Raw genomic sequence first — 53,931 nt, forward strand, 5'->3', positions numbered from 1 at the left:
ATCGGCGACTCGGTGGAGAAGGTCGAAGAGGGCAGCAAGCAGGTGGAAGAAGCCGGCCGCACCATGGACGAGATCGTCGGCAGCGTCAAGCGCGTGACGGACATCATGGGCGAGATCACCGCCGCGAGCCAGGAGCAGACCTCGGGCATCGAGCAGATCAACCAGGCCATCACGCAGATGGACCAGGTGACGCAACAGAACGCCGCGCTGGTCGAAGAGGCCTCGGCCGCCGCCCAGTCGCTGCAGGAGCAGGCCGGCAGCCTCGTGCAGACGGTCAGCATCTTCAAGCTCGACGGCAACGCCGTTGCCACCGCGCGCCCCGGCTTCACCCGCATCACCCCCATTGCCAAGCCGGCCAAGCCGGCGCCTGCCGCGGCGAAGCGTCCGGCCAAGGCGCTGCCGACGCGCCGCGAGCCGGGCGGCGGCCCGGCGCCGCAACTGGCCATGGCCGGCGACGCCAAGGGCGACTGGACCGAGTTCTGACTCCGGCCCTCAAGTTTTGTCCGGCGCTGCCGATAGATACAAAGAAGGCGTCTTCGCGGCGCCAAACACACTCTCCAATTGACAGGTAAAGCCTTATGTCCGGAAGCATGTTCTACACAGGTCTGAGCGGCCTCGGCGTCGCCCGCACCGCGCTGATGACCACGGCCCACAACACCGCCAACGTCTACACGGCCGGCTACAGCCGCCAGGTGGCGGAGATTGCCACGGGCAGCGCCATTTCCAGCGGCTCGGGCTACATCGGCACGGGCGCCAACGTCACGACCGTCTCGCGCAGCTACGACCGCTACCTGACCGCGCAGCTTGCCAGCGCCCAGTCGAACTCGGTCGCGCTGGCCACCAACGGCACGCAGATCAACCGCATCGACACCCTGCTGGCCGACAAGACCTCGGGCATCTCGGCGCTGATGCAGAACTTCTTCACCAGCATCCAGGGCGTGGCCAACACCCCGGCCGACCCCGCCGCGCGCCAGCAGATGATCAGTTCCGCGCAGGCGCTGGCCAGCAAGTTCCGCTCGACCGACCAGTACCTGTCGGACCTGAACTCGTCGGTGAACGAGCAGATCGACGGCAGCGTCGACCAGATCAACACCTACGCCAGCAAGATCGCCGGCCTGAACCAGCAGATCAGCCAGGCCACGGCCATGGCCAGCGGCCAGCCGCCGAACGACCTGCTCGACCAGCGCGACCTGCTGGTGAGCCAGCTGAGCCAGGTGGTCGACGTCAAGGTGCTGCAGCAGGACAACGGCAAGTACAACGTGTTCATCGCCACCGGCCAGTCGCTGGTGGTGGGGGACTACGCCTCCCAGATGGTCTCGGTCAACTCGGCCGCCGACCCCACCCGCAAGGCGGTGGCGCTCAAGGGCTTCGGCGGCAACACCGCCGAGCTCGACGACGGCACCTTCAAGGGCGGCGTGCTTGGCGGCCTCATGACCTTCCGCAGCGAAACCCTCATTCCCACGCAAAATTCCATCGGCCGGCTCGCCATGTCGGTGGCCGATGCGGTCAATGCACAGCACAAGCTGGGCGTCGACCTGAACGGCGCGCTGGGCCAGAATTTCTTCAACCAGGCGGTGCCGGGCGTGATGTCCAACGCAAAGAACACAGGCAACCTCGAAATCGGCGCGTCGCTGACCGATGCCTCGAAGCTCACGACCAGCGACTACGACGTCAGCGTCACCAACGTGTCGGGCACGCTCACCTACACGGTCACGCGGCTGTCGGACAAGACGTCGATGGGCAGCTTCACTGCCTTCCCGATCAACTTCGACGGCGTGAGCCTCACCGCCGCCAGCGGCACCGCGCAGGCCGGCGACTCGTTCCTGGTGCAGCCGACCCGCACCGGCGCGCGCGACCTCGACGTGGCGGTGCGCGACCCCGCCAAGGTGGCGGCCGCGTCGCCGCTCGTCACCGGCAACACCGCGGGCAACAAGGGCAGCGCCGCGCTGGGCACCGCGACCGTCGACGCCTCCTACCCCGGCACGCCGCTGGCAGGCACGGTCACGCTGAGCTTCGACGCCGCCACGGGCAACCTGACGGGCTTTCCCGCGACCTCGGCCGTTTCGGTGACGCTGCCCAACGGCACCACCACCAACTACCCGGCCGGCACGCCCGTGCCCTACAGCGCCGGCGCGAAGATGAGCTTCGACGGCGTCACCGTCAGCATGACCGGCGCGCCTGCGCAGGGCGACACCTTCACCATCAAGAACAACACCTCGGGCGTGTCCGACGGCAGCAATGCGCTGCTGCTGGGCGCACTGCAGCGCAAGGCCGTGATGGCCAACGGCACGTCGACCTTCAACGGCGCGTATTCGCAGCTGGTCAGCGAAGTCGGCAACCGGGCCATGGCCGTGAAGGTGGCGGCGGCCACGCAAGACAGCGTGACCGGCCAGATCAAGGCCAGCCAGCAAGCCGTCTCGGGCGTCAACCAGGACGAGGAAACCGCCAACCTGCTGATGTTCCAGCAGATGTACCAGGCCAACGCGAAGGTGATCCAGACCGCGTCGACCATGTTCGACGCGATCCTCGGCATCCGCAGCTGAGCCGTTTCACCGAAGCACAGAATCCAGGAGCCGCGATGCGCATCAGCACCTCATCCTTCTACGAGCAGAACGTCAGCGCCATGGGCCTGCAGCAGCAGAAGCTGTTCAAGGTCCAGCAGCAGCTGGCGACCAATTCCAAGTTCCTGTCCGCCGGCGACGACCCGGTCGGCGCGGCGCGCTCCCTGGGCGTCAGCCAGACGCTGTCGGAAAACGCGCAGTACGCCACCAGCCGCCAGCGCGCGAGCCTGGCGCTGTCGACCGAAGAGAACGCGCTGAACTCGGTGACTTCGATCCTGCAGAACATCAAGACGCTGACGGTGAACGCCGGCAACGGCACGCTCACCGATGCCGACCGCGCCTCGCTCGCCACCACCATCCAGAGCGCCTACGACCAGCTGGTGGGCGTGGCCAATACCGACGACGGCAACGGCCAGTACCTGTTTGCCGGCTTCAAGAGCGGCAGCCCGCCGTTCGTGGCGGCCGCCGGCGGCGGCGTGCAGTACGTGGGCGACCAGGGCCAGCGGCTGATGCAGGTCGACGTGTCGCGCCAGATGTCCACGGGCGACGACGGCCGCAGCATCTTCCAGTCGGTGCAGGGCGGCGCGGGCTACGTGGCTTCGAGCGCGGCCAGCAACACCGGCAGCGCCGTGTTCGGCTCCATCAGCATCGCCGACGCCACGGCAACGAACTACGGCAAGGACTTCACCATCACCTTCAACGGTGGCAACTACACCGTGATGACCAAGGACGTGCCGCCCGTGGTGGCCGGCGCCGGTGCGTACACGGCGGGCTCGCCCGTCAACTTCGGCGGCGTGCAGGTCAAGTTCACCGGCAAGCCGGCGGATGGCGACAGCTTCGACGTGTCGACCGCGCAGAACGCCGGCACCGACGTGTTCGCGGCCATCGGCCAGCTGGTGACCGCGCTGCGCACGCCGCTGGCCGGCGGCGGCGAGGCCGCCCAGGCGCAACTGCAGAACGCGCTGGCCACGGCCAACCGCAAGGTGACGAATGCGCACGACAACGTGCTGACGGTGCTGTCCTCGGTCGGCTCGCGGCAGACGGAACTCGATGCGCTGGACAGCGGCGGTGCCTCGCGCAAGCTGCAGGAAGAGTCTTACCTGTCTTCCATCGAAGACCTGGACCCGTACAGCGCGATCGCCGAGTTCTACCAGCGCCAGTCTTCGCTGCAGGCAACGCAGATGACCTTCGCCAAGCTGAACAGCATTTCGCTATTCAACTACCTGTGACCGGCGGGGGGACAATCGGGGGAGTTCCATTCGACACCCCACGACCATGCCCCGCCTAGACGACCCCCTCCACGACGCAGAAATCGGCTCCCGCGACAGCACGCTGGACACCACCCGCATCGACGACGTGCGCATCGGCGCCGTCCGTCCGCTCATGACCCCCGCGCTCCTGCAGGAACGCGTGCCGGTGCGCGACAACACCCTGGCGCTGGTCGAAGGCAGCCGCGCGGCCATTGCCGACGTGCTGCACGGCCGCGACGACCGGCTGGTGGTGGTGGTCGGCCCCTGCTCCATCCACGACCACGACCAGGCCATCGAATACGCACAGCGCCTGAAGAAGGTCGCCGATTCGCTGCAGGACGACCTGCTGATCGTGATGCGCGCCTACTTCGAGAAGCCGCGCACCACCGTCGGCTGGAAGGGCTACATCAACGACCCGCACCTGGACGGCAGCTTCGCCATCAACGAGGGCCTGGAGCGCGCGCGGCGCCTGCTGCTCGAGCTGACCACGCTGGGCCTGCCGACCGGCACCGAATTCCTCGACCTGCTGAGCCCGCAGTTCATTGCCGACCTGATTGCCTGGGGTGCCATCGGCGCGCGCACCACCGAGAGCCAGAGCCACCGGCAGCTTGCCTCCGGCCTGAGCTGCCCGGTCGGCTTCAAGAACGGCACCGACGGCAGCGTGAAGGTCGCGGCCGACGCCATCCTCGCGGCCCGCGCGCCGCATGCCTTCATGGGCATGACCAAGATGGGCATGGCCGCCATCTTCGAGACGCGCGGCAACGACGACTGCCACGTCATCCTGCGCGGCGGCAAGGCGCCCAACTACTCGGCGGCGGACGTCGCGGCCAGCTGCGAGGCGCTGCTGGCGAACGGCCTGCGGCCCCAGGTCATGGTCGACGTTTCGCACGGCAACAGCAGCAAGCAGCATCAGCGGCAGATCGTCGTCGCCGAAGACGTGGCCGCGCAGATCGCGGCCGGCGAGCGGCGCATCACCGGCATCATGATCGAGAGCCATCTCGAGGAAGGCCGGCAGGACCTGTCGCCGGGCGTGCCGCTGAAGCACGGCGTCTCGATCACCGATGCCTGCATCGGCTTCGCGCAGACGGTGCCGGTGCTCGAGGGGCTGGCGACGGCGGTCAAGGCGCGGCGCCGCTCGGCCAAGGGCTAGGCTAGAGCTAGGGCCGCAGCCCCTGCGTGAACCGCAGCATGTTCGCGATCCCCTGCGCGAACCGCGGTTCCAGGAACGCCGCCAGGTTCGGCATCAGCAGCTGGAGCATGAAGATGCCCGCCAGCAGCGTGAGCGGGAAGCCCACCGCGAAGATGCTGAACTGCGGTGACGCGCGGTTCAGGATGCCCATGGCCAGGTTCAGCGTGAGCAGCGCGGTGATGAGCGGCAGCGACAGCAGCAGCCCGCTGGCGAAGATATCTCCCGCTGCCAGCACCAGGAACATCCATCCTCCCGCCACCAGCGGCCCGTCCGAGATGGGCAGCGTGGCGAAGCTCTCGGCCAGCGCGTTCACGATCAGCAGGTGCCCGTCGAGCGCAAGGAAGATCAGCGTCGCCAGCATGTTCAGCAGCCTCGACACCACCATGGTGCTGCCGCGGCTCATGGGGTCGTAGAAGGACGCGAACGACAGGCCCATCTGCAGGCCGATGTATTCGCCCGCCGCCAGCACGGCGGTGAACACCATCCGCATCGCGAAGCCCATGGCCACGCCGATCAGCACCTGCTGCACGATGATCCACAGCCCGCCGGCGGACACCACGGGCACCGCCGGAAACGGCCCGATGAGCGGCGAGATCACCAGCGTGAGCATGGCGGCGATGCCCACCTTGACCTGCCTCGGCACCCAGGACTCCGCGAAGATGGGTGCGGTGCTCACCAGCGCGAGCATGCGCACGAAGGGCCACAGGAAGGCCACCACCCAGCCCTCGAGCTGGCCCGAAGTGACGGAGAAGATCGAAGGCGTCACGCCAGCATCTGCGGGATGCCGGCGAACAGCGCGCGCATGTAGTCGAGCATGCGGTCGAGCATCCACGGCCCGGCGATGACCAGCGTCGCGAACACGGCGAGCAGCTTGGGAATGAAGGAGAGGGTGGCCTCGTTGATCTGCGTGGCCGCCTGGAAGATGCTGACGATCAGGCCGATGACGAGCGCCACCAGCAGCAGCGGGGCGCCCAGCAGCAGCGAGATTTCCATGGCCCGATGGCCCATGGTCATGACTGATTCGGGTGTCATGTGGCTGTCCTGCCTAGAGATAGAAGCTTTGCGCGAGCGCGCCGATCATCAGCTGCCAGCCGTCGGCCAGCACGAAGAGCATCAGCTTGAAGGGCAGCGCGATGGACGCGGGCGGCACCATCATCATGCCCATCGACATGAGCACGCTGGCCACCACCAGGTCGATGATGAGGAACGGGATGAAGATGGTGAAGCCGATCTGGAACGCGGTCTTCAGCTCGCTGATGACGAAGGAGGGCAGCAGTATGCGCAGCGGCACGTCTTCGGGACCCTGCATCTCGGGCGCCTTGGCGAGCCGGGCGAACAGGGCCAGGTCGGTCTCGCGGGTCTGCTTGAGCATGAAGGTCTTGAAGGGGGCGATGCCGCGCTCCAGCGCCTTTTCCGCGCTGATCTTGTTCTCCGAGAAGGGCTGGTAGGCCTCGGTGTAGGCCTTGTCGAACACCGGCGACATCACGAAGAAGGTAAGGAACAGCGAAAGCCCCACCAGGATCTGGTTGGGTGGCGAGGTCTGCGTGCCGATGGCCGTGCGCAGCAGGCCGAGCACGATCAGGATGCGCGTGAAGCTTGTCATCGACAGCAGCAGCGCGGGCAGGAAGGTGAGCGAGGTCAGCAGCACCAGCGTCTGCACGCTCAGCGACCAGGTCTGGCTGCCGGCGGGCCCGGGGGTGCTGGTGAGGCCGGGCAGGCCCTGGGTCCAGGCGGCCAGGGGCAGCGTGGCGGCGAGCAGCAACAACGCGGCGCGCAGGCCGCGGCGCAAGGCGGGATGCGTCATGGAGCGGAGTGCGCCTTGCCCGAGAGGGATTCGCGCAGCTTGCGGGCAAAGAGTTCGACCGGACTGTTCGTGCCGGCGGCCTGCGCCGCGGCATGGTGGTCCGGGGCCGATGCCTGGGCAGGCAGCGTGTGCAGCGTGTTCACATGGGTCGCGGTAACGCCGAGCACCACCCAGGTGCCGGCAACCTCGATCACCACCACGCGTTCGCGCTGGCCGACCATGGCGCTGGACACCACCTTCACATGCTGGCCGCCGCCCAGGCGCTGCAGCCCGAAGCGGCGCGCGAGCCAGGCGCACAGGAAGATCAGCCCGACCACCACCGCCATGCCGAAGCCGGCCTGCAGCAGGCTGCCGGCACCGACGGCCGACGGCGCGGCCGCGGCGGCTTCGTGCGTGGGCGAGGGCACGGTGGGCAGCGCGGCGTGCGCGCCCCGTGCGCAGAGCAGCAACAGCAGGGCCGGCGCCGCCGCGCCCCATGCAGGCAGGTGCCGGCGCACGTTCATGAGCGGGCGAGCTTCTGCATGCGCTCGGACGGGGTGACGATGTCGGTCAGGCGGATGCCGTATTTCTCGTTCACCACCACCACTTCGCCTTGCGCGATCAGGTAGCCGTTGATCAGCACGTCCAGCGGCTGGCCGGCCAGGCCGTCGAGCTCGACCACCGAGCCCTGCGACAGCTGCAGCAGGTTCTTGATGGTGATGCGGGTGCGGCCGATCTCGGCGGTCAGCTGCACCGGCACGTCGAGCACGCGCGCGATGTCCACCGGGCCGGCGCCCGGGTTGGCGGCGGCGGGCGTGTCCTGGATCTGCTGGAAGACCTGCGCGGTGGCGGGTGCCACGGCGGCGGCTGCTGCTGCGGCTGCCTGGGCTTCCTGCACCGGCGCGGGCGCGGTGGCGGCCGTCTGCTCGGCCAGGGCGGCGGCCCAGTCGTCCGCGTCGCTGCTGGCGGAAGAGTTGTTGTCAGTCATGGTCGTTCTTCAAATCGCTGTCTTGGTGGGAGATCATTTGTTGCACGCGCAGTGCGTAGCGCTCGTTGGAGGTGCCGTAGCCGCACTCCATCACCGGCACGCCGCCGACCTTGGCGACGACGGTCTCGGGCAGCTCGATGGGAATCACGTCGCCGACCTGCAGCTTCATGACCTCGCCCAGCGTCGAGGGCATGGTCACGAAGTCGGCCACCAGCTCCACGTCCGCGGCCTGCATCTGGCGCGACATCTGCTTGACCCAGCGCTTGTCGATCTCGACCTCGTCCTGGATCGGGTTGGACAGCAGGTCGCGGATCGGCTCGATCATCGAGTAGGGCAGGCACACGTGCAGGAAGCCGCCGATGGGGCCGAACTCGATCTGCAGCGTGGTGTTGATCACCACCTCGTTGGGCGCCACGATGTTGGCGAGCTTGCCGTGCATCTCGGCGCGCACGTAGTCGAAGTCGAGCGGGAACACGGGCTGCCACGCCTCGCCGTAGCACTGCAGCGAGATGTCGAGCAGCCGCTTGATGATGCGCTGCTCGGTGCGCGTGAAGTCGCGGCCTTCCACGCGCACGTGGTAGCGGCCGTCGCTGCCGAAGAGGTTGTCCACCACGAGGAACACCAGCTTCGGGTCGAACACGAAGAGGGCCGTGCCGCGCAGCGGCTTCATGTGGATCATGTTGATGTTCGCTGGCACCGGCAGGTGCCGCACGAACTCGCCGAACTGCTGGATCTGGACCTGCCCCACCGAGATGTCGGGGCTGCGGCGCATGAAGTTCAGCAGCGCGCCGCGCAGGCCGCGCGCGAAGCGGTCGTTGATGACCTCCAGCGTGTGCATGCGGTTGCGCACCACGCGGTCGGGCGCGCCGAGGTCGTAGGCCGGCAGGCCGTCCTTGGGCGGGGGCGGCGGGGCCGACGACTGGTCGATGTCTCCGCCGGTGACGCCTTGCAGGAGAGCATCGACCTCGTCCTGGGAAAGCACCTGTTCATACGCCATGGGTCGCTTGTCTGGAGGAAGGGGTGGTCACTGCACGACGAACGTGTTGAACGAGACGCTGGCAATGCCCAGTTCGGGCGCGCCGGCGCTCAGCGGTGTGCTCAGCGCCTTGCGGATCTCCTCGGCCAGCCTGGCCTTGTCTTCCGGCGACACGACGGAGTCGGGCGAACGGTTGGACAGCAGCATCAGCAGCCGGCTGCGCACCTCGGGCATGAACTCGACGAGCTGGGCCTTGGTCTGCTCGTCGCGCACGCGCAGCGCCATGCCGACCTGCAGGAAGCGGCCGCGGCCCTCGGACTGCAGGTTGACCGTCACCGGATCGAGCATCAGATAGATCGGCTTCTCGGGCACCGGCGCCTTGGCGGTCTCGGCGGTGGCGGGCGTGCCCATGAAGCGGGGAACGAGCACGTAGGCGGCCGCGCCCACGGCGACAAGGCCGACGGCGAGCAGCAGCCCGATCATCAGCTTCGAGGAGCGGCGTGAGCCCGGTTCGGCGGGAATGGCGTTGGCGGCGGAAGAGGAGGTAGCCATGGTGAAGCGTTTAACTTGTCCGATCTATTCTTTGCGAAGTCCCTCCTGGATGAACGGCCGAACAAGCGCGAAAAGACGCTTCACATCCGTTCATTGCGCGGCACCGGTGAGGGCGCCGCCGCGGGCGGGGGCAGGTATGGGTTGTCGCCTCAGGCGAAGGTGTCGACCCCCGAGCGCGCAGTGTTGCCCGCAAGGCTGGCGCGCGCGGGCGCCACGGGTTCGGCCGCCGCGCTGTTGCCGGCACGGCCGGCGCCGGGGTAGGCCGGCGCGCCTTGCTGGCGGGCCGCCTGCTGCTGCTGTTGCTGGTTCTGCTGCGCGAAGGCCGCGTCCTGGCCGAAGGGCTGGCGGGTTTCCGCGCCGACGGAGGTCTGGCCCAGCGTGATGCCCTGCTCCGAGAGCGAATTGCGCAACTGCGGCAGCGCGGCCTCCACGGCCTTGCGCACGCTTTCATGCGCCGACACGAACATGGCCTGCGCCTGGTTGTCGCCGATCGACAGCGTGACCTTCAGCGGACCGAGTCCGGCGGGGTTGAGGTTGAGCTCGGCCGTGTGATGGCCGGTGGTGCTCATGCGCGCCAGCTGCTGGCCGAGCGCCGGTGCCCACTTCTCGCTGCCGACTTCGGGGGCGACGGTGTACGCGCCCGGGCGCGTGGCCTGGCCGGTGTCGGCGCTGCGTTCGGCCGGGGCCGCCACCGTGGCGGCCTGCTGCACGGCGATGGGCGTCGCGGCGGGTTGTGCGTCGTCGCCGCCGGTGGATGCGGCGGCGGCAGCGGCGGCCACGGGCAGCGCGGCGGCCTTGGTGTCTTCGGCGGAGGCCTTCGGCTGTGCCGCGCCTGCCAACTGCTCGGCCGTGGCGGCGCTCGCCGTGGTGCGTGCGGAGGCGCGGCCCGAAGCCGCCGTGCCGGCCGGCGCGCCTGCGGCCGCGGCGGGCTTGGTGGCGCCCACGGCGATGGTCTGCGCCGCGACGGCCGCGCTGGCGATGTCGTGCAGCGGCGTGGCCGGGGTGTCGTCGGCAGCGGGCTGGCTGGCGGCCGTGCCCGGCCTGGCGGCGGCGTCCCTGGCCGCGGCCTGGAGGTCGGCGGCCTTCGCGGCATCGGGCGCGGCCTTGGGGTCCGCGCCTGGTGCGGCGCCCTCGGGCAGCGGTTTGGCCAGCGGGTCCTGCACGGCGGCCTCCAGCGGCGTGTCGGCGGCGGCCACGACCGTGGCCGTGCCGGCGGCATCGGCGCCGCGCGCGGCCTGCGCGCTGGCGCGTCCCGCCAGCGTCAGCGCGTGCAGCGGCGTGTGCGCCGGCGCCAGGAAGGCGAGGTTCGGGTCGGCCGGCAGCGGGGCATCCTTGGTGTCGTCGTCGATGCCGGGCCGGCGCACGGTCTTGCGGTCGGCGGAGGCGACGTCGTTGGCCGGCGCGGCGCCGTCCTGCGGCGTGGCCGCGGCATTGCGGCTGCCGGCCCGCGAGCGCTCGAGCGCGGCGCCGAAGCTGGCGCCTTGCGCGTCGTCCGCGCCACGGCCTCGCTGGCCGGCCTGGGTGGCCGAAGAAGTCGCAGAAGACCCGTTGGCGGCGACGGAGGGCGTGATCATGGGTGGCATGTCGGTTCCTGGAGATTCAAAGGGTCGGATGCGATGCGCGGTCGAAGAACTTGCGCGCCGCGCGTTCGTCGCTGTCGCGCTGCTCGCGCTTGGCCTCGGCCATCAGTTCCTGCATGCGCACGCGCTCGGCCAGGGTGTCGAACGAGCTCAGGCGGCGCTTCTGGTGCTGCCAGTCGGTGCGGCCGTTGTCGAGCCGGGTCTCGGTCTGCGCGGCGATGGCGCGCTGCTGCTCGATGGCGCCGTCGAGCGTGCCGAGGAAGTTGCGGTAGTTGCGCCACTGCGAAGAGGGCAGGCCGCCGCGCATCAGCGAGTCGAGCTGGTCGTGGTAGTCCTGCCGGTACTGCAGCAGCAGTTCCAGCTTCTGGCTGGCGTTGAGGTGTGCGCTCTGCAGGGCGCCAAGGCGCCGCGCAGCATCGTCAGTCTGCGTGTGCGCCAGGTCGATCAGCATGCCGAGGGGGAGCTTGCGTGTCATGTCTGGAACTTCTTGGTGTTGGGTGTCCTGGAGTCGAAGCCTTGCGTGGACGCGGGCTCGGGCACGAAGAGGTGCTCGAGCTGCGCGATCGCGTCTTCATAGCCGGTGCGTTCGTCCATCGACTGCTGCAGGAAGGCCTCGATGCGCGGGTACATCGCGATCGCCTTGTCCAGCTGCAGGTCGTGGCCGGGCGCGTAGGCGCCCACGCTGATCAGGTCGCGGTTGCGCTGGTAGCGCGACAGCATCTGCTTGAAGCGGCGCACCGTGTCGAACTGCGAGGACGGGATCAGCGCGGTCATGGCGCGGCTGATGGAGGCCTCGATGTCGATGGCCGGGTAGTGCCCGGCTTCGGCCAGCGTGCGCGAGAGCACCACGTGCCCGTCCAGGATGGCGCGCGCCGAGTCTGCGATCGGGTCCTGCTGGTCGTCGCCTTCGGACAGCACCGTGTAGAAGGCGGTGATGGAGCCGCCGCGCCCCTGCGCGTCGCGCGCGCCGTTGCCCGCGCGCTCCACCAGCGCGGGCAGCCGCGCGAACACCGAAGGCGGATAGCCCTTGGTGGCGGGCGGCTCGCCCACGGCCAGCGCGATCTCGCGCTGCGCCATCGCGTAGCGGGTGAGCGAGTCCATGATGAGCAGCACGTCCTTGCCGCGGTCGCGGAAATACTCGGCCAGGCAGGTCGCGTAGGCCGCGCCCTGCAGGCGCAGCAGCGGCGAGTTGTCGGCCGGCGCCGCAACCACCACCGCGCGCGCCAGGCCTTCCTCGCCCAGCGTGTTCTCGATGAAGTCCTTCACCTCGCGGCCGCGTTCGCCGATCAGTCCGACCACGATGACTTCGGCGCTGGTGTAGCGCGCCATCATGCCCAGCAGCACGCTCTTGCCCACGCCGGAGCCGGCGAACAGGCCCATGCGCTGGCCGCGGCCGACGGTGAGCATGGCGTTGATGGCGCGCACGCCGACGTCGAGCACCGAATCGATCGGCGCGCGCGACAGCGGGTTGATGGGCGGCGAACTCAGCGGCACCTTGCGCGCCACGTCGAGCGGGCCGAGCCCGTCGAGCGGGCGGCCGGCCGCATCGACCACGCGCCCGAGCATGCCTTCGCCCACCGGCAGGCGCTTGGTGTGGGCGTCGCCGCTGGTGCCGGGCTCGGTGGCGCCGGGCCGCGCGAACACGCGCGCGCCGGGCAGCAGGCCCGCCACTTCGGTCTGGGACATCAGGAACAGGCGGTCTCCGGCGAAGCCCACCACCTCGGCCTCCGCATGGCGCTGGGCGTTGCCGGGCGGCAGCTCGATCAGGCAGTCGCTGCCCACGGGCAGCTGCAGGCCGACGGCTTCCAGCACCAGGCCGACGGCGCGCGTGAGGCGGCCCGAGGCGGTGGTGGTTTCGCAGCGCGCGACATTGCCGCGCGCCTTCTCCAGCGCGGCGCGCACTGTCTGCAGATGGGGGTTGGCGGTGGCGGTCTGCATGGCGCTCAGAAGGTCTCGGCTTCGCCGTCGTCGCCCGTGCCGCGCACGGCCGCGGCCACGCGCTTCCAGCGGGTCTGCAGCGTGCCGTCGAGCTCGCCGTTGGCGGACTGCACGCGGCAGCCGCCGCGTTCGATGTGGTCGTCGGCGCGCATCTGCCAGCCGGCGGCCTCGATCTCCTCGCCCAGGCTGTTGCGCACCAGCGCAACGTCGTCGGGGTGCAGCAGCAGGCGCGGTTCGCCGCGCAGCGCGGGCTCGGTGTTGAGCAGGTCGCGCACCACCGGCAGCACCCATTCGGGCTCGGTCTTCAGCGTGCGGTGCACCACCTGGCGCGCCACGTCGAGCGCAAGCGCGAGCACGGCCTCGGCCAGTTCGCTCTCTGCGCGGCGCAGGGCATCGGGCAGCGACTGCGCCAGCGCGCGCAGGCGTTCAGCGTGCACGCTGGCGGCGGCGAGGCCGGTCGCCAGGCCTTCGGTGTGGCCGACCTTGCGGCCTTCGGCCAGGCCCGCGGCGCGGCCCTCGGCTTCGCCGGCGGCGCGCGCGTCCTTGCGGATGCGGGCCAGCTCGGCCAGGTCGATCTTGGGTGCGGGCGGCGGCGCGGGCGGCAGGGCGCTGCCGTTGGCATTGCCGTGGGCATTGCGTTCGGTGGCCTTGCGCCGGTCGGGCGTCTTGCCGCCGTCGAGCGTGCCCATTTCCCAGCGCTCCCATGCCGAGAGCGCGGGAACGCTGGCGGCGGCCGCGTGGCGCGCGGCGGCCTGGATGGCGGCGAGGCGTTCGCGCGATTCGCCGAACGCGCGGGTGGTGTCAGACGAAGTCATCGGTGCCAGGCGCCGCAATCACGATTTCGCCGGCCTCCGCCAGACGGCGGGCGACCTGCAGGATGGCCTTCTGTTCGGTCTCGACCTGCGAGACGCGCACGGGGCCGCGCAATTCCATGTCCTCGCGCAGCGTCTCGGCGGCGCGTTGCGACATGTTGTTGAGGAACTTGTCGCGCAGCTCCATCGGCGCGCCCTTGAGCGCGATGATGAGCGAGTCGGACTCGATGTCCTTGAGCAGGCGCTGGATGCTGCGGTCTTCCAGGCCCAGCAGGTTCTCGAACACGAACATCTCGTCGACGATGCGCTGTGCCAGCGCCTCGTCCTTCTCGCGGACGTGGGCGATGGCTTCTTCTTCGACCGCGGTGCTCATCAGGTTGACGATCTCGGCCGCCGCGCGCACGCCGCCCAGGCGGCTGCGTCGCACGCCCTGGCCCGCGAGCATTTCGGTCAGCACGTCGGTCAGCTCCTTCAGCGCGGAGGGCTGCACGCCGCCGAGCGTCGCCACGCGCATGATCACGTCGTGGCGCAGGCGCGTGGGCAGCTTCTCCAGCACTTCGGAAGCCTTCATGCGGTCCAGGTGAACCACCAGCGTCGCGAGGATCTGCGGATGCTCGTCGCGGATGAGCTCGGCCACCTCGCCGGCCTCGAGTTCGTTGAGGCGCTCGATGCCGCCGCGCGGCTCGTCGGGCTGCAGGATGTCTTCCAGCAGGTTGCTCGCGCGGTCGTCGCCCAGTGCCTTCTTCAGCACGGCACGGATGTAGCTGGTGGAGCCCAGGTGCAGGGCCGACAGCTGCTCGGTCTCCTCGCGGAACTCGGCAAGCACGGATGCCAGCTCCTCCTTGGAGACGGAGGTCAGCTTGGACATCGCCAGGCCCAGTGCCTGCACCTCGGAGGTGGGCAGCTGGTGCAATGCGGCGGCCGCGCGGTCTTCGCCCAGCGCCATGAGCAAGATGGCGCTCTTGCGGGTTCCCAGTTCGCTACTCATCGGTGTTCATCCAGTGCTGGATCAGGGCGGCCACCAGCTTCGGATCCTTGTCGGCGAGCTGGTGGGCATAGTCCATGTCGGCCTTCTTGCGGCTGGCCTCGCGTTCGCGCAGGCTCTCCTCGGCGGACGGCGTGTCGGGGTCGGGCGCGGCGGCCGGCTCGACGGCGGCCACGGGGGCCGGTGCCGGCGCGGCGGGCGCATGGCGGCGCGTCAGCGGCCGCAGCACGGCCAGCCAGGCGAACAGCGCGATCAGCGCATACAGCAGGTACTGGCCCACCGTCTTGCCGATCTCGATGTTCTCGCGGTCGCGCCAGAACGGTACTTCGGGCGCTGGGCCGCTGTCGGCGTCGCGGGCGAAGGCGCTGTTGACCACGTTGAGCGAGTCGCCGCGGTCCTGGCTGAAGCCCATGGCTTCCTTCGCCAGGTTGCGGATCTGCTCCAGCTCGGCGGGCGTGAGCGCGCGGCTGTTGACCTTGCCGGCGGCATCGACCGCGTCGCGGTTGTTCACGACCACCGCGACCGACAGCCGCTTCACGCCGCCGGCGGCCTGCTGCACGTGGCGGATGGTGCGGTCGAGTTCGTAGTTGGTGGTGGTGTCCTTGCGGGTGCTGCTCGGGCCGGTGGCCGCGCCCGCGGTGGAGGCGGTGGTCGCACCTTGGGCGCCCTGGGCGCCGGGGGTGCCGGGCGCACCTGGCGTTCCGGGCGGCGGCGTGCCGGGGGCGTTGGGCGCGCGCGGGCCGACGATGGGTGCCGTCGGGTTCACCGGCGGCTGGTTGGTCAGGGCGCCGGGCACGCCGCCGGGCGGGGCGCCGTTGTGCTGCGCCGACTCGCTCGACTGCTGGCTGCGCACGGCGGCCTGCGACGGGTCCTGGTTGGGCTTGTACTTCTCGTCGGTGTGCTCGACCACCGAGAAGTCGATGTCGGCCGCGACCTGGGCGCGCACGTTGTTCGCGCCCACGATGGGTTGCAGGATGGCCTCGATGCGGCGGATGTAGTTCTGCTCGATCTCCTGCGCATACTTGAGCTGGCTCACGTCCAGCCCGCGCTCGGTGCCGCGTGCGGAAGACAGCAGGTTGCCGCGCTGGTCGACCACGGTCACGCTCTTGGCGTCCAGGTCGGGCACGCTGCTGGAGACCATGTGCACGATGGCGCTGACCTGGCCTTCGTCGATGCTGCGCCCGCGCATCAGGTTCAGCACCACGGAGGCCGAAGGCTTCTTCTGGTCGCGCACGAACAGCGACGGCTTGGGCAGCGCCAGGTGCACCCGGGCCGACTCGATGCTGCCGATGGATTCGATGGAGCGCGCCAGCTCTCCCTCCAGCCCGCGCTGGTAGTTGATCTGCTCGGCGAACTGGCTGGTGCCGAACTTCTGGTTGTCCATCAGTTCGAAGCCGACGCCGCCGGCCTTGGGCAGGCCCTGGGCCGCGAGCTTGAGGCGCGTTTCCGCGACCTTGTCGCCGGCGATCAGGATCGCGCCGCCGCCATCGGCGAACTTGTAGGGAACGTTCATCTGCTGCAGCGACGCGATGATCGCGCCGCCGTCGCGGTCCGACACATTGGTATAGAGCACCTTGTAGTCGGGCGTGCGGCTCCACAGCACGAACGCGGCGGCCGCAGCCACCAGGGCCGCGCCGCCGACGATCAGCGGCAGCTTCGGCTGCGCGCGCAGGCGTTCCAGGATCGGTGGCAGGCCGTTGCCGGCCGCCGGCGGCTCGCCGGCGGGTGCCGCCGTGCTCATGCGGGCACCTTGGTCATGGCCGGGCGGCCGCAGGGGTCGAGAGCCATGTCGAGAGAAGAAATTCGGTGTTGAGATGTCATTCCGGGTGGCCGGTGATGTCGTCCGCGGCCTGTTCGTTTCGCGAACGATTGTCAACAGACGCAAGGAATTCGATCGGTCGAACAGCCGGGGTTTTTGCCCTCAGTTGGGCGCTTGAATCCGGGTCTTCCCTTGATACGCTGCGTGCCGGCCGAGGGGCTTTGGTCCCTCCTTGTCAAGTCACGCAGAAGTGTTCAAAGAGAAAGAACCCAGCCATGTCGATCAGCGCCATCGAATCCGTCCTGCAGCAGATGCGCGTCACCGCGCTCAATACCGGCATCGCGCCCGCGAGCGCCGCGCCCGCCGAGGCCGGCGGCGGCTTTGCCGCTGAGCTGAAGCGCTCGCTCGCCAACATCAGCAACGCCCAGCAAGGCGCCTATGCGCAGGCCGAGTCCTTCGAAATGGGCAAGCCGGGCGTGGCGCTCAACGACGTGATGGTCGACCTGCAGAAGGCCAACGTGGCGTTCCAGACCGGATTGCAGGTGCGCAACCGCCTGGTGGGCGCCTACCAGGAGGTGATGAGCCTGCAGGCCTGATGGCGGGAGGTTGTGGCCCCCGGCGGCCCTGGTGAACTTTTTTGTGCGCCGCCCTAAATGTTTGAAAGCTCCGGCCGATAACCAAATCAACGATGGCTTGAGTCTCACAGTGGAAGCGGGTCCAGCGTTACGGCCGAAAGCCGGAGTCCACAACCTTTTTTCATCAATCAGGAGTCGAACATGGCGCAAGTCATCAACACGAACAGCCTTTCTCTGCTCACGCAGAACAACCTGAACAAGTCGCAGTCGGCCTTGAACAGCGCCATCGAGCGCCTGTCGTCCGGCATGCGCATCAACAGCGCCAAGGACGATGCAGCCGGCCAGGCCATCGCCAACCGCTTCACGGCCAACATCAAGGGCCTGACGCAAGCAACGCGCAACGCCAACGACGGCATCTCGATCGCTCAGACGACCGAAGGCGCGCTGACCGAAGTCAACAACAACCTGCAGCGCATCCGCGAACTGTCGGTGCAAGCCGGCACGGGCACGAACTCGGCGACCGACCTGGACTCGATCCAGGGTGAAATCACCCAGCGCCTGAACGAAATCAACCGCGTGTCGGAACAGACCCAGTTCAACGGCGTGAAGGTCCTGTCGGCCAACGCCGGCAAGCTGACCGTGCAAGTCGGCGCGAACGATGGCGAAACCATCGACATCGACCTGCAGGAAATCAGCGCCAAGACCCTGGGCCTGGACGGCTTCAACGTCAACGGCAAGGGCGTTTCCGCCAACGTCAAGGCCAACGTCAACGACCTGACCAAGGCTGGCGCCACCGGCACGGGCCCCTACACCGTGACGACCAGCTTCGCCAAGGTGACGGCCGAGCAGGCAGTCGACGCCATGCAGGACGGCAACACCGCCGTCGTGGGTGCGACCACCTACAAGTACGACGCTACCGCCGGCAACTTCACGACGACCGCCACGGTCGCCACCGGCGCGCCCACCACGGCTTTCGCCGCGACGCTGCTGCCGACGGCCGGCAACAAGTTCTCCGGTACGTTCACGGGCGCCAGCGGCTCCACGAACTTCGAAGTCGACAGCACCGGCGCGATCACGATCGGCGGCCAGGCTGCCTACATCTCCGGCGGCAACCTGACGACCAACAACGTCGGCGCTCCCCCGGCTGCCACCGCTGCAACGCTGTTCGGCGGTGCCGACACCGGCGCCGGCGCTTCGAGCATCAAGCTCAACGGCACGACCTACAACTTCGCTGCTGGCGCCAACTCGGGCTTCACGTACACCAAGACGGTGTCGAAGGACGACGTCAAGACCGCCGTTGCCGGCGCTGCTTCCACTGTCAACCTCGGCCAGGGCATCTTCGCCTCGACCGTGACGTTCGCTGCGGCCGGTGGCCTGTCCAGCGACACGTACATGGACAACGACAAGGAAATGACCAAGACCGCGTCGTACACCACCGACTACGCAGTCAACGCGGTCAACGGCGAAGTGACCGTTGCCTCGACGACCGGTACCGGCAAGTACGCCGCACAGGTCGGCGCCACGGCATACATCAACTCGGCCGGCAAGCTGACCACGGACACGACCAGCAAGGGCACGAAGACGACCGACCCGCTGGCTGCCCTGGACGCGGCCCTGGCCAAGGTCGACACGCTGCGCGGCTCGCTGGGCGCGGTGCAGAACCGTTTCGACTCCGTGATCGCCAACCTCGGCACCACGGTGACCAACCTGTCGTCGTCGCGTTCGCGCATCCAGGACGCCGACTACGCGGTCGAAGTGTCGAACATGACGCGCGCCCAGATCCTGCAGCAAGCAGGTACCTCGGTGCTGTCGCAAGCCAACCAGACCACGCAAGGCGTGCTGTCGCTCCTGCGTTGATCGACAAGGCCTAGTTAGCCAGCAACAGCAAGGAAAAGCCGGGCCCCTCCCGCAAGGGTGGGGTCCGGTGGGCGCAGGCAACCGGGGCAAGCCGGAGCCGCCTGCGCTGTCCTCTGCGGCCATGCCCCGACAGGCGAGGCCGCAGAGCACAGCGAACCCAGCAAGACAAGGTGGAAATGATGTTGAACCCCGTGCCGGCGAATTCCGTGAAAGAAAGCCAGTGGACGCAACTGCTCCTCGGTGACGTTGCGGGTGCGGGTGCGCGCGGCGCGGCCACCGCCGAGAAGGACGACGCGAAGGAGCAGGCGACGCCGGTGCAGGTGGAGCAGGCGGTGCGCCAGGTGAACAAGGCGCTCTCGCTTCGCGAGGTTGGCCTGAGCTTCGAGGTCGACAAGGACACCGACAAGGTCATCGTCAAGGTGGTGGATCGCGCCAGCGGCGAGGTCATCCGCCAGATCCCCAATGAAGAAGTCGTGCGCATGGCGAAGCTGATGAGCGACGGCAAAGGCCTCCTGGTGGACCACGCGGCCTGAGGCCGCGGCACACCGGTTTCTCCAGCGACGGCAATCAACTACACGACAGGAAAGCAATCACATGGCAACCATCACCAGTCTCGGCGTCGGCGCCAATCTCGACCTCGCAACCCTGCTCACGAAACTCGAGACGGCCGAGAGCCAGCCGCTGGTGGCATTGCAGGCCAAGGCCAAGAGCTACACGAGCAAGCTGTCGGCCTACGGCACGATCCAGAGCGCGCTCGGCACGCTGCAGGCGGCCGCCAAGAAGCTGGGCGACCCGACGCTTTTCCAGAGCGTGACCGGCACGCCCACGGTCAGCGGCATTCTTTCCGCGTCTTCCACCGACGTGAGCTCGGCCGGCAGCTACACCATCGACGTGTCGCAGCTCGCGCAGGCGCAGACCCTGGTGAGCGCGGGCCAGGTCGATACCAAGACCGCCATCGGCAGCGGCAAGATCACCATCGACTTCGGCGCCATCACCGGCGGCACGCTCAATGCCGCGACCGGCCAGTACACCGGCGCCGCCTTCACCGCGGATGCGAGCCAGCCCGCCAAGTCGATCACCATCGATTCGAGCAACAACACGCTCGAAGGAATCCGCAAGGCGATCAACGACGCCAACGCCGGCGTGACCGCGGCGATCGTGAGCGACGGCAGCGGCGCGCCCAACCGGCTGGTGCTGACCTCCACGGCGACCGGGGAGAAGTCGAGCATGCGCATTTCGGTGGACGGCGACGCGGCGCTGCAGGGCCTGCTGAACAACGACCCGGCCGGCACGCAGAACCTGAAGCAGACGGCGGCGGCGCAGAACGCCAAGCTCAACGTCAACGGCATCGACGTGACCAGCGCGACCAACACCGTCAAGGACGCCATCCAGGGCACCACGCTCACGCTGGTGGGCACCGGCAAGACCGGCCTGGCGATGAAGGAGAACTCGGCCGGCGTGAAGACGGCGATCAACGATTTCGTGAAGGCCTACAACAGCCTGCAGAGCACCGCCAAGACGCTCACCGCCTACGATGCGACCACCAAGACGGCCGCCGCGCTGGTTGGCGACAGCACGCTGCGCAACCTGCAGACGCGCATCCGCCAGGCGCTCACCACGCCGCAGGCCGGCGGCGTGAACGACATGAAGGTGCTCACCGAGATCGGCGTGGCCTTCCAGAAGGACGGCACGCTGGCCGTGGACTCCGACAAGCTCGACAAGGCCCTGGGCGCCAACCTGAAGGGCGTGGCCAACCTGTTCTCCAGCGCGACCGGCAGCACGGGCGGCTACGGCAAGCAGATCGACGCGATCGTGACCGACCTCAACGCCAACGCCCTGAAGGTGGCCAGCGACGGCGTGACCTCGACGATCAAGAAGCTCGACGACCAGTACGACGCGATGCAGGTGCGCGTGGACTCCACGGTCGACCGTTACCGCAAGCAGTTCAACCAGCTCGACGTGCTGATCGGCAAGCTGAACAACACCAAGAGCTACCTCACGCAGCAGTTCGACGCGCTGACCAAGAGCAGCAAGTAAGCGGCGCAGAAGACGCAGACCCATCCGGAGCAACCGCAGATGTACACCTCTCACAACATGCGCACCGGCGCCGGCGCTTATGCGCGCGTCGGCGTGGAAACGAGCGTGATGAGCGCGTCGCCGCACCAGCTCATCGTCATGCTTTTCGACGGCGCCAAGACCGCCATCGGCATGGCCAGGCATCACATGGCGGCCGGCGAGATCGAAGCCAAGGGCAAGGCGATCTCGAAGGCCATCGGCATCGTGGACAACGGCCTGAAGGCCGGCCTCGATGCACAGGCAGCCGGCGAGGCCGGTGCCGAACTCGTGGGCAACCTGTCGGCGCTGTACGACTACATCGTCCAGCGTCTGTTCCGGGCCAACCTGCACAACGACGTGCAGGCCCTGGACGAGGCCGACCGGCTGCTCGAGAACATCGCTTCCGCCTGGCGGGAAATCGATGACCGGGCCCGCGGCTGATCCGCGACAGCAATTGAAGACAGGGAAAGACAGGGAAAAGATGGTAGTCCGGAGTGAGATCGTTCATTGCTACGAGGAGCTTGCCTCCAGCGTCTCTCTGATGCTGGAACTCGCACGCGACAAGGATTGGGGCCGGCTGCCCGAGCTCGAGGCCCGTTGCTCGGCCATCGTCGACCGGCTCAAGGTCATCGAGCCCATCGGGACGCTGGAGGCGGTGGAAGTGGAGCGGGTCCTGTATCTGCTCGACCGCATCCGCGCCGAGCAGACCGAGGTGTCGGAACTGATCAAGCCGCAGCTCGATGAGCTCATCAGCCGCATGGGTTATCTCAGCCAGCAGAAGAATCTGGGCAGGGCCTACGGGCTGACGCACTGATGGCTGCCTGAGAAAAGAAGCGTCGCGACCATGAGTGCACTTGCCGGACTTGTCGATGCGTTGCTGGCCGCCCGGCTGACGCCGCGGCTGGACGTGCTCGGCATCAAGCCCGAGACCACCATCGGTGCGCCGGGCCCGGCCATTGCGGTCGGCAAGGTCGCGAACGATGTGCGGCTGCCCTCCAACGCGGCGCTCGACCGGCAGATTCCGGCCGGGAGCCCGGGCGGGGCGGCGCATGCGTCTTCCGGCGCGGGGCCCTCGGCCGCGACGCAGCTTTCGCTGGCGGCGCGCGTGATCGGCGCCGTGCTGGCCGACCTGCAGGCGGAGCCGGGGCCGGTGCGCGGCGCCGCGCCGTTGTCGGCGGCCCGGCAGCCCGCGAGCGCCCAGGCGCTGGCGGGCACGCTGGCGCAGACGGTGTCGAACAGCGGGCTCTTCTACGAGTCGCACCTCGCGGAGTTCGCCGCGGGCGGACGATCGCTGGCGCAGATGGCGCAGGAGCCGCAGGCGAAGTGGTCGGCGCCGCTGGCCACCGCTGCCGCCAGACCGGCGGCTGCGGCTGCGGCTGCAGCTGCCGTGGCGCAAGCCGTGCTGGCCGACATACCCGAGATGGCGCCTGCGATGCCGGCGGCTGCCGGAGCACCCGCTGCCGCGGCGGCACAGACGCCGGCCGCCGTGCCCGGCGCGCTGGTGCCGAATGCGCCCGCCACGGCCGCTGCGACGGCTGATGCCAAACCGAATCCAGATGGTTCCGCACCTTCTGGTATGCCCGGCAAGAGCGACGCTTCTGGCGCGGCCGACGCCGCGCCATCCGCCGATGCCGCCCGCGTGCAGGCGGCCTATCGCCAGCCTGGCGCCGCGACTGCCGATGCCATGCAGGCGCATCGCGCGAGCCAGGCGGAAGCCGCGCGCCAGTCCGACAGCCAGGCCGCTCCGCCTGCTTCGCGCAGCGCGAACAGCGCCGAAGTGATCCATCCGCAAGCGGTGGCGCTCGTGCACCAGCAGCTCGATCTGCTGGCCAGCGCCAATTTCCGCTGGAGCGGGCAGGCCTGGCCCGATGTGCCGATGTCATGGTCGATCGAGGAAGAACAGCGCCAGCCCGACGCGCGTGGCGGCGCCGATCCGCAAGACGAGGCCACGCGCCGCTGGTCGACCACCGTGTCGCTGGTGCTGCCGCGCCTGGGCGAGGTCGACCTGCGCCTGAGCCTGGCGGGCGCCAGCGTGCAGGCACACCTGTCCGCCCGCGAGGCCGACACCATGGCGCGCCTGCGGGACGACGCCGGCCGGCTGACACAGCGTTTCGAGGCCGCCGGCCTGCAGCTGCAGCAGTTGCAGGTCACGGCGAAGGCCCATGCATGAACGGCGCGCCTGCCAACCGCAACAGCGCGGTCGCGCTGTCGTATGCGGACAAGACCAAGGCGCCTGTCGTCGTGGCCAAGGGCTACGGCGTGGTCGCCGAATCGATCATGCGCCAGGCGCGCGAGAACGGGCTGTATGTGCACGCGTCCGCGGACCTCGTGAGGCTCCTGATGCAGGTCAACCTCGACCAGCAGATCCCGCCGCAGCTCTACCGAGCGGTTGCCGAAGTGATGGCATGGATCTATGGCCTGGAAAGTCAGGGCGAATCGCACGCCGGACACCAAATCGAAACATGATCTATTCGAATGGCTGCATTTATGCAGCACTCAAATAATTAACCTCAAATTCACATGTTACACATGTAATAGTATTTTTCAATACGGTTTGCAAGATGAATGAATTATGGACGAAAAGGGCTCTCGGTAACACTTGGTTTCAGTGCCGGGAACCGCTCGCGTCCAACGTGGATTCCCTCTCTGTACGAGGGAGAGACCCTTCGCTGTTGTCAGATTTTTCCTACATTTTTTGCCGAGATTCTTAGCAGATACTTCAAAGTGTAAAACTTTGTGTATATAATGTATACACGATTGATTGGAGCACGGAGTGGACGTGAAATCGGAAATGGAAATAGACGTGGAAAATTGCAATCCCAGTGCAAACGGTGTGATTTCGAAGGAAATCGGCGAGATTAATCTGGCCTATATGCTGCTTGCCCAGAAGCTGGTCAAACAAGACCGGGCAGAGGCCATGTTTCGCCTCGGAGTGGGGCGCGAACTCGCCGATCTGCTGGCGAACATGTCGCTCAGCCAGATCGTCAAGCTGGCTGCATCCAACTTCCTGTTGTGCAGCTTCAGGCTCGACGACAGGCCGATGTTCGCGGTGGTCGGCGAAGGCAAGGAGCCCGCGCTCCAGCAGGCGCACATGTCGATCCTGATGGCCGCGCGCCAGGCGCAGTCGCAGGCGGCATCGGCATCGCAGATGCGCGAACCTGGAGCGGCGGCCGCATGACCCGCAAGAGCGTCCTTGGCGAAGTCCGAGAGGTGCAACTCGCTGTCGAGCTGATCGGGCTGGGCGCCCGCCTGCAGTTCCTGGAAGCTGCCGTCGCGTTGAGCCGGGAGCGCTTGATCCGCCTGTACAAGGAACTTAAGGGCGTCTCGCCGCCCAAGGGCCTGCTGCCGTTCTCTACCGACTGGTACATGACCTGGCTGGCCAACATCCACTCGTCGATGTTCTACAACATCTACCGCTTCATGCTCGACGAGGCGGACGAGAGCGAACTGCCCGCGCTCATCAAGGCCTACCGCCTCTACACCGAGCAGGTCGGCTCGCAGGGCGGCGAGGTGGTGCTCGATTTCACCCGCGCCGAGACGATGGTGCGTTTCTTCGACAGCGACATGCTGCAGCTGAGCACCTGCTGCCGGTGCGGCGGCCACTTCGTGGCGCATGCGCACGACAACAAGAACGGTTATGTGTGTGTCCTGTGCCGTCCGCCTTCGCGCGCGGGCAAGGCACGAAAGCCCAAGGTCGCCGAAGTGCGGCGGGGCGGACTGATCTCCGTGGGACCGGTGCTCGACATCGGGGGCGCGGTCTAGGTAGGCACCCTGCGCCACGGCACGGGGTTTTTGGTTTGACGCCCAAGGGCGATAGGGGAAGCGCGTGCTGGTTCTGGTTGGATATCTCGTGGTGATCGGTGCCGTGTTCGGGGGCTATGCCCTCATGGGCGGGCACTTCGGCGTCCTGTTCCAGCCGGTGGAGTTGCTCATGATCGGCGGCTCCGCGCTGGGTGCCTTCATTGCCGGCAACAACGGCAAGACCATCAAGGCGACCATCAAGGAGCTGCCGCTGCTGCTGCGCTCCTCCAAGCACAACCGCCAGCTCTACATGGACCTGCTGGCGCTGCTGTACGAGCTGCTCGCCAAGGCCCGCAAGGAGGGCATGATGAAGCTGGAGGCCGACGTCGAGGACCCGGGCTCGAGCGAAATCTTCCTGCGCTATCCGAACATCCTGGCGCACGAGGGCATCACCGTCTTCCTGTGCGACTACCTGCGCCTGGTCATCAGCGGCAACACCGACGCGCACGAGATCGAGGCGCTCATGGACCACGAGATCGAGACCATCCGCCACGAGGCCGAAGTGCCTGGCCACAGCCTCTCGCGCGTGGCCGACGCGTTGCCCGCGCTGGGCATCGTCGCCGCCGTGATGGGCGTGGTGCACGCGCTCGCCTCGGCCGACCTGCCGCCTTCGGAAATGGGCGCGCTCATTGCCCACGCGATGGTCGGCACCTTCCTGGGCGTGCTGCTGGCGTACGGCTTCGTGTCGCCGCTGGCCACGCTGGTCGAACAGAAGGTGGAAGAGGGCATGAAGATCTACCAGTGCGCCAAGGTCACGCTGCTGGCCAGCCTCAATGGCTACGCGCCGCAGCTTGCGGTGGAGTTCGGCCGCAAGGTGCTTTTCTCGACGGAGCGCCCGTCGTTCACCGAGCTGGACGACCACGTCCGCGAGGTCAAGGCGCGCTGACGCCCCGCCCAGAGAAGAGCGAACAAGCGAGCGACCATGAGCGAAGGCAAGCCCCAGATCATCATCAAGCACGTCCACAAGGGCGGGGGCGGCGGCCATCACGGCGGCGGCTGGAAGATCGCGTATGCCGACTTCATGACGGCCATGATGGCTTTCTTCCTGGTCATGTGGCTGCTGTCCATCTCCAGCCCCAAGCAGCGCGAAGGCATTGCCGAGCACTTCCGCATGCCGCTGCGCGTGGCGATGCACGGCGGCGACAAGGCCAGCCTGAGCTCCAGCATGATCCCCGGCGGCGGCGCCGACGTGATGCATGTCGAGGGCGAGGTCAAGCAGTCCGACGCCGAGGAAGAAGCCGACGCGAACCGCCTGGCCGCGATGAAGAAGCAGCTCGACGAGCTGATCGAGAAGAGCCCGGTGTTCCGTCAGTTCCGCTCGCAGATCCTGATCGACATCACCACCGAGGGGCTGCGCCTGCAGATCGTCGACACGGAGAACCGCCCGATGTTCGAGCTGGCCAGCGCCCGCGTGGTGCCGCACATGCGCGCCATCCTGCGCGAGCTGGCGCCGGTGCTCAACGGCCTGCCCAACAAGCTCACGCTGTCGGGCCACACCGACGCCATCGTCTACACCAACGACAAGACCTACGGCAACTGGGAGCTGTCGGCCGACCGTGCCAACGCTTCGCGCCGCGAGCTCGTGGCCGGCGGCATGGTCGAGGGCAAGGTGCTGCGCGTGATCGGCCTGGCCGACAGCATGCACCTGGACCGCGCCGACCCGCGCAACCCGATCAACCGGCGCATCAGCATCATCCTGCTCAACCACAAGACCCAGGAACGCATCGAGCGCGAGAACAGCAGCGACGGCGGCAGCAGCACGCGTGTCGGCAAGCTGCCTCCCGCGAACAGCGCGCCCAAGGCCGCGGCGACGACGGAATAACAACGCAGACAACCCAAGGGGACGGCGCCAGCGCCGGCCCGGAGCAACGAGATGGACCTCAGTCAATTCACCCAGGCATTCTTCGTCGAAGCCATCGAGCTTCTCGCGGAGATGGAGCAACTGTTGCTGGAGCTCGACGTCGATGCTCCCGACAGCGAGCAGCTCAATGCCATCTTCCGCGCCGCGCACTCCATCAAGGGCGGTGCGGCGACGTTCGGTTTCACCGCCTTGACCAACACCACGCACGTGCTCGAAACGCTTCTGGACCGCGCCCGCCACGGGCAGCTGAGCCTGAACGGTCGAATGATCGATGCATTTCTGGAAACGAAGGACGCCTTGCAAGAACAACTCACCGCATACCAGGCCGGCCAGGAGCCGAACCCTGACATGGTCGCGCACATCTGCGGCGTGCTTCAGCAACTCGCGCTGGAAAGCGGCGACGAAAGCCTTGCGGCGCACGCTGCCGCCACGGCGGCGGCCCCCGCGCCCGCAGCGGCTCCCGCACCCGCGCCCGCCGCGGCGCCGGCCGAGGCCGCCGCCCCCGCCGGCGACGGCGTGCTGCGCATCCGCTTCGCCCGCCTCTCCGACAGCGAATGCGACCTGCTCGCCGGCGAACTCTCCAACCTCGGCAACGTGGTGTCGCGCACGCGCACCAACGACCAGCTGACGGTGCTGCTCGAGACCACCTGCGACCCCGACGACATCGTCGCCGTGTGCTGCTTCGTCATCGACGAATCGCAGATCGACATCACGCGCGAAGCGGCCGGCGCCGTGGCGGCGCCCGAGCCCGCGGCGGCGGCACCGGCCGAGGCGCCCGCCAAGCCGCCGGCCGTGGTCGCCGCCGCCGCGCCGGCTGTGCAGGCCGCGCCGCCCGCGCCGGTGGCGGCAGCGCCCGCCGCGGCGTCCGCCGCCAAGGAATCCAGCTCCATCCGCGTCGACGTGGAGAAGGTCGACCAGCTCATCAACCTCGTGGGCGAACTCGTCATCACGCAGTCGATGCTCACGCAGGCCGCGACCATGCTCGACCCGGTGGCCTACGAACGCTTCCTCAGCGGCCTCGGCCACCTGGAGCGCAACGCGCGCGACCTGCAGGAATCGGTCATGTCCATCCGCATGATGCCGATGGACTACGTGTTCAGCCGCTTCCCGCGCGTGATCCGCGACGTCAGCGCCAAGCTGGGCAAGCAGGTGCGCCTGGACACCTACGGCAAGGAAACCGAGCTCGACAAGGGCCTGATCGAGCGCATCGTCGACCCGCTCACGCACCTGGTGCGCAACAGCCTCGACCACGGCATCGAGACGCCCGAAGTGCGCCTGGCCAAGGGCAAGGACGCCACCGGCCAGCTGCTGCTGTCGGCGCAGCACCACGGCGGCAACATCGTGATCGAGGTGAGCGACGACGGCGCCGGCCTCAACCGCGAACGCATCCTGGCCAAGGCCATGCAGCAGGGCATGGCGGTGAGCGAGACCATGCCCGACGAGGAGGTGTGGCAACTCATCTTCGCGCCCGGCTTCTCCACCGCCGAGCAGGTGACCGACATCTCGGGCCGCGGCGTGGGCATGGACGTGGTCAAGCGCAACATCCAGGAAATGGGCGGCCATGTGGAAATCCACTCGCGCGGTGGGCAGGGCACCACCACGCGCATCGTGCTGCCGCTGACGCTGGCCATCCTGAACGGCATGTCGGTGAAGGTGGGCGACGAGGCCTACATCCTGCCGCTGAGCTACGTGATCGAGTCGCTGCAGCCGCTGCCGGAGCACCTGCATTCCATCACCGCCGATGGCCACGTGATCCGCGTGCGCGGCGAATACCTGCCGCTGATCGAACTGCACCGCGTGTTCGACGTGGCGGGCGCGCAGACGCATCCGACGCAGGGCATCCTGGTGATCGTGCAGGCCGACGACAGCCGCTTCGCGCTGCTGGTCGACGAACTGCTCGGACAGCACCAGGTGGTGGTGAAGAACCTGGAAACCAACTATCGCAAGGTGCCCGGCATCTCGGCCGCGACCATCCTCGGCGACGGCAGCGTGGCCTTCATCATCGACGTGGGCGCCATGCCACGCATCCAGCGCGCGCAAGCCGCGAGCGCGGCTGCCCTGGCGGGAGCCTCCCGGAGGGCCGACGCCATCGCGCTCTGAGACCCACGGAGACAGCTGAATGCGTTTCGACTTCTTCAGACGTTCGGGTTCCGGCGGCGCCGATGGCGCGGACGGCACCGAAGCCGCGCGCGGCCAGGATGCCGCCGCGAACGGCCACGTGGCCTATGCCATGCTGCTCGACGCGCAGCGGCGCGTCACCGGCTACCGGCTGGCCTGGCGGCCGGCGGGCGAACAGGCGGCCGCCCAGGCGGGCGCCGGCATCAAGGCGCTGATGGACACCGCGGCGCTGCACCTCAACCCCGAGGACGGCGGCTGGCAGCTCGGCGCCATGCTGCTGTTCGTGGATGTCTCGGTCGACGCGCTGTTCCAGAGCGAACTGCAGTCGCTGCCGGCGCAGAGCGTGGTGCTGTGCATGGCCAAGGAAGACCTGATGGACGCCGAGCTGCGCTCCATCCTGCTGTTCCTGCGCGAACAGGGCTTCGGCTTCATGCTGCGCGGCGCCGCGGCGCTGCCGGAAGACCCCGAGCTGCGCGCCATCGTCACCCACTTCGAGGTGGACGCGCTGGACGCCGAGACCGTGGTGCGCGTGCGCCAGGAAACCCAGCAGGGCAATCCGCCGGTCGAGCTGGTGGCGCCCCGCGTGAACACCTGGAAGGAATTCGATGCCTGCGCCGCGCGGCGCGTGAACGTGTTCATCGACGGCGCGTTCCGCAATCCGCCGGTGCGCGACGTGGACGACGCCCTGCAGCCCGAGTCGCTGCTGATCGTGCAGCTCATGCAGATGATCCAGCGCAACGAAGACGTGCGCGTCATCGAGGCGGCGCTCAAGCACGACGCGGCGCTCACCTACCGGCTGCTGCGCTACATCAATTCGCCTTCGGTCGGCATGGCGGTGGAGATCCATTCGCTGCGCCATGCGGTGGCCATGCTCGGCTATTCGCCGCTGTACCGCTGGCTGTCGCTGCTGCTGGCCACCAGCAACAAGGCCAGCTCGCCGTTCATGATGAAGAAGGCCATCGTGCGCGGCCGCTTCGTCGAGCTGATGGGGCAGGGCATGCTGCCGCCCAGCGAATCCGACAACCTGTTCGTGGCGGGCATGTTCTCGCTGCTCGACCAGCTGCTGGGCGTGTCGATGGAAGGCGTGCTGCGCAAGGTGCAGCTCACCGAGTCGGTGCAGCAGGCCATCCTGTCGCGCGGCGGCCTTTACGGGCCCTTCGTGGCGCTGGCCGAGAGCTGCGAGCTGGACGACGGCCAGGCCCCGCGCCTGGCCGAGGCTCTTTTCCTCAGCGCGGCGCAGGTCAACGCGGCGCAACTTTCGGCGCTGGTGTGGTCCCAGGACGCGAGTCCGGCCGCGGCGGGGCCCTGACATGACATTGAAAGTGCAGGGCTTTTGTGCATCTGATCGCTCCATTGGAAACGGGGAGCGGTATGTACATTGAAAGCCATGCTTCCAGGCTGGCTGTGAATAACGAGTTCCTCTTTACCGATAGCGACTTCTCGAGAATCCGGACCCTCATCCATCGCCGCGCTGGCATCGCCCTTGGCGACCAGAAGCGGCAGATGGTGTACAGCCGGCTCTCGCGTCGCCTGAGGGAGCTTCAGCTCCCCGAGTTCTCCACGTACCTCGACTGGCTGGAGTCCAGCGCGGACGGCGGGGAGTGGCAGTTGTTCATCAACTCGCTGACCACCAACCTGACATCGTTCTTCCGCGAGGCGCACCACTTTCCGGCGCTGGCCGCGCATGTGCGCAAGATGCCGCAGCCGGTGACGGTGTGGTGCGCGGCCGCATCGACCGGCGAGGAGCCGTATTCGATCGCCATCACGCTGATGGAGGCGCTGGGCGACAAGGCGGGTTCGGCGCGCGTCATCGCGACCGACATCGACACGGCGGTGCTGGCCAAGGCCGCGGCCGGCGTGTTCACCACCGAGCAGGTCGCGCGGCTGTCGCCGGAGCGGCTGCGGCGCTTCTTCAACAAGGGCACCGGCGCCAATGCGGGCAAGGTGCGCATCCGCCCCGAGGTGGCCGCGCTGGTGAAGTTCTCGCGGCTCAACCTGCTGGACAGCGCCTGGTCCGTGAAGGAGCCGGTCGACGCGATCTTCTGCCGCAACGTGATGATCTATTTCGACAAGCCGACGCAGAAGAAGGTGCTCGACCGCTTCGTGCCGCTGCTCAAGCCGAACGGTCTGCTGTTCGCCGGGCATTCGGAGAACGCGTCGCTGGTCAACCAGGCGTTCAAGTCGCTGGGCCAGACGGTGTACGAACTGGCGCGCACGCGCGCCCCGGGCGCGGCATGAGCAACACCAGCCCCAGCGCGCCGGATTCGGTGGCGACCCACCACTACTTCGACCGCGACGTCGGCCACAAGGCGGTGAAGCTGCTGCCGTCGGAGTACTACGTGACAACGGACGACACCGTGCTGAGCACCGTGCTGGGCTCCTGCGTGGCCGCGTGCCTGCACGACGCCGAGGCCGGCGTGGCCGGCATGAACCACTTCATGCTGCCCGACGACAGCGAGTCCGGCATGCGCGACCCGGTCGACTCCATGCGCTACGGCACCTACGCGATGGACGTGCTGATCCGCGAGCTGGTGCGCGCGGGCGCTCGCCGCGACCGGCTGCAGGCCAAGGTGTTCGGCGGCGGCGCGGTGCTGGCCAACATGACCACGCTGAACATCGGCGACCGCAACGCGGACTTCGTGCTGCGCTATCTGCGCACGGAGCGCATCGAGGTCGCCGCGCAAGACCTGCGCGGGCCGCACGCGCGGCGCGTGTACTTCATGCCGGCCACCGGCAAGGCGATCGTGCGCAAGCTGCGCGCGCAGACGGAAGTCCGGTCGATCCAGCGCGAGGAGGGCGAACTGCTGCGCAGTCTGTCCGGCCTGCGCGCGGTGCCCGACCTGGAGAAAACAAGCAACGCCCCGGGCGCCCGCATGGCGCCCCTGGCCGCCATCAAAGGAAACCGGTGAGCGTCAAGAAAATAAAAGTGCTGTGCGTCGACGATTCGGCGCTGATCCGCAGCGTGATGACCGAGATCATCAACAGCCAGAGCGACATGACCGTGGTGGGCACTGCAGCCGATCCGCTGGTGGCGCGCGACCTCATCAAGGTCACCAACCCCGACGTGCTCACGCTCGACGTCGAAATGCCGCGCATGGACGGTCTGGAGTTCCTCGAGAAGCTCATGCGCCTGCGGCCGATGCCGGTGGTCATGGTGTCTTCACTGACCGAGCGGGGCTCGGAGATCGCGCTGCGCGCGCTCGAGCTGGGCGCCATCGACTTCGTGACCAAGCCGCGCCTGGGCGTGCGCGACGGCCTGCTCAACTACACCGAGCTGATCGCCGGCAAGATCCGCACGGCCGCCAGCGCGCGGCTGCTGCCGAGCCGGCACGCGGCCGCGGCCAAGTCACCGGCCGACGCGCCGCAGGAATCGCTGCTGCGCAGCCCGCTGCTCAGTACCGAGAAGCTGATCATCATCGGCGCCTCCACCGGCGGCACCGAGGCCATCCGCGAGGTGCTGCAGCCGCTGCCGCCCGACTCGCCCGCGGTGATGATCGCGCAGCACATGCCGGCCGGCTTCACGCGTTCGTTCGCGCAGCGCCTGGACGGCCTGTGCCGCATCAACGTCAAGGAAGCGGAGCACGGCGAGCGCGTGCTGCCGGGCTATGCGTACATCGCGCCGGGCGGCTTTCACCTGTCGCTGGGCCGAAGCGGCGCCAACTACGTGGCGCACCTCGACCAGGAGCCGCCGGTGAACCGCCACCGCCCGTCCATCGACGTGCTGTTCGATTCGGCCGCCAAGTACGCGGGCAAGAACGCCATCGGCATCATCCTGACCGGCATGGGCAAGGACGGCGCCGAGGGCCTGCTGCGCATGAAGCGCGCCGGCGCCCACACGCTGGCGCAGGACGAGGCCAGCTGCGTGGTCTTCGGCATGCCGCGCGAGGCCATCGCGCTGGGTGCGGTGGACGACGTATCCCCCCTGAGTGAAGTGAGTCGCCGGGTTCTGGCGCACCTTCGCACGTTCGGCGAACGTGCGAACCGAGTTTGAAAATCGACCTGTTGGAGTTGGAAATATCGTGATCGACAAGAGCATCAAAATCCTGGTTGTGGACGACTTCCCGACCATGCGCCGCATCGTGCGCAACCTGCTGAAGGAACTGGAGTTCCTCAACGTCGACGAGGCCGAGGACGGCGCGGCCGGTATCGAGAAACTGCGCGGCGGCAATTTCGGCTTCGTGGTGTCCGACTGGAACATGCCGAACATGGACGGCCTGACCATGCTGCAGACCATCCGCGCCGACCCCGAGCTCAAGAAGCTCCCGGTGCTGATGGTCACGGCCGAGGCCAAGAAGGAAAACATCGTGGCGGCCGCGCAGGCGGGCGCCAACGGCTATGTGGTGAAGCCCTTCACCGCCGCCACGCTCGAAGAGAAGATCACCAAGATCTTCGAGAAGCTGGCCAAAGAGGCGGCCTGACATGAGCCAGGACGCATCGGTGGCCGCGGACTCCACCAACAACACCGCGGAACAACTGCTCGGGCGCATCGGCCAGCTCACGCGCCAGCTGCGCGAAGGCTTGCGCGAGCTGGGTCTGGACAAGCAGGTGGCCAAGGCCGCCCAGGCCATTCCCGACGCGCGCGACCGCCTGAGCTACGTGGCGGCGACCACAGAGCGCGCGGCGCACCGCGCGCTCAACGCCATCGACGTGGCGCAGCCGCTGCAGGAAGCGCTGGCCAGCGACGCCAAGGGCCTGAGCAAGCGCTGGGACCAGTGGTTCGAGAACCCGCTCGAGCTCGACCAGGCGCGCGAGCTGGTGCTGGACACGCGCGGCTACCTCAACGAGGTGCCCGATCGCGCCAGCGCCATCAACTCGCAGCTGATGGAAATCCTCATGGCGCAGGACTTCCAGGACCTGACCGGCCAGGTCATCAAGAAGATGATGGAAGTGGTCAACGACGTGGAGACGCAGCTGCTCCAGGTGCTGATCGACAACTCCCCGCCCGAGAAGCGCCAGGAAGCCGCCCATAGCCTGCAGAACGGCCCGCAGGTCAAGCCCGGCAACCCCGAGGCCGTGACCGACCAGGCCCAGGTGGACGACCTGCTGGAGAGCCTGGGATTCTAGAGCCCGCCCGGCCCTGCTTCATTGGCCGAACTGCAGGGCGATAAGGGCCCTTATCGGCAGATTGTTCCGGACGACCGAATTCAATAATTTGGTCATGAGCAAGGCGTACTTCGCCACTGCTGGTTCGGAGCATGAATGGCTGAGGAAAGCGATCTCGAAAAAACGGAACCCGCCTCCGAGCGGCGCCTGGAAAAGGCGCGCGAGGAAGGCAACGTTGCCCGTTCACGGGAGCTCACCACCTTCGTGATGCTGGGCACCGCGAGCGCGGGCCTGTGGTTCAGCGCGGGGCTGCTCGGCGAGAGCATGGACGGCTCGCTGCGCCGCGGCCTGCAGTTCGAGCGCGCCAGCGCGTTCGACACCTCGCACATGCTGGCCCAGACCGGGCTCATGGGGCTGCAGACGCTGCTGGCCATCGGCCCGCTGTTCGCCATGATGATGGTGGCGGCCGTGGCCGCGCCGCTGATGCTCGGCGGCTGGATGTTCTCCGTCGAGGCCGTCGCGCCGAAGTTCAGCAAGATCAATCCGCTGGCCGGCATCGCGCGCATGTTCTCCGCCCAGTCGCTGGCCGAGCTGGTCAAGGCGCTGGCCAAGTCGGCGCTGATCGGCGGCGTGGCATGGTGGGTGATCGCGGGCGACATCGGCACGGTGATGGCCCTCATGGCACAGCCCGCGCACTACGCGCTGCCGCACGCTCTGGTGCTGGTGGCCAAGCACTGCGTTCTGATCGCGGCCACGCTGTTCCTGGTGGCGCTGATCGACGTGCCGTTCCAGCTCTGGAGCTACTACCGCAAGCTGCGCATGTCGCGCGAAGACCTGCGCCAGGAGCACAAGGAAAGCGAAGGCGACCCCCACATCAAGGCGCAGATCCGCCGCCAGCAACAGCAGATCGCCAAGCGCCGGATGATGTCCGAGGTGCCCAAGGCCGACATCGTGCTGACCAACCCCACCCACTTCGCGGTGGCGCTGAAATACCTGGACAGCGACATGCGCGCGCCGCGCGTGGTCGCCAAGGGCACCGACCTGGTCGCCGAGCGCATCCGCGAACTGGCGAAGGAACACAACGTCGCCATCCTCGAGGCGCCGCCGCTCACGCGTTCGCTCTACAAGCACACCAAGGTGGGCGAGGAGATTCCGAGCGGCCTCTACACCGCGGTGGCCGAAGTGCTGGCGTGGGTCTACCAGCTCAAGCGCTGGAAGAGCGAGGGCGGCGACGCCCCGCGCACCCCCACCGACCTGCAGGTGCCGCAAGCCCTTGAATACACAGTGAAAGACACAGCGAAAGCCGCATGAACGCGATGACCAACCTGTTGCGTCTGCCGACGCAGATGTTCTCCGGATCGCAGTTCAAGGGACTGGCCGGGCCGATTCTCATCATCATGATCCTGAGCATGATGGTGCTGCCGCTGCCGCCATTCCTGCTCGACCTGCTGTTCACCTTCAACATCGCCATGTCGGTGATGGTGCTGCTGGTGAGCATGTACACCATGAAGGCGCTCGACTTCGCGGCCTTCCCGGCGGTGCTGCTGTTCTCCACGCTGCTGCGCCTGTCGCTGAACGTGGCCTCCACGCGCGTGGTGCTGATGAACGGCCACACCGGCCCGGACGCGGCCGGCAAGGTGATCGAGGCGTTCGGCCACTTCCTGGTGGGCGGCAACTTCGCGGTGGGCGTGATGGTGTTCATCATCCTCGTGCTCATCAACTTCATGGTGATCACCAAGGGCGCGGGCCGCATCGCCGAGGTGGGCGCGCGCTTCATGCTCGACGCGATGCCCGGCAAGCAGATGGCCATCGACGCCGACCTCAACGCCGGCCTGATCGGCGAGGAAGTGGCCCGCAAGCGCCGCCAGGAAGTGGCGCAGGAAGCCGACTTCTACGGCTCGATGGACGGTGCCAGCAAGTTCGTGCGCGGCGACGCGATCGCGGGCCTGCTCATCATGGTGATCAACATCATCGGCGGGCTGGTGGTCGGCATGGTGCAGCACGGCCTGGACTTTTCCACCGCCGGCAAGACCTACACGCTGCTGGCCATCGGCGACGGCCTGGTGGCGCAGATCCCGGCGCTGGTGATCTCGACCGCGGCCGGCGTGATCGTCTCGCGCGTGACCACCGACGAAGACGTCGGCAGCCAGCTCACCGGGCAGCTGTTCTCCAACCCGCAGGTGCTGTTCCTGACGGCCGGCATCGTCGGCCTGCTGGGCATGATTCCCGGCATGCCGAACCTGGCGTTCCTGCTGATCGCGGGCGGCCTGGTGTGGTTGGGCCGCCGCCTGGTGCAGCGCAAGCCGCAGCAGCAGGCAGCGCAGGAGGCGGCCGCCGCGCAGGCCGCCAACCTCGCGCCCGGCAGCGAGATGGCCGAGGCCACCTGGGACGACGTGGCCATGGTCGACCCGCTGGGCATGCAGGTCGGCTACCGCCTGATTCCGCTGGTGGACCAGTCGCAGCAGGGCGAGCTGCTGGGCCGCATCAAGAGCATCCGCAAGAAGATCGCTCAGGACATCGGCTTCCTGGTGCCGGTGGTGCACATCCGCGACAACCTGGAGATCAAGCCCAACACCTACGTCATCACCCTGAAGGACGTGGAGATCGGCCGCGGCGAGGCCTTCCCGAACCAGTGGATGGCCATCAACCCGGGCCAGGTGTCGGGCACGCTGCCCGGCGCGCCCACGCGCGACCCGGCCTTCGGCCTGCCCGCGGTGTGGATCGACGCCAGCCAGCGCCAGCAGGCGCAGGTGTACGGCTACACGGTGGTCGATGCCTGCACCGTGATGGCCACGCACCTGAACCACCTCATACAGACGCATGCCGCCGAACTGCTGGGCCGCCAGGAAGTGCAGCAGCTGCTCGACCAGATCGCCAAGACCGCGCCCAAGCTCACCGAGGACCTGGTGCCGAAGGTGCTGTCGCTCAGCACGCTGCACAAGGTGCTGCAGAACCTGCTCGACGAAGAGGTGCCGATCCGCGACATGCGCACCATCCTCGACGTGATGGCCGAGCACGCGCCGACCATCAAGGACCCGACCGAGCTCACCACGCTCACGCGCCTGGCGCTGGGCCGCGCCATCACGCAGCAGCTGTTCCCGGGCGATGGCGAGATGCAGGTCATCGGCCTGGACGGCGCGCTCGACGGCGTGCTGCAGCAGGCGCTGGGCAGCAGCGGCGGCATCGAGCCCGGCATTGCCGACAACCTGCTGCACCAGGCGCAGGCGGCCATCCAGCGGCAGGAGCAGATGGGGCTGGCCCCGGTGCTCGTGGTGCAGCACTCGCTGCGCGTGCTGCTGTCGCGTTTCCTGCGGCGCAGCCTGCCGCAGCTCAAGGTTCTTTCGCACGCGGAAATCCCTGATTCCCGCACCATCAAGATCACCGCCGCCATTGGAGGACGAGGTTGAATTCCCAGCAGAACGACGTGCGCACCACCGCACGCAAATTCGTCGCGGCCACCAGCCGCGAAGCCCTGAGGCTGGTGCGCGAGGCGCTGGGCGCCGACGCCATCGTGCTGACCCACCGTGCCACCGCCGAGGGCGTCGAGATCGTCGCCATGGTGGAGGGCGACGTGCAGGGCGTAGCGCGCAACGCGGCGCCGGCGGCTGCCGCGGCCGCACCCGTGCCCGCACCTGCGGCTGTCCCTGTCGCGGCGCCCGTTGCACAGGCCGCTCCGGTCGCACCTGTCGCACCTGTCGCACCTGTTGTTCAGGCCGCGCGCCCCGCGCCGCAGCCCGTGGCCGCGCCCGCGCCAGCACCCGCGCTCCACGGCGACACCGTGCTCAACGAACTGCACTCCATGCGCGGCATGATCGAAGAGCAGCTCGCCAGCGTGGTCTGGAACGACAAGCAGCGCCGCGACCCGGTGCGCGGCCGCCTGCTGCGCACGCTGCTGGGCGCCGGCTTCAGCGCGCGCCTGTCGAAGGCCATGCTCGAGAAGCTGCCCACCGGCCAGACCTACGCCGAAGGCATGGCCTACGTGCGGTCCGAGCTGATCCGCGCGGTGCCCGTGCATGAAGACGAGGACGCCCTGTTCGCGCAGGGCGGCGTGTATGCGCTGATGGGGCCGACCGGCGTCGGCAAGACCACCACCACCGCCAAGCTGGCCGCGCGCTGCGTGATGCGCTTCGGCGCCGACAAGCTCGCGCTGGTGACCACCGACAGCTACCGTATCGGCGCCTACGAGCAGCTGCGCATCTACGGCCAGATCCTCAACGTGCCCGTCTACGCCGTGAAGGACGCGGCCGACCTGCACCTGGTGCTGCAGGATCTGCGCGACAAGCACATGGTGCTGATCGACACCGTCGGCATGAGCCAGCGCGACCGCGCCGTGCCCGAGCAGATCGCCATGCTGGGCCAGAGCCCGCGCCCGGTGAAGCGGCTGCTGCTGCTCAACGCCACCAGCCACGGCGACACGCTCAACGAAGTGGTGCACGCCTACCGCCACGGCAACGACCTGACCGGCTGCATCTTCACCAAGGTCGACGAGTCCACGCATCCGGGCGCGCTGATCGACACCGTCATCCGCCATCGCCTGCCGGTGCACTACATCTCCAGCGGCCAGAAGGTGCCCGAGAACCTGATGCAGGCCGACCGCGCGCAACTGGTGGACAGCGTGTTCCAGCCGCGCCAGCACAACCCGTTGTTCGTGCCCGCCGAAAGCGACCTGCAGGAAGAGCCCGCGGGCACCGCGCCGTCGGCGCAGGTGGTGCAGGCGCAGGGCGAAGCCGACCGCCTGCGGCTGAAGTACCAGAACCTGATCCGCGCGATGGCGCACGACGCGCAAGAACTGGCCACCGCCGCCAGCGCGCTGGCCGGCGCGCAGATCGGCTTCGAGCGTGCGCGCGGGCTGTGGCGCAATGCCGCCGACGAAGACATCGGCCAGAAGGCCGTGCTTCAGGACCTGATGGTGCATGCGCGCGGCGAGATCGCCGCCGGCTGCGAGACCCATGTGCTTGCGCTGTGCGGCCAGGTCGGCCTGCGCTCCAACGAAGGCGGCGACGCCTACGAATGCCACGGCAGCCTGCTGCTGTCGGACCGCAGCGGCCTGCCGCTGGCCGCGCCCAACCAATGGCTTTCCACCGCCGCCACGCGCGGCATGAAAGACGCCTCCCGCAAGCCGGGCGCGCGCCAGGTGCCGTGGCTGCGCCAGCAGGACTTCGGCGACAAGCCGATGGTGCACGTGCTCACGCGCCTGCCCGGCCTCGAGTCGATGCTGCAGTGGCAGGCGGGTGGCCAGCGCTGGCTGGCGCGCGCGCCGGGCTCCACGGCGGTGGTCGATGCGCGCACCGGCGCACCCGACACGCTCGCGCGGCTGGACTTCGAGTTCAGCGAAGGGCAGGCCGTGCGCTTCCGCGGCAAGGCCGCGCTGCGCTGCGAGGCGCAGGTCGACGTGGTGCTGCGCTTCAACGCGGCCGCGGTGGCGGCGGGCGTCGGGCGCGAGGCCATGCCCGCGCTGCGCTGCGTCGCCACGCGCATGCTCGACGCGCGCAGCGGCAACGTGCTGGCGCAGAGCTATGCGCTCACGAACATCGGCACCGAGGTGAAGGCGCGCCAGCTCGCCCAATGGCAGGCCTGGGCCAACGACGCCGAGCCATGCTTCCGCCTGCTGCGCGACGGCGTGCAACTGGTCGGCGGCATCGGCGAACTGGGCGACCCGAACAACATGAAGCGCCTGCTCATCGCCGGCCAGATGACCACCACCGTGTGGCGGCTGGCGCAGGCCGAGGGCGAATGGGCCGACCGCACCCGCGTGCTGCTGGGCCAGCTGACCGGGCGCCCGGTGCGCAACGGCCGGCTCATGAGCGGCAGCGCGCTGTATGCGGGCGTGGGCAAGCTTTTCCTGTTGCTGGAGGCGCTGGGCACCGAGTCCACCGCGCCCGTGCAGGCGCCGCGCGCGCTGGAGCCGCAGGGTTGAGGAGATCGCAATGAGCAAGATGGTCGCGGACCAGGCCGACGGGTTGCGCCGCCTGCTGGCGCAGACGCAGACACGCGTGGTCGCGGTCACGAGCATGGGCCCGGGCGCCGGTGCCACCACGGCCGCGATGAACCTCGGCGCCGCGCTGGTGCAGCAGGGCAAGAACGTGCTGCTGCTCGATGAGCACTGTCCCAAGGTCGGCTCGGCCTGCGAGGTCTGGGCCATCGATCCGCTGGGCGGGCTGGCCGACGTGGCCTCCGGCCGGCTCACGCTCGCGAGCGCGGCGGTGCGCGCCGGCAGCGGCGTGCACGTGCTGCCCGCGCCGCCCGGCGTGGCCGGCGACGACACCGACCCGCGCACGATGTGGCGCGACGGCGTGGTCATCGTCGACGCGGCGCTCGACAGCGAAGGCCGCCTGTCGCCGCTCGCGCAGGCCGCCGACGAACTCCTGCTGGTGCTGCAGCCGCAGCCCGCGTCGATCACCACCGCCTATGCGGGCATCAAGCGCCTGCACTACGCGCACGGACTCAAGCAACTGCGCTTTCTCGTCAACGGCGTGGCCGAGGTCGAGGCGGCGCGCCGGATCATGAGCAACCTGGCCAACGCCGGCAGCCGCTACCTGGCGCTGTCGCTGGAGGCGGCCGGCTGGGCCCGCTTCGACGCGCGCGTCGCCGATGCATGGCGGCTGAAGCAGACCATCGTCGAGGCCTTTCCCGCGAGCGCGGCAGCGGTCGATTTCCGCCGCGTGGCCGACGACATGGGCCGCTGGCCCTGGCGCGCCGATGCGCGCGCCGGCGTTGCTCCAGGCAAGCCAGCCCAGGCCGTGATGCACGCGGCCGCAGCCGCCTGACCCGGTTCCGGCAGATAACCGCAAGAGGACGTCCGTGTACACCGCACAGGGAACCATCGAGAAATCGCACCTGCTGGCGCAGCATCAGCCGCTGGTGCGCCGCATCGCATTGCAGATGATGGCCAAGCTGCCCGCCAGCGTGGAGCTGGACGACCTGATCCAGGCCGGCATGCTGGGCCTGCTGGATGCGTCCAGCCGCTACCAGGACAACCGTGGGGCGCAGTTCGAGACCTTCGTCAGCCAGCGCATCCGCGGCGCCATGCTCGACGAGCTGCGCGCCAGCGACTGGGGCTCGCGCGGCCTGCGCCAGTCGGCCCGTGGCATCGAGAAGGCCATTCATGCGCTCGGCCACCGGCTCGGGCGCGCGCCGAGCGAAGGCGAGATCGCCAAGGAACTGAAGATGGACCTGGAGGCCTACCAGTCCATGCTGCAGGAAATACATGGCTGCCAGCTGCTCTACGTGGAGGACTTCGCGAAGGACGACCCGGACAACCCGTTCCTGGACATCCACTCGCAGGACGCGCGCCGCGACCGGCGCAGTGGTGATGACCCGCTGGAGCAATTGCTGGAGAGCGGCTTCCGCCACCAGCTGGTGGATGCCATTTCGGCGCTGCCCGAGCGCGACCAGCTGCTGCTGAACCTCTACTACGAGGAAGAACTGAACCTGCGCGAGATCGGCGCCATCCTGGAAGTGAGCCAGTCGCGCGTGTGCCAGCTGCACAGCCAGGCGATCAGCAGGCTGCGCGCGAAGCTCAAGGACCTGCTCTGACGACGACGCAGCCGGCCGCGGCCGGATAGGCGTTGTCCGGCAGCACTTGGCGCCGCTCTCCGGCGCGGTGCCGCCGGCCGGCGGGCGATGCTCACAGCTTGTCTCAGCCGCCAAAAAATAAACAACCCTCAACGCGCCGGCGGCCTGCCCGCCCGGCACGGCCCATTGCCGACTATGCGCTGATCGGCTCCACCCACAGCGCCGCGCTGGTGCACCTGGGCGGCGATATCGAGTGGCTGTGCCTGCCGCGCTTCGATTCCGCCGCCATGTTCGCGAGCCTGCTCGGCGACGAGCGCAACGGCCGCTGGACCATGCGCGCCAGGAGCGCCAAGGCCCGGGTCACGCGCCGCTACCTGCCCGGCACCATGGTGCTGGAGACCACCATCCACACCGCCAAGGGCACGGCCCTGGTGACCGACTTCATGCCGCGCCCGGCCGCGGGCGGCACGCACGAGGTGGTGCGCATCGTGCAGGGAGTGCGCGGCGCGGTGAACATGCACACCGAGTTGCGCATCCGCTTCAACTACGGCGAGTGGTGCCCCTGGGTCGAGCGGCGCGACGGCGCGGTGCATGCCGTCGCCGGGCCCGACGCGGTGCGGATCAGTTCCGGCGTGCCGCTGGTCAATGAAGACTTTGCGAGCCATGCAGATTTCACCGTGCTGGCCGGGCAGTCGATCGCGTTCGTGCTCGACTGGTTTCCCTCGCACGAGAAACCGCCGGTCACGCGCGACGCCAGCGCGTTGCTGGCCCAGGCCAGCGCCGAGTGGTGCGCATGGACCGACCGCTGCGGCTACCAAGGCGAGTACCGCGAGCCGGTGATGCGTTCGCTGCTCACGCTCAAGGCGCTGACCTACGAGCCCACCGGCGGCATCGTCGCCGCGCCCAGCACCTCGCTGCCCGAGCAGCCCGGCGGCGAGCGCAACTGGGACTACCGCTTCTGCTGGCTGCGCGACGCCGCGCTCACGCTCTACGCGCTGATCGGCTCCGGCTACGTGGAAGAGGCCAGCGCATGGCGCTGGTGGCTGATGCGCGCCGTGGGCGGCTCGCCCGAGGAACTGCAGGTGATGTACGGCCTGCACGGCGAACGCTCGCTCACCGAACTGGAACTCGGCTGGCTGCCGGGCTACGACGGCAGCCGGCCGGTGCGCATCGGCAACGGCGCGCACGGGCAGCGCCAGCTCGACGTGTACGGCTCGGTCATCGCGGCTTTCCATGCGGCGCGCAAGGCGGGCCTGGCGGACATGGACAAGGTCTGGCCGCTGGAGCGCGCCATCGCGAAGCAGCTCATGGTGCTATGGAAGCAGCCCGACTGCAGCCTGTGGGAAGTGCGCGGCGAGCCGCGCCACTTCGTGCACTCCAAGATCATGTGCTGGCTGGCCTTCGACCGCATGATCGCGAGCGCGGAAGACTTCGGTCTCGAAGGGCCGGTCGGCCACTGGCGCGCGGCGCGCGACGAGATCCATGCCGAGGTCTGCGCGCGCGGCTACGACGCGGCCAGCAATTCCTTCGTGCAGTACTACGGCGCCGACACGGTCGATGCCGCGCTGCTGTGGATGCCGCTGATCGGCTTCCTGCCCATCCACGATCCGCGCGTGCAGGGAACCATCGCGCGCGTCGAGAAAGAACTGATCTTCAACGGGTTGGTGTATCGCTACCGCACCGAGAAAGGCGTCGACGGCCTGGAGGGCGGGGAGGGCGCTTTCCTCGCCTGCAGCTTCTGGCTGACCAATGTGTACGTGGCCATGGGCAAGCTGCGCAAGGCGCGCGCGCTGTTCAAGCGGCTGCTGTCGCTGGGCAACGACCTGGGCCTGTTCGCGGAGGAATACGACCCGGTCGGACGGCGGCAGCTCGGCAATTTTCCGCAGGCGTTCTCGCACATCGGGCTGATCAACAGCGCGCATGCGCTGGTGTCCGCGGCGGGCGGCGTGTGGGAGCTGGCGGACCTCGACGGCAAGGCGCCGCTCAAGCGGCGGCGGCGTCCTTCGCGCGGCGGCTGAGCCGCGCGCCGATGTCGGCCACGATTTGCGCCACGGGCGTGTCGATGTCGGCATGCCACACGTCCGTTTCGCTCGGGTCCGGCCGTTCCAGCGTCCGCAACTGGCTGTCGAGCAGGCTGGGCGGCATGTAGTGGCCGGTGCGCCGTTCCAGGCGCTGGCGGATGAGCGCATCGGGCCCGTCCAGGAACACGAACTGAAGCGACGGCGACGCATCACGCAGCCGGTCGCGGTAGGCGCGCCGCAGCGCGGAGCAGGCCACCAGCACGCCGCGCGGCGCGGCGGTACGGTCGGCCAGGTTGTCGCCCACGCGGTCGAGCCAGGGCCAGCGGTCCGCGTCGCCCAGCGGCTGGCCGGCCCGCATGCGCGCCACGGCTTCGGGCAGGTGCAGGTCGTCGGCGTCGATCCAGGGCAGCGCGAGCAACTGCGCCAGCCCCGCCGCCACGCTGCTCTTGCCGGTGCCCGACACGCCCATCACCACCACGCAGGTGCGCTGCTGCGCGTGCATGCGGCTACAGGCTCGCGGTGATGCCGCCGTCCACGTACAGGATGTGGCCGTTGACGAAGCTCGAGGCGTCCGACGCCAGGAAGATGGCCGCGCCGCCGAGTTCCTCGACATCGCCCCAGCGGCCGGCCGGCGTGCGGCCCGAGAGCCAGGCCGTGAAGGCCTCGTCGGCCACCAGCGCCTGCGTCAGTTCGGTCTTGAAGTAGCCGGGGCCCAGGCCGTTGACCTGGATGCCGTGCTTGCCCAGGTCGATGGCCATGCCCTTGGTGAGCATCTTCACCGCGCCCTTGGTGGCGGCGTAGGGCGCGATGCCGGGGCGGCCCAGCTCGCTTTGCACGGAGCACACGTTGATGATCTTGCCGCGCTTGCGCTCGATCATGCGTTGCGCCACGAAGCGGCCCACGAAGAACACGCTGTCGATGTTGGTGGTCGTGATCTTGTGCCAGGCATCGATGGGGAATTCGGCGAATGCGCCGCGGTGCTGCATGCCTGCGTTGTTGACGAGGATGTCGATGGGGCCGATGCCGGACTCGACCGCGGCCACGCCGGCCTCGACCGCCGCGGCATCCGTCACGTCGAAGGCGACCGATTCGGCCGCGATACCCCGGGCGCGCAGTGCGTCGCGCGCGGCGGTGAGTGCGGCGGCGTCGCGTGCGTTGAGCACGACGCGCGCGCCGGCCTGGCCCAGTGCCGCCGCCAGCGCGAAGCCGATGCCCTTGCTGGAGCCGGTGACGAGGGCGGTGCGCCCGGAAAGATCGAACAGTTTCAAGAAGAGCTCCTTGGGACGGGGCGTGAGCGGGGTGCCCCGGTACGTGGCAACGGCAGGAAGTTACCGGTATCTTTTGAAAACGTCAATGGGTGAAGCCCGTGCTGGCTTTACTACAGGCAATTCGTTAGAGTTACCGGTATCTTTCATGCCGCAGGAGACATCCGCTTGACCGCTACCGCCATTTCCCCGCACGTCCTCCTGGCCGGCGCATATCCCGAGTGGGACATGGCGCCGATGCGGGCGGCCTACACCCTGCACCACCTGTGGGAGGCGCAGGACCCGGCGGCCTTCGTCGCCGAACATGCTGCCGACATCCGCGCCATCGCCACGCGCGGCGAACTGGGCGCGAGCGCGGAGCTCATCGCGTCGCTGCCCAGGCTGGAGCTGGTCGCCTGCTACGGCGTGGGCACCGACGCCATCGATCTCGCCGCCTGCCGCGCGCGCGGCATCCGCGTGACCAACACGCCCGACGTGCTCAACGGCGACGTGGCGGACCTTGCTGTGGGGCTCACGCTGGCGCTGCAGCGCCGCATAGCGGCCAGCGACCAGTTCGTGCGCAGCGGCGCATGGGCGCAAGGCGGCATACCGCTGGCCACGCGCGTCTTCGGCCAGCGCGTCGGCATCGCCGGTTTCGGCCGCATCGGCAGCACCATCGCGAAGCGGCTCTCGGGCTTCGACGTGGAGCTGGGCTACTTCAGCCGCAGCCCGAAGGCAGACAGCCCGCACCGCCACTTCGCGAGCCTGAGCGCGATGGCCGACTGGTGCGACGTACTCATCGTCATCCTGCCGGGCGGCGAGGCCACGCGCGGCATCGTGAATGCCGAAGTGCTGCAGGCGCTGGGCCCCACGGGCTGGCTGGTGAACGTGTCGCGCGGCACCACCGTCGACGAAGCCGCGCTGCTGCAGGCGCTGGAGGCGCGCAGCATTGCCGGCGCGGGGCTCGACGTGTTCCTCAACGAGCCGCGCATCGACCCGCGCTTCGCCGCGCTCGACAACGTGGTGCTGACCCCGCACCATGGCAGCGGCACCGAACAGACGCGCCGTGCCATGGGCGAGCTGGTGCGCCGCAACCTCGAGGCCCACTTCGCGGGCCAGCCTCTCATCACCCCCGTGGCCTGATCGCCCGAAGGAAAGAATCATGCGTTTGCGTTGTATGTGCCTCGTGATCCACGCCCCCGACGACCTGCGGCTGGACGAACAGGACGCCGGGGAAATAGGCCCCGGCCAGGTATTGGTGAAGGTCGGCATGGGCGGCATCTGCGGCTCCGACCTGCACTACTTTCACAACGGCGGCTTCGGCACCGTGCGCATCAAGGAGCCGATGGTGCTGGGCCACGAGGTGGCCGGCACCGTGGTGGCGGTGGCGCCCGGCGTGGAGAGCGTGCGCATCGGCGACAAGGTGGCCGTCAACCCGAGCCGCCCCTGCGGCGCCTGCAAGTTCTGCCTCGAAGGCCTGCCCAACCAGTGCCTGGACATGCGCTTCTACGGCAGCGCGATGCGCACGCCGCACGTGCAGGGCGCGTTCCGCAACATGCTGCTGTGCGAGGCCACGCAGTGCGTGAAGGTGGCCGACCACGTGCCGCTGCGGCTGGCCGCGCTGGCCGAGCCGTTCTCGGTGGGGCTGCACGGCGTGTCGCGTGCCGGGCCGCTGCTGGGCAAGCGCGTGCTGGTGTCGGGCTGCGGCCCGATCGGCGTGCTGGCCATCGCGGCGGCGCGCGCGCACGGCGCGGCCGAGATCACCGCCACCGACGTGGTCGACGAGCCGCTGGCCATTGCACGCGCCATGGGCGCCGACCAGACCATCAATGTCGCGCAGGACAAGACCTGGGTGTCGCGCCATTCGGCCGACAAGGGCACCTTCGACGTGATGCTCGAATGCTCCGGCAACGAACGCGCGCTGCGCGACGGCCTGGAAGTGATGCGCCCGCGCGGCGTGGTCGTGCAGCTCGGCCTGGGCGGCGACGTGAGCATTCCGCAGAACATGGTGGTGTCGAAGGAACTGAGCATCTGCGGCTCGTTCCGCTTCCATGCCGAGTTCGCGCTGGCGGTGCGGCTCATCAACGAGGGCCGGGTCGACCTGTCGCCGGTGGTGACGCACACCTTCCCGATGCTGAAGGCGCGCGAGGCCTTCGAGCTGGCGAGCGACCGCAAGCAGGCGATGAAGGTGCTGATCGACTTTGCGGATGCGGGAGCGCAGGCCGTCGCGGCCTGATCCGTCGATCCTGCCGGTGGGGAAAAGGGAAGGAGTCCGGCATCAGGCGGGATGAATCGGCTCCATCCCGGTGTTCGAATCGCGGTCAGTCTTCCACGCGCGATTTCCTGTGCGCGTCCTGAAAGATCTGATGGATCAGCTCCCTGAACCATTTATGGCCGGGATCGTGGTCGTTGCGGGGATGCCAGACCGCGTCGATGGAAAGCGCCAGCTCGGGCAGCGGGAACGGAAAGGCGACGCAGTTCGAGCCTGAAAGCACGCTGCCCATCCAGTGGGCCGGCATGGCCGCGATCAGGTCGGTGGATTCGATCACCGGCACCATGCCTTGCCAGGTGGGCACCTGGATCATGACCCGGCGTGCCAGCCCGCGTTCGGCCAGCAGCTCGTCAAGGATGCTGCTGCCCACGCCCGAGACCTTCAGATGCCCCAGCTCCAGGTATTTGTCCAGGGTCAGTGGCGCGGACGCGGCGGGGTGGCCTTTCCTCATCAACACCATCCAGCGGTCGTCCAGTATTCGCCGCGAGGCGGAAAGAACGGAGTGCCCCCGGGAAACGGAGAGCCGGATTTCCACCCCTTCGTATTCGACACGGTCCGACGGCTGGCGCATCTCGAACGACTGCACCGACAGGCTGACACCTGGCGCCACGGTGCGCAACTCGATGCACAGGCGCGGCAGCAAGAGGATGCCGACATAGTCGGACACGCGCAGAAGAAAAGTTCTTCTCGCGGTGCCGGGGTCGAACTCCCCGGCGACGCCGATGGCGTCCTCGATTTCGCTGAAAGCCTTTCTGAAGCTCTTGGCCAGGCGAACGGCCTCGGGTGTCGGAACCATGCCCTCCGCGGTTCGCAGCATCAGGGGGTCCTTGAATTGCTCCCTGAGACGGCGCAACGCATGGCTCACGGCAGAAGAAGTCAGGTTGAGCCGGGCCGCCGCCTTGGTCACGCTTCGCTCCTCGACGAGCGCTTCGAACATCACCAGCAGGTTGAGATCGATCCGGCGAAGGTTCATCGACGCACGATCCTTGCTCGCAGGAAGCTGAATTTCATTCATCTGGACAATGATAGTAATGAATTTGACTAACTACATGCCCAACCAAAACAATCTGCCCTGCACTCAACCAGACAGTTTTGGAATCCATGGCAATCACAGGCCGCCACGGCGCAGCCCCTCAGGCGCTTCCAGGTGAAAAAGAAAGAATCTTTCCGCAGGGGACGTGCGACACGCACCTGCATGTCTTCGGATCGCCGGAGGAATTTCCATTCATTGCCGAGCGCTCGTACACCCCGCCGCCGGCCACGATCGAACAGTACTGGGCTGCCTATCGGCCTTTGGGCATGGATCGCTGCGTTCTGGTCCAGCCGAGCGTGTACGGCCGCGATCACTCGCTCCTGAAGCGGACGCTGCACGACGCGGCTGCGGGCAGCATGCGCGGCGTGGCGGTCGTCTTCGAAGACACGCCGGATGCCGAGATCGAGGAACTGCATCGGCTCGGGGTGCGAGGCGCCAGATGCAATGCGCTGTTCAGCGGGGGCGTTTCCGCCGCCGGCCTGCAGTCCATTGCGGACCGGGTGAAGGGCCTCGGGTGGCACATCCAGCTGCTCGTGAACATCGATGCGGATTTCGGCCTCGTCCAGCGCCTGACCGAGACGGGCATGACCGTGGTGGTGGATCACTTCGGTCATCCATCGGACTGCGCGGACATCGACAGCAGGGGCGTCAAGCGTCTTCGAAGCCTGCTTCAGGAGGGATGCGCCTGGGTCAAGTTCTCGGGGGCATACCGCATATCTCCGGCGGCGTCGGGCGTCGACCCCGCCGTGCTGCCGCTCGCGCACAGCCTGGCGCAGGCGAATCCTGAGCGCATCGTATGGGGCTCGGACTGGCCCCACCCCGGCATCGACGCAACGTCGACCGCCAGCATCGAGCTGGCAAACCTGATCACGCACTGGTTTCCCGAGGAAATCAGGCGCAAGGCTTTGGTCGACAACCCGACCCGGCTTTACTGGAAAGACTGATTTCTAAAAGGAGACATTCATGTTCAATCAAAAAAACAGCCGCAGATTTTTCCTGCAAGGTGCCGCATCGCTCGCCGCCTGCGCCGCACTCCAGCCCGCCACTGCGCAGAGCCGCTTTCCCTCGAAGCCGATCACCTTGGTGGTTCCCTTCGCACCAGGGGGGAACGTGGACATCGTCGCGCGTTCGCTGGGCGTGCCGCTGACGAAGCTGGTCGGCCAGTCCGTGATCGTCGAAAACCGCGCCGGCGGTGGCGGCGCGGTGGGAACCGGCACGGTGGCGCGGGCGGAGCCCGACGGGCATACCTTGCTGGTGGCAACGCCCGGCCAGCTGGGCACTCTGCCCGAGATCATCAAGCTGCCCTACAAGGCCGACAGCCTGGTGCCGGTCGCGTTGCTCAGCCGCACGCCCGTCGTCGTGGTCGTGCGCGCCAACGACACGCGGTTCAAGACCGCGGCCGACTTCGTGAAGGCGGCGAAGGCCGCGAAGCAGGGCGTGACGGTCGGACATGCAGGCCCGGGCTCTCCCAATCACCTGGCGCTGCTCCAGTTCGAGGATTCCGCCAAGGCGCAGGTCAACGCGGTGCCCTACAAGGGTTCCGGGCCGGCGCTGGTCGACCTGATCGGCGGCCAGATCGATGCGGTGGTCGACCAGATCACGAGCTCGACCCCGCACATCAAGAGCGGCGCGCTGCGTGCCGTGATGGTGCTTGGCCCCCAGGCCGGCGGCTTGCTTGCAAGCGTGCCGACGCTTTCCCAGCTGGGCCTGCCAGCGTTCGACGCCACGACCTTCGTCGGGGCATTCGCACCCAAGGGCACGCCCGCCGCCAACGTGGCCAGTCTCCAGGGCTGGATCTCCAAGTCCGTCGCCCAGCCGGAGTTCTCCAACGTGATCCGGGATCTGGGCAGCGAGCCGGTCGGAGACACGGGGGCCGCGCTGCAGAGGCTGGTCGATGGCGAGGTCACCCTGGCCGCGCAGATGGTCAGGCAAGGGCGGCTGAAGGCCGATTGACCTGCCTGCGCCTGTCACTGCGGGAAATCCGAAATTGATTGCGATCATTCCAGTTCCGGTAGCGCTGGAAAGCGGCTACCGGCGCTTTCTCCATGCACTTGCCGCCGAAGGCTTCAAAGGCGAGATCACGTCGCAGTACGCCGATCGCACCGTGCTGGCTACGGACAACTCGATCTACCAGCGGCTGCCCCAGGCGGTGGTCTTTCCGCGCGACGCGGCCGACGTCGAAACGATCGCCAGGCTGCTCGCCAGGCCGGAGCATCGGCGCGTGGCGGTTTCTCCGCGCGGCGGGGGAACGGGCACCAACGGCCAGTCCCTGACGGACGGCATCGCCGTGGATCTTTCGCGGCATCTCAACCAGATCCTGTGGATCGACCCCGTGCGCCGGGTGGCGCGCGTGCAGGCCGGCGTGGTCAAGGACCAGTTGAATGCGGCGCTGAAGGCACACGGGCTGTTCTTTGCGCCCGAGCTGTCGACATCGAACCGCGCGACGATCGGCGGCATGATCAACACGGACGCGAGCGGCCAGGGCAGTTGCACCTACGGCAAGACGCGCGACCATGTGCTGGAGCTGGATGTGGTCCTGCCGGGCGGCGCGCGCTTCCAGAGCCGGTCGGTCGATGCCGCCGAGCTGCAGGTGCAGTTGAAAAAAGGCGGTCCCGTGGGCGACGCATGGCGCTGCGCACACAAGATCGCCACGCAGCATGCCGAGCTGATCGCGACGCGCTTTCCCCGTCTGAATCGCTGCCTCACCGGCTATGACCTGGCGCACCTGCAAGAGCCCGGCGATCGCTTCAACCTCAACAGCGTGCTGTGCGGCGCGGAAGGTTCGCTGGGGTTCGTCGTGGAGGCCGAAATCAACCTGCTCCCGATTCCCCGGCATTCCATGCTGGTCAATGTGCGATACGCCAGCTTCATGGATGCACTGCGCGATGCGCAGTTCCTGATGCGGCACCGCCCGCTGTCGATAGAGACGGTCGATTCAAGGGTGCTGGGCCTGGCGATGGACGACATCGTCTGGCAGGACGTGGCCGAGTATTTTTCCGAGCCTTCCGACACGGTGCCGACGCGCGGAATCAACCTGGTCGAATTCTGCGGAGACTCGAAGGACGAGGTGCGCGGCCGTGTGGCGGCCTTCACCGAGCATCTGGCCAACGACGCCAGCGCGACGCGCATCGGCCACACCATTGCATCGGGTCAGGCGGCGGTTGAAAAGGTCTACGCCATGCGCAAGCGCGCGGTCGGCCTGCTGGGGAACGTGCAAGGGGAGGCCCGGCCCCAGCCCTTCGTCGAAGACACGGCGGTGCCGCCGGAGAAGCTTGCCGACTACATCGAAGAGTTCAGGGCGTTGCTCGACGGCCATGGGCTGAGCTACGGCATGTTCGGCCACGTGGATGCGGGCGTGCTGCATGTCCGGCCGGCCCTGGATCTGAAGAACCCGGCCCATGCGGCGCTGATCCGCACGATCTCCGACGAGGTCGCCAGGCTGACGCTGAAGTACGGCGGCGTGCTGTGGGGCGAGCACGGGAAGGGGGTTCGCTCCGAATATGCGCCGCAGTATTTCGGCCCCTTGTATCCGGCCCTGCAAGAGCTCAAGGCGGCGTTCGATCCGCACAACCAGCTCAATCCGGGAAAGATCGCCACGCCCGCGGGCCAGGTCTCGCGGCTGCTGCGCATCGACGAAGTGCCCTTGCGTGCCGACGCCGATCGCCAGATCGACGAACGCGTGTGGAAAAGCTATGCCGGCGCGGTCCATTGCAACGGCAATGGCGCTTGCTACAACTTCGACCCCGACGACGCGATGTGCCCTTCGTGGAAGGCCACGCGTGAACGCAGGCATTCCCCCAAGGGCCGCGCCACGCTGTTGCGGGAGTGGCTGCGCTTGCAGGGCAACGCGGGGGTCGACGTGCTCCAGGCGGCGGCGCGGCAAGATTCGTCCTTCGCCGGATTTTTCAGGCGTTGGCGAAACAGCCGCCAGCGTGCGGCGCACGGCAATGAAGGCGCCGGCGACTTCTCTCACGAAGTCTATGAAGCAATGTCCGGTTGCCTGGCCTGCAAGTCGTGCGCGGGGCAGTGTCCTGTCAAGGTCAACGTCCCGGAGTTCCGCTCGCGCTTCCTGGAGCTGTATCACACCCGCTATTCGAGGCCGATCAAGGACTACCTGATTGGCTCGCTCGAATTCAGCGTGCCCTTCTTCGCGCGCTTTCCGCGGCTCTACAACGGCGCCATGTCGTCGGCACTGGTTCGCCGCACGCTCGAACGCCACGCGGGCATGGTCGACAGCCCGCTGCTGAGCCGCTTCGACTTCCAGGCCACGCTGAGCCGGTGGGGCGTGCGCGAGGCCACTCCGGCGTTGCTGGCCGCGCAGACAGGCGCGCAGCGCGCCAGGTCCGTGATCCTGGTGCAGGATGCGTTCACGCGCTATTTCGAGGCACGCGTGCTCTGCGCTTTCATCGAATTCGCGTCCCGGCTTGGATACACAGTCTGGCTGGCCCCCTTCATGCCCAACGGCAAGCCGCTCCATGTGCTGGGCTTCCTCAAGGCGTTCAACCGGACGGCGCTCAGGAACGCAACGATGCTCGGTGAATTGGCGTCATGCGGTGTGCCCCTTGTCGGCCTCGATCCTGCAATGACGCTCGTGTACCGGCAGGAGTACGCGAAGCTCGCGTCCCTGGAGAAACCGCCTGCCGTCCTGCTCCCGCAGGAGTGGCTCCTGGACGTACTGCCCGCGAAGGTGCCGGAATCTCCAGAGGGGGACTTCCGGCTCCTGACCCATTGCACGGAAAAGACGACCGCACCCGCTGCCGCCGCGCTTTGGCCCGAGGTATTTGCCCGCGCCGGGCTGAAGCTGCGCCAACAGGCCAGCGGCTGTTGCGGCATGTCGGGGACCTACGGGCACGAGAGCCTGAACGTCGGGACTTCGCGCCACATCTACTCCCAATCGTGGGGCCCGCTATTGAAGTCCGGGAAGACGCGAGGCACGGAGTTTCTGGCCACGGGCTATTCCTGCCGCAGCCAGGCCGAGCGAATGGAGGGCCGGCATCTGCGGCATCCGGTGGAGGTACTGCTTCATTTCCACGGCCGGACCGAATCTTCGCCCCCCGTTGGCACCGAGGCCGGGGTCTTGTGACTACCCGAAGGCAAAGGCCGCACCTGGATATCGGGGCCTCTACGAACTCTCCCGCTGCTCGACGCGAAACGGGATGAGCACCGTCTCCGGCGGCGGCCGATGCCCGTCCCGCGTGCCGTCGATCACCCGCAGCAGCAGCTCGCCCGCCGCCGTGCCGATGCCCATGCAATCCACCGCCACGGTGGTGATGCGCGGATGGCAGGCGCGCGCGACTTCGAAGTCGCCGAAGCCCGCGATCGCGATGCGCCCGGGCACGTCCCAGCCCCGGCGCTGGCATTCCATCAGCGCGCCGAAGGCCGAGAGGTCGGACACGCAGAGCACCGCATCCACGTCGGGCCACTGGCGCACGAGCTGCGCGATGGCCTCGCCGCCTTGCGCCATCGAGATCGGCGGCTGGCCGAAGCTGATGACGCGCCCGTCGGGCAGCCCCAGTTCGCGGATCGCCTGCGCATAGCCGCGCTGCCGGTCGGCGCCGCGGGTGTCGCGGTTCGAGGTGCCGCCGATGAACGCGATGCGCCGGTAGCCCTTGCCGTGCAGGTGCCGCACCATCGCCGCGGCGGCTTCGGCGTTCGAGAAGCCGACCGTGTGCCCGATGGGCGTGGCGGGCAGGTCCCAGGTCTCGATGACCGGCACGCCGGCGGCCTGCAGCATGGCGCGCGCGGCGGGCGTGTGGGAGCCGCCGGTGAGGATCACGCCCTCGGGCCGGCGCGCGAGCATGGCGCGCAGCAGGCGCTCTTCGGTCTCCACGCGGTAGTCCGTGTAGCCCAGCAGCAGCTGCAGCCCGCGCGATTCCACCGCCGCGGCAATGCCCTGCACCGTCTCAGAGAAGTTGGAGTTGTTGAGCGACGGGATCAGCGCCGCGACGAAACCCGAGCGCTTGCTCGAGAAAGTGCGCGCGGTCTGGTCGATCACGTAGCCCATCTCTTCACAGGCCTGCAGGATGCGCTCGCGCAGCGCCTGCGAGGTGACGCGGTCGCTGCCCACGCTGCGGTTGAGCGCGCGCGAGACCGTCATCTTCGACACGCCGACGCGCGCGGCCACGTCGGCCATGGTGGGCGGGCGGGACGCAGGGGCGGAGGC

General features: G+C 68.2%; 51 protein-coding genes. 34 read left to right on the forward strand and 17 right to left on the reverse strand.

Annotated elements, in window-relative coordinates; translation table 11 throughout:
* The 4 genes from AC1RVW_RS22345 to AC1RVW_RS22360 all read left to right on the forward strand — a co-directional run.
* Positions 1 to 483, forward strand: a 483-nt coding sequence (locus AC1RVW_RS22345; protein WP_493202572.1) for a methyl-accepting chemotaxis protein, incomplete at its 5' end; no start/stop codon positions are given.
* 107 nt (positions 484 to 590) lie between these two features.
* Positions 591 to 2,543 (forward strand): flagellar hook-associated protein FlgK, encoded by a 1,953-nt coding sequence (flgK, locus tag AC1RVW_RS22350; protein ID WP_234382380.1) that lies wholly within the window; start codon positions 591 to 593, stop codon positions 2,541 to 2,543.
* Positions 2,544 to 2,578: 35 nt separating this feature from the next.
* Complete coding sequence (flgL, locus tag AC1RVW_RS22355; RefSeq protein ID WP_106937121.1) at positions 2,579 to 3,790, forward strand: flagellar hook-associated protein FlgL; 1,212 nt, start codon at positions 2,579 to 2,581, stop codon at positions 3,788 to 3,790.
* Between the two features lie 46 nt (positions 3,791 to 3,836).
* Complete coding sequence (locus tag AC1RVW_RS22360) at positions 3,837 to 4,961, forward strand: 3-deoxy-7-phosphoheptulonate synthase (RefSeq protein ID WP_106937122.1); 1,125 nt, start codon at positions 3,837 to 3,839, stop codon at positions 4,959 to 4,961.
* 7 nt (positions 4,962 to 4,968) lie between these two features.
* Here the strand turns inward: AC1RVW_RS22360 and fliR are convergent, their stop codons facing one another.
* The 13 genes from fliR to fliF all read right to left on the reverse strand — a co-directional run bounded on the left by fliR (position 4,969) and on the right by fliF (position 16,355).
* Positions 4,969 to 5,754 (reverse strand): flagellar biosynthetic protein FliR, encoded by a 786-nt coding sequence (fliR, locus tag AC1RVW_RS22365; protein WP_493202607.1) that lies wholly within the window; start codon positions 5,752 to 5,754, stop codon positions 4,969 to 4,971.
* An 8-nt stretch (positions 5,755 to 5,762) separates the two neighbouring features.
* Positions 5,763 to 6,032, reverse strand: a complete 270-nt coding sequence (gene fliQ, locus AC1RVW_RS22370; RefSeq protein ID WP_081265887.1) for a flagellar biosynthesis protein FliQ — start codon at positions 6,030 to 6,032, stop codon at positions 5,763 to 5,765.
* Between the two features lie 13 nt (positions 6,033 to 6,045).
* Complete coding sequence (gene fliP, locus AC1RVW_RS22375) at positions 6,046 to 6,804, reverse strand: flagellar type III secretion system pore protein FliP (RefSeq protein ID WP_081265886.1); 759 nt, start codon at positions 6,802 to 6,804, stop codon at positions 6,046 to 6,048.
* The gene (gene fliO / locus AC1RVW_RS22380) at positions 6,801 to 7,307 is read right to left on the reverse strand and encodes a flagellar biosynthetic protein FliO (RefSeq protein WP_493202575.1); all 507 of its coding nucleotides are present in this window, start codon (positions 7,305 to 7,307) and stop codon (positions 6,801 to 6,803) included. The genes fliP and fliO overlap by 4 nt, the downstream gene beginning before the upstream one ends.
* Positions 7,304 to 7,771, reverse strand: a complete 468-nt coding sequence (fliN, locus tag AC1RVW_RS22385) for a flagellar motor switch protein FliN (protein ID WP_493202577.1) — start codon at positions 7,769 to 7,771, stop codon at positions 7,304 to 7,306. The genes fliO and fliN overlap by 4 nt, the downstream gene beginning before the upstream one ends.
* Positions 7,764 to 8,768, reverse strand: coding sequence for a flagellar motor switch protein FliM (gene fliM, locus AC1RVW_RS22390; RefSeq protein ID WP_081265883.1), 1,005 nt, complete (start codon positions 8,766 to 8,768; stop codon positions 7,764 to 7,766). Before fliM ends, fliN begins: the two co-directional genes overlap by 8 nt.
* A gap of 27 nt (positions 8,769 to 8,795) precedes the next feature.
* The gene (fliL, locus tag AC1RVW_RS22395; RefSeq protein ID WP_106937125.1) at positions 8,796 to 9,299 is read right to left on the reverse strand and encodes a flagellar basal body-associated protein FliL; all 504 of its coding nucleotides are present in this window, start codon (positions 9,297 to 9,299) and stop codon (positions 8,796 to 8,798) included.
* Positions 9,300 to 9,448: 149 nt separating this feature from the next.
* The gene (locus tag AC1RVW_RS22400; protein WP_493202579.1) at positions 9,449 to 10,882 is read right to left on the reverse strand and encodes a flagellar hook-length control protein FliK; all 1,434 of its coding nucleotides are present in this window, start codon (positions 10,880 to 10,882) and stop codon (positions 9,449 to 9,451) included.
* Positions 10,883 to 10,898: 16 nt separating this feature from the next.
* The gene (fliJ, locus tag AC1RVW_RS22405) at positions 10,899 to 11,354 is read right to left on the reverse strand and encodes a flagellar export protein FliJ (protein WP_081271458.1); all 456 of its coding nucleotides are present in this window, start codon (positions 11,352 to 11,354) and stop codon (positions 10,899 to 10,901) included.
* Positions 11,351 to 12,817, reverse strand: a complete 1,467-nt coding sequence (gene fliI / locus AC1RVW_RS22410; protein WP_409196084.1) for a flagellar protein export ATPase FliI — start codon at positions 12,815 to 12,817, stop codon at positions 11,351 to 11,353. The genes fliJ and fliI overlap by 4 nt, the downstream gene beginning before the upstream one ends.
* Before the next feature lie 5 nt (positions 12,818 to 12,822).
* The gene (gene fliH, locus AC1RVW_RS22415; RefSeq protein ID WP_493202581.1) at positions 12,823 to 13,632 is read right to left on the reverse strand and encodes a flagellar assembly protein FliH; all 810 of its coding nucleotides are present in this window, start codon (positions 13,630 to 13,632) and stop codon (positions 12,823 to 12,825) included.
* A complete protein-coding gene (gene fliG, locus AC1RVW_RS22420; protein ID WP_081271455.1) occupies positions 13,619 to 14,617 on the reverse strand; it encodes a flagellar motor switch protein FliG in 999 nt (332 codons plus the stop codon). The genes fliH and fliG overlap by 14 nt, the downstream gene beginning before the upstream one ends.
* On the reverse strand, positions 14,610 to 16,355 hold the full coding sequence (gene fliF, locus AC1RVW_RS22425; RefSeq protein WP_493202584.1) for a flagellar basal-body MS-ring/collar protein FliF: 1,746 nt from the start codon (positions 16,353 to 16,355) through the stop codon (positions 14,610 to 14,612). The genes fliG and fliF overlap by 8 nt, the downstream gene beginning before the upstream one ends.
* Before the next feature lie 293 nt (positions 16,356 to 16,648).
* On the opposite strand from fliF, the gene fliE reads away from it, so the two are divergent.
* From fliE to AC1RVW_RS22550, 25 genes are all read left to right on the forward strand, one after another.
* On the forward strand, positions 16,649 to 16,969 hold the full coding sequence (gene fliE, locus AC1RVW_RS22430; protein ID WP_081271454.1) for a flagellar hook-basal body complex protein FliE: 321 nt from the start codon (positions 16,649 to 16,651) through the stop codon (positions 16,967 to 16,969).
* Positions 16,970 to 17,149: 180 nt separating this feature from the next.
* A complete protein-coding gene (locus AC1RVW_RS22435; RefSeq protein ID WP_106937131.1) occupies positions 17,150 to 18,805 on the forward strand; it encodes a FliC/FljB family flagellin in 1,656 nt (551 codons plus the stop codon).
* A 206-nt stretch (positions 18,806 to 19,011) separates the two neighbouring features.
* Positions 19,012 to 19,338 (forward strand): flagellar protein FlaG, encoded by a 327-nt coding sequence (locus tag AC1RVW_RS22440; protein ID WP_493202586.1) that lies wholly within the window; start codon positions 19,012 to 19,014, stop codon positions 19,336 to 19,338.
* A 61-nt stretch (positions 19,339 to 19,399) separates the two neighbouring features.
* Positions 19,400 to 20,842, forward strand: coding sequence for a flagellar filament capping protein FliD (gene fliD / locus AC1RVW_RS22445; RefSeq protein ID WP_081271451.1), 1,443 nt, complete (start codon positions 19,400 to 19,402; stop codon positions 20,840 to 20,842).
* A gap of 39 nt (positions 20,843 to 20,881) precedes the next feature.
* Entirely contained in the window at positions 20,882 to 21,301 is a 420-nt protein-coding gene (gene fliS, locus AC1RVW_RS22450; RefSeq protein WP_081271450.1) for a flagellar export chaperone FliS, read from the forward strand.
* A gap of 40 nt (positions 21,302 to 21,341) precedes the next feature.
* Positions 21,342 to 21,674 (forward strand): flagellar protein FliT, encoded by a 333-nt coding sequence (locus tag AC1RVW_RS22455; protein WP_081271460.1) that lies wholly within the window; start codon positions 21,342 to 21,344, stop codon positions 21,672 to 21,674.
* Between the two features lie 30 nt (positions 21,675 to 21,704).
* Positions 21,705 to 23,030 (forward strand): flagellar hook-length control protein FliK, encoded by a 1,326-nt coding sequence (gene fliK, locus AC1RVW_RS22460; RefSeq protein WP_493202588.1) that lies wholly within the window; start codon positions 21,705 to 21,707, stop codon positions 23,028 to 23,030.
* Entirely contained in the window at positions 23,027 to 23,326 is a 300-nt protein-coding gene (locus AC1RVW_RS22465; RefSeq protein WP_493202590.1) for an EscU/YscU/HrcU family type III secretion system export apparatus switch protein, read from the forward strand. The genes fliK and AC1RVW_RS22465 overlap by 4 nt, the downstream gene beginning before the upstream one ends.
* A gap of 325 nt (positions 23,327 to 23,651) precedes the next feature.
* Complete coding sequence (gene flhD / locus AC1RVW_RS22470) at positions 23,652 to 24,038, forward strand: flagellar transcriptional regulator FlhD (protein WP_106937134.1); 387 nt, start codon at positions 23,652 to 23,654, stop codon at positions 24,036 to 24,038.
* The gene (gene flhC / locus AC1RVW_RS22475) at positions 24,035 to 24,622 is read left to right on the forward strand and encodes a flagellar transcriptional regulator FlhC (protein ID WP_081271448.1); all 588 of its coding nucleotides are present in this window, start codon (positions 24,035 to 24,037) and stop codon (positions 24,620 to 24,622) included. Before flhD ends, flhC begins: the two co-directional genes overlap by 4 nt.
* Positions 24,623 to 24,686: 64 nt before the next feature.
* Positions 24,687 to 25,547, forward strand: a complete 861-nt coding sequence (gene motA, locus AC1RVW_RS22480) for a flagellar motor stator protein MotA (RefSeq protein WP_081271447.1) — start codon at positions 24,687 to 24,689, stop codon at positions 25,545 to 25,547.
* A 36-nt stretch (positions 25,548 to 25,583) separates the two neighbouring features.
* A complete protein-coding gene (gene motB, locus AC1RVW_RS22485; RefSeq protein ID WP_081271446.1) occupies positions 25,584 to 26,483 on the forward strand; it encodes a flagellar motor protein MotB in 900 nt (299 codons plus the stop codon).
* A 51-nt stretch (positions 26,484 to 26,534) separates the two neighbouring features.
* The gene (gene cheA, locus AC1RVW_RS22490; protein WP_409196077.1) at positions 26,535 to 28,622 is read left to right on the forward strand and encodes a chemotaxis protein CheA; all 2,088 of its coding nucleotides are present in this window, start codon (positions 26,535 to 26,537) and stop codon (positions 28,620 to 28,622) included.
* Positions 28,623 to 28,641: 19 nt separating this feature from the next.
* On the forward strand, positions 28,642 to 29,949 hold the full coding sequence (locus tag AC1RVW_RS22495) for an EAL and HDOD domain-containing protein (RefSeq protein WP_493202594.1): 1,308 nt from the start codon (positions 28,642 to 28,644) through the stop codon (positions 29,947 to 29,949).
* A 62-nt stretch (positions 29,950 to 30,011) separates the two neighbouring features.
* Positions 30,012 to 30,878, forward strand: coding sequence for a CheR family methyltransferase (locus tag AC1RVW_RS22500; RefSeq protein WP_106937137.1), 867 nt, complete (start codon positions 30,012 to 30,014; stop codon positions 30,876 to 30,878).
* Positions 30,875 to 31,549, forward strand: a complete 675-nt coding sequence (cheD, locus tag AC1RVW_RS22505; RefSeq protein ID WP_493202596.1) for a chemoreceptor glutamine deamidase CheD — start codon at positions 30,875 to 30,877, stop codon at positions 31,547 to 31,549. The genes AC1RVW_RS22500 and cheD overlap by 4 nt, the downstream gene beginning before the upstream one ends.
* Positions 31,550 to 31,605: 56 nt before the next feature.
* Entirely contained in the window at positions 31,606 to 32,631 is a 1,026-nt protein-coding gene (locus AC1RVW_RS22510; protein ID WP_253819748.1) for a protein-glutamate methylesterase/protein-glutamine glutaminase, read from the forward strand.
* 31 nt (positions 32,632 to 32,662) lie between these two features.
* The gene (gene cheY / locus AC1RVW_RS22515; protein WP_172839779.1) at positions 32,663 to 33,058 is read left to right on the forward strand and encodes a chemotaxis response regulator CheY; all 396 of its coding nucleotides are present in this window, start codon (positions 32,663 to 32,665) and stop codon (positions 33,056 to 33,058) included.
* Position 33,059: 1 nt separating this feature from the next.
* Positions 33,060 to 33,704, forward strand: a complete 645-nt coding sequence (cheZ, locus tag AC1RVW_RS22520) for a protein phosphatase CheZ (protein WP_081266204.1) — start codon at positions 33,060 to 33,062, stop codon at positions 33,702 to 33,704.
* Positions 33,705 to 33,839: 135 nt separating this feature from the next.
* Positions 33,840 to 34,994: a flagellar biosynthesis protein FlhB gene (gene flhB, locus AC1RVW_RS22525; RefSeq protein ID WP_081266205.1), complete on the forward strand. Its 1,155-nt coding sequence runs from the start codon at positions 33,840 to 33,842 to the stop codon at positions 34,992 to 34,994.
* Positions 34,991 to 37,090 carry a flagellar biosynthesis protein FlhA gene (gene flhA / locus AC1RVW_RS22530; RefSeq protein ID WP_081266206.1) on the forward strand — a complete coding sequence of 700 codons (2,100 nt, stop codon included), beginning with the start codon at positions 34,991 to 34,993 and terminating at the stop codon, positions 37,088 to 37,090. The genes flhB and flhA overlap by 4 nt, the downstream gene beginning before the upstream one ends.
* Complete coding sequence (gene flhF, locus AC1RVW_RS22535; RefSeq protein WP_409196073.1) at positions 37,087 to 39,600, forward strand: flagellar biosynthesis GTPase FlhF; 2,514 nt, start codon at positions 37,087 to 37,089, stop codon at positions 39,598 to 39,600. The genes flhA and flhF overlap by 4 nt, the downstream gene beginning before the upstream one ends.
* Positions 39,601 to 39,610: 10 nt before the next feature.
* Positions 39,611 to 40,450, forward strand: a complete 840-nt coding sequence (locus AC1RVW_RS22540) for a MinD/ParA family ATP-binding protein (RefSeq protein ID WP_409196072.1) — start codon at positions 39,611 to 39,613, stop codon at positions 40,448 to 40,450.
* Between the two features lie 34 nt (positions 40,451 to 40,484).
* Complete coding sequence (locus tag AC1RVW_RS22545) at positions 40,485 to 41,219, forward strand: RNA polymerase sigma factor FliA (protein ID WP_081266208.1); 735 nt, start codon at positions 40,485 to 40,487, stop codon at positions 41,217 to 41,219.
* A gap of 98 nt (positions 41,220 to 41,317) precedes the next feature.
* Positions 41,318 to 43,216: a glycoside hydrolase family 15 protein gene (locus AC1RVW_RS22550; RefSeq protein WP_409196071.1), complete on the forward strand. Its 1,899-nt coding sequence runs from the start codon at positions 41,318 to 41,320 to the stop codon at positions 43,214 to 43,216.
* Here AC1RVW_RS22550 and AC1RVW_RS22555 read toward each other — a convergent pair.
* Both AC1RVW_RS22555 and AC1RVW_RS22560 read right to left on the reverse strand, forming a co-directional pair.
* The gene (locus AC1RVW_RS22555; protein WP_409196070.1) at positions 43,182 to 43,721 is read right to left on the reverse strand and encodes a gluconokinase; all 540 of its coding nucleotides are present in this window, start codon (positions 43,719 to 43,721) and stop codon (positions 43,182 to 43,184) included. The genes AC1RVW_RS22550 and AC1RVW_RS22555 overlap by 35 nt on opposite strands.
* A gap of 4 nt (positions 43,722 to 43,725) precedes the next feature.
* A complete protein-coding gene (locus AC1RVW_RS22560) occupies positions 43,726 to 44,487 on the reverse strand; it encodes a glucose 1-dehydrogenase (protein ID WP_081266211.1) in 762 nt (253 codons plus the stop codon).
* 165 nt (positions 44,488 to 44,652) lie between these two features.
* On the opposite strand from AC1RVW_RS22560, the gene AC1RVW_RS22565 reads away from it, so the two are divergent.
* Both AC1RVW_RS22565 and AC1RVW_RS22570 read left to right on the forward strand, forming a co-directional pair.
* Positions 44,653 to 45,606, forward strand: a complete 954-nt coding sequence (locus AC1RVW_RS22565; protein WP_493202601.1) for a 2-hydroxyacid dehydrogenase — start codon at positions 44,653 to 44,655, stop codon at positions 45,604 to 45,606.
* A gap of 19 nt (positions 45,607 to 45,625) precedes the next feature.
* Positions 45,626 to 46,699 (forward strand): L-idonate 5-dehydrogenase, encoded by a 1,074-nt coding sequence (locus AC1RVW_RS22570; protein WP_081266213.1) that lies wholly within the window; start codon positions 45,626 to 45,628, stop codon positions 46,697 to 46,699.
* Between the two features lie 85 nt (positions 46,700 to 46,784).
* Here AC1RVW_RS22570 and AC1RVW_RS22575 read toward each other — a convergent pair whose 3' ends face one another.
* Positions 46,785 to 47,750, reverse strand: coding sequence for a LysR family transcriptional regulator (locus AC1RVW_RS22575; RefSeq protein ID WP_493202603.1), 966 nt, complete (start codon positions 47,748 to 47,750; stop codon positions 46,785 to 46,787).
* 86 nt (positions 47,751 to 47,836) lie between these two features.
* Between AC1RVW_RS22575 and AC1RVW_RS22580 the strand changes: the two genes are divergently transcribed.
* The 3 genes from AC1RVW_RS22580 to ydiJ are packed head-to-tail and all read left to right on the forward strand — an operon-like array spanning position 47,837 to position 52,851.
* Positions 47,837 to 48,712, forward strand: a complete 876-nt coding sequence (locus tag AC1RVW_RS22580; RefSeq protein WP_493202605.1) for an amidohydrolase family protein — start codon at positions 47,837 to 47,839, stop codon at positions 48,710 to 48,712.
* A gap of 19 nt (positions 48,713 to 48,731) precedes the next feature.
* A complete protein-coding gene (locus AC1RVW_RS22585) occupies positions 48,732 to 49,721 on the forward strand; it encodes a Bug family tripartite tricarboxylate transporter substrate binding protein (RefSeq protein WP_409196065.1) in 990 nt (329 codons plus the stop codon).
* A gap of 37 nt (positions 49,722 to 49,758) precedes the next feature.
* A complete protein-coding gene (ydiJ, locus tag AC1RVW_RS22590) occupies positions 49,759 to 52,851 on the forward strand; it encodes a D-2-hydroxyglutarate dehydrogenase YdiJ (protein WP_493202610.1) in 3,093 nt (1,030 codons plus the stop codon).
* A gap of 39 nt (positions 52,852 to 52,890) precedes the next feature.
* Here ydiJ and AC1RVW_RS22595 read toward each other — a convergent pair whose 3' ends face one another.
* Positions 52,891 to 53,901 (reverse strand): LacI family DNA-binding transcriptional regulator, encoded by a 1,011-nt coding sequence (locus tag AC1RVW_RS22595; protein ID WP_285414612.1) that lies wholly within the window; start codon positions 53,899 to 53,901, stop codon positions 52,891 to 52,893.
* Positions 53,902 to 53,931: the final 30 nt, after the last annotated feature.

It is taken from the genome of Variovorax sp. MPBD4-3 (assembly GCF_058809745.1).

Excerpts from the sequence above, each read along its gene's own strand:
- AC1RVW_RS22585 (WP_409196065.1), top strand. The coding sequence starts at position 48,732 with ATGTTCAATCAAAAAAACAGCCGCAGATTTTTCCTGCAAGGTGCCGCA.
- AC1RVW_RS22580 (WP_493202605.1), top strand. The coding sequence starts at position 47,837 with ATGGCAATCACAGGCCGCCACGGCGCAGCCCCTCAGGCGCTTCCAGGT.
- AC1RVW_RS22465 (WP_493202590.1), top strand. The coding sequence starts at position 23,027 with ATGAACGGCGCGCCTGCCAACCGCAACAGCGCGGTCGCGCTGTCGTAT.
- fliD (WP_081271451.1), top strand. The coding sequence starts at position 19,400 with ATGGCAACCATCACCAGTCTCGGCGTCGGCGCCAATCTCGACCTCGCA.
- fliI (WP_409196084.1), bottom strand. The coding sequence starts at position 12,817 with ATGCAGACCGCCACCGCCAACCCCCATCTGCAGACAGTGCGCGCCGCG.
- fliJ (WP_081271458.1), bottom strand. The coding sequence starts at position 11,354 with ATGACACGCAAGCTCCCCCTCGGCATGCTGATCGACCTGGCGCACACG.
- fliS (WP_081271450.1), top strand. The coding sequence starts at position 20,882 with ATGTACACCTCTCACAACATGCGCACCGGCGCCGGCGCTTATGCGCGC.
- AC1RVW_RS22540 (WP_409196072.1), top strand. The coding sequence starts at position 39,611 with ATGAGCAAGATGGTCGCGGACCAGGCCGACGGGTTGCGCCGCCTGCTG.
- cheZ (WP_081266204.1), top strand. The coding sequence starts at position 33,060 with ATGAGCCAGGACGCATCGGTGGCCGCGGACTCCACCAACAACACCGCG.
- cheD (WP_493202596.1), top strand. The coding sequence starts at position 30,875 with ATGAGCAACACCAGCCCCAGCGCGCCGGATTCGGTGGCGACCCACCAC.
- motB (WP_081271446.1), top strand. The coding sequence starts at position 25,584 with ATGAGCGAAGGCAAGCCCCAGATCATCATCAAGCACGTCCACAAGGGC.
- AC1RVW_RS22500 (WP_106937137.1), top strand. The coding sequence starts at position 30,012 with ATGTACATTGAAAGCCATGCTTCCAGGCTGGCTGTGAATAACGAGTTC.
- flhB (WP_081266205.1), top strand. The coding sequence starts at position 33,840 with ATGGCTGAGGAAAGCGATCTCGAAAAAACGGAACCCGCCTCCGAGCGG.
- flgK (WP_234382380.1), top strand. The coding sequence starts at position 591 with ATGTTCTACACAGGTCTGAGCGGCCTCGGCGTCGCCCGCACCGCGCTG.
- AC1RVW_RS22360 (WP_106937122.1), top strand. The coding sequence starts at position 3,837 with ATGCCCCGCCTAGACGACCCCCTCCACGACGCAGAAATCGGCTCCCGC.
- AC1RVW_RS22495 (WP_493202594.1), top strand. The coding sequence starts at position 28,642 with ATGCGTTTCGACTTCTTCAGACGTTCGGGTTCCGGCGGCGCCGATGGC.
- AC1RVW_RS22400 (WP_493202579.1), bottom strand. The coding sequence starts at position 10,882 with ATGCCACCCATGATCACGCCCTCCGTCGCCGCCAACGGGTCTTCTGCG.
- fliG (WP_081271455.1), bottom strand. The coding sequence starts at position 14,617 with ATGAGTAGCGAACTGGGAACCCGCAAGAGCGCCATCTTGCTCATGGCG.
- fliE (WP_081271454.1), top strand. The coding sequence starts at position 16,649 with ATGTCGATCAGCGCCATCGAATCCGTCCTGCAGCAGATGCGCGTCACC.
- fliK (WP_493202588.1), top strand. The coding sequence starts at position 21,705 with ATGAGTGCACTTGCCGGACTTGTCGATGCGTTGCTGGCCGCCCGGCTG.
- fliH (WP_493202581.1), bottom strand. The coding sequence starts at position 13,632 with ATGACTTCGTCTGACACCACCCGCGCGTTCGGCGAATCGCGCGAACGC.
- AC1RVW_RS22570 (WP_081266213.1), top strand. The coding sequence starts at position 45,626 with ATGCGTTTGCGTTGTATGTGCCTCGTGATCCACGCCCCCGACGACCTG.
- flhC (WP_081271448.1), top strand. The coding sequence starts at position 24,035 with ATGACCCGCAAGAGCGTCCTTGGCGAAGTCCGAGAGGTGCAACTCGCT.
- cheA (WP_409196077.1), top strand. The coding sequence starts at position 26,535 with ATGGACCTCAGTCAATTCACCCAGGCATTCTTCGTCGAAGCCATCGAG.
- fliO (WP_493202575.1), bottom strand. The coding sequence starts at position 7,307 with ATGAACGTGCGCCGGCACCTGCCTGCATGGGGCGCGGCGGCGCCGGCC.
- fliP (WP_081265886.1), bottom strand. The coding sequence starts at position 6,804 with ATGACGCATCCCGCCTTGCGCCGCGGCCTGCGCGCCGCGTTGTTGCTG.
- flhA (WP_081266206.1), top strand. The coding sequence starts at position 34,991 with ATGAACGCGATGACCAACCTGTTGCGTCTGCCGACGCAGATGTTCTCC.
- AC1RVW_RS22435 (WP_106937131.1), top strand. The coding sequence starts at position 17,150 with ATGGCGCAAGTCATCAACACGAACAGCCTTTCTCTGCTCACGCAGAAC.
- AC1RVW_RS22455 (WP_081271460.1), top strand. The coding sequence starts at position 21,342 with ATGGTAGTCCGGAGTGAGATCGTTCATTGCTACGAGGAGCTTGCCTCC.
- fliQ (WP_081265887.1), bottom strand. The coding sequence starts at position 6,032 with ATGACACCCGAATCAGTCATGACCATGGGCCATCGGGCCATGGAAATC.
- flhD (WP_106937134.1), top strand. The coding sequence starts at position 23,652 with ATGGAAATAGACGTGGAAAATTGCAATCCCAGTGCAAACGGTGTGATT.
- fliF (WP_493202584.1), bottom strand. The coding sequence starts at position 16,355 with ATGAGCACGGCGGCACCCGCCGGCGAGCCGCCGGCGGCCGGCAACGGC.
- fliL (WP_106937125.1), bottom strand. The coding sequence starts at position 9,299 with ATGGCTACCTCCTCTTCCGCCGCCAACGCCATTCCCGCCGAACCGGGC.
- flgL (WP_106937121.1), top strand. The coding sequence starts at position 2,579 with ATGCGCATCAGCACCTCATCCTTCTACGAGCAGAACGTCAGCGCCATG.
- fliM (WP_081265883.1), bottom strand. The coding sequence starts at position 8,768 with ATGGCGTATGAACAGGTGCTTTCCCAGGACGAGGTCGATGCTCTCCTG.
- fliN (WP_493202577.1), bottom strand. The coding sequence starts at position 7,771 with ATGACTGACAACAACTCTTCCGCCAGCAGCGACGCGGACGACTGGGCC.
- AC1RVW_RS22510 (WP_253819748.1), top strand. The coding sequence starts at position 31,606 with ATGACCGAGATCATCAACAGCCAGAGCGACATGACCGTGGTGGGCACT.
- AC1RVW_RS22575 (WP_493202603.1), bottom strand. The coding sequence starts at position 47,750 with ATGAATGAAATTCAGCTTCCTGCGAGCAAGGATCGTGCGTCGATGAAC.
- AC1RVW_RS22555 (WP_409196070.1), bottom strand. The coding sequence starts at position 43,721 with ATGCACGCGCAGCAGCGCACCTGCGTGGTGGTGATGGGCGTGTCGGGC.
- AC1RVW_RS22595 (WP_285414612.1), bottom strand. The coding sequence starts at position 53,901 with ATGGCCGACGTGGCCGCGCGCGTCGGCGTGTCGAAGATGACGGTCTCG.